At 70.6% G+C, this 57,671-nt stretch carries 47 protein-coding genes and 2 tRNA genes (1 of these 49 running past the window's edge); 14 read left to right on the top strand and 35 right to left on the bottom strand.

Features of this window, described 5'->3' with window-relative positions; translation table 11 throughout:
• Positions 1–1,235, bottom strand: the 5' portion of a protein-coding gene (gene hutU / locus KV100_RS15440; protein WP_220344005.1) for a urocanate hydratase. Its footprint begins 439 nt before the window's first position; only the first 1,235 of its 1,674 coding nucleotides appear in the window; the start codon lies at positions 1,233–1,235; the stop codon falls past the left edge of the window.
• Complete coding sequence (hutH, locus tag KV100_RS15435; protein ID WP_220344004.1) at positions 1,232–2,836, bottom strand: histidine ammonia-lyase; 1,605 nt, start codon at positions 2,834–2,836, stop codon at positions 1,232–1,234. Before hutH ends, hutU begins: the two co-directional genes overlap by 4 nt.
• An 80-nt stretch (positions 2,837–2,916) precedes the next feature.
• Between hutH and KV100_RS15430 the strand changes: the two genes are divergently transcribed.
• On the top strand, positions 2,917–3,666 hold the full coding sequence (locus KV100_RS15430) for an IclR family transcriptional regulator (RefSeq protein ID WP_220344003.1): 750 nt from the start codon (positions 2,917–2,919) through the stop codon (positions 3,664–3,666).
• An 8-nt stretch (positions 3,667–3,674) separates the two neighbouring features.
• Here the strand turns inward: KV100_RS15430 and KV100_RS15425 are convergent, their stop codons facing one another.
• From KV100_RS15425 to KV100_RS15400, 6 genes are all read right to left on the bottom strand, one after another.
• On the bottom strand, positions 3,675–4,229 hold the full coding sequence (locus KV100_RS15425) for a DinB family protein (RefSeq protein WP_308290323.1): 555 nt from the start codon (positions 4,227–4,229) through the stop codon (positions 3,675–3,677).
• A 25-nt stretch (positions 4,230–4,254) separates the two neighbouring features.
• Positions 4,255–6,273 carry a VWA domain-containing protein gene (locus tag KV100_RS15420; protein WP_220344002.1) on the bottom strand — a complete coding sequence of 673 codons (2,019 nt, stop codon included), beginning with the start codon at positions 6,271–6,273 and terminating at the stop codon, positions 4,255–4,257.
• On the bottom strand, positions 6,270–7,655 hold the full coding sequence (locus KV100_RS15415) for an AAA family ATPase (RefSeq protein WP_220344001.1): 1,386 nt from the start codon (positions 7,653–7,655) through the stop codon (positions 6,270–6,272). The genes KV100_RS15420 and KV100_RS15415 overlap by 4 nt, the downstream gene beginning before the upstream one ends.
• 75 nt (positions 7,656–7,730) lie before the next feature.
• Positions 7,731–9,176 (bottom strand): basic amino acid/polyamine antiporter, encoded by a 1,446-nt coding sequence (locus tag KV100_RS15410; RefSeq protein ID WP_220344000.1) that lies wholly within the window; start codon positions 9,174–9,176, stop codon positions 7,731–7,733.
• A gap of 13 nt (positions 9,177–9,189) precedes the next feature.
• Positions 9,190–12,555 (bottom strand): bifunctional lysylphosphatidylglycerol synthetase/lysine--tRNA ligase LysX, encoded by a 3,366-nt coding sequence (gene lysX / locus KV100_RS15405; protein WP_220343999.1) that lies wholly within the window; start codon positions 12,553–12,555, stop codon positions 9,190–9,192.
• The gene (locus KV100_RS15400) at positions 12,552–13,439 is read right to left on the bottom strand and encodes a hypothetical protein (protein WP_220343998.1); all 888 of its coding nucleotides are present in this window, start codon (positions 13,437–13,439) and stop codon (positions 12,552–12,554) included. The genes lysX and KV100_RS15400 overlap by 4 nt, the downstream gene beginning before the upstream one ends.
• A gap of 58 nt (positions 13,440–13,497) precedes the next feature.
• Between KV100_RS15400 and KV100_RS15395 the strand changes: the two genes are divergently transcribed.
• The 3 genes from KV100_RS15395 to KV100_RS15385 all read left to right on the top strand — a co-directional run bounded on the left by KV100_RS15395 (position 13,498) and on the right by KV100_RS15385 (position 16,527).
• Positions 13,498–14,805 (top strand): LssY C-terminal domain-containing protein, encoded by a 1,308-nt coding sequence (locus tag KV100_RS15395; RefSeq protein ID WP_220343997.1) that lies wholly within the window; start codon positions 13,498–13,500, stop codon positions 14,803–14,805.
• Positions 14,802–15,488, top strand: a complete 687-nt coding sequence (locus tag KV100_RS15390) for a DUF998 domain-containing protein (RefSeq protein ID WP_220343996.1) — start codon at positions 14,802–14,804, stop codon at positions 15,486–15,488. The genes KV100_RS15395 and KV100_RS15390 overlap by 4 nt, the downstream gene beginning before the upstream one ends.
• Before the next feature lie 106 nt (positions 15,489–15,594).
• The gene (locus KV100_RS15385) at positions 15,595–16,527 is read left to right on the top strand and encodes a DUF808 domain-containing protein (RefSeq protein WP_220343995.1); all 933 of its coding nucleotides are present in this window, start codon (positions 15,595–15,597) and stop codon (positions 16,525–16,527) included.
• Here KV100_RS15385 and KV100_RS15380 read toward each other — a convergent pair.
• Positions 16,436–17,914, bottom strand: a complete 1,479-nt coding sequence (locus KV100_RS15380) for a cytochrome P450 (protein WP_220343994.1) — start codon at positions 17,912–17,914, stop codon at positions 16,436–16,438. The genes KV100_RS15385 and KV100_RS15380 overlap by 92 nt on opposite strands.
• 74 nt (positions 17,915–17,988) lie before the next feature.
• On the opposite strand from KV100_RS15380, the gene KV100_RS15375 reads away from it, so the two are divergent.
• Positions 17,989–18,609, top strand: coding sequence for a TetR/AcrR family transcriptional regulator (locus tag KV100_RS15375; RefSeq protein ID WP_220343993.1), 621 nt, complete (start codon positions 17,989–17,991; stop codon positions 18,607–18,609).
• Between the two features lie 38 nt (positions 18,610–18,647).
• On the opposite strand, the gene KV100_RS15370 is transcribed toward KV100_RS15375, so the two are convergent.
• The 4 genes from KV100_RS15370 to KV100_RS15355 all read right to left on the bottom strand — a co-directional run bounded on the left by KV100_RS15370 (position 18,648) and on the right by KV100_RS15355 (position 22,547).
• Positions 18,648–19,187 carry a dihydrofolate reductase family protein gene (locus KV100_RS15370; RefSeq protein WP_220343992.1) on the bottom strand — a complete coding sequence of 180 codons (540 nt, stop codon included), beginning with the start codon at positions 19,185–19,187 and terminating at the stop codon, positions 18,648–18,650.
• A 109-nt stretch (positions 19,188–19,296) separates the two neighbouring features.
• Positions 19,297–19,893: a TIGR00730 family Rossman fold protein gene (locus tag KV100_RS15365; protein ID WP_220343991.1), complete on the bottom strand. Its 597-nt coding sequence runs from the start codon at positions 19,891–19,893 to the stop codon at positions 19,297–19,299.
• A gap of 14 nt (positions 19,894–19,907) precedes the next feature.
• Positions 19,908–21,581, bottom strand: a complete 1,674-nt coding sequence (locus KV100_RS15360) for an alpha-amylase family protein (protein ID WP_308291458.1) — start codon at positions 21,579–21,581, stop codon at positions 19,908–19,910.
• A gap of 3 nt (positions 21,582–21,584) precedes the next feature.
• A complete protein-coding gene (locus KV100_RS15355; protein ID WP_220343990.1) occupies positions 21,585–22,547 on the bottom strand; it encodes a TIGR03885 family FMN-dependent LLM class oxidoreductase in 963 nt (320 codons plus the stop codon).
• Positions 22,548–22,627: 80 nt separating this feature from the next.
• Here KV100_RS15355 and KV100_RS15350 point away from each other — a divergent pair, with 80 nt between their 5' ends.
• Positions 22,628–24,193, top strand: coding sequence for a DNA polymerase ligase N-terminal domain-containing protein (locus KV100_RS15350; protein WP_220343989.1), 1,566 nt, complete (start codon positions 22,628–22,630; stop codon positions 24,191–24,193).
• A 34-nt stretch (positions 24,194–24,227) separates the two neighbouring features.
• Here the strand turns inward: KV100_RS15350 and KV100_RS15345 are convergent, their stop codons facing one another.
• The 4 genes from KV100_RS15345 to KV100_RS15330 form a co-directional block, all read right to left on the bottom strand.
• Positions 24,228–25,322: a permease gene (locus KV100_RS15345; protein WP_220343988.1), complete on the bottom strand. Its 1,095-nt coding sequence runs from the start codon at positions 25,320–25,322 to the stop codon at positions 24,228–24,230.
• 184 nt (positions 25,323–25,506) lie between these two features.
• Positions 25,507–26,253 carry an alpha/beta fold hydrolase gene (locus KV100_RS15340; protein ID WP_220343987.1) on the bottom strand — a complete coding sequence of 249 codons (747 nt, stop codon included), beginning with the start codon at positions 26,251–26,253 and terminating at the stop codon, positions 25,507–25,509.
• A 130-nt stretch (positions 26,254–26,383) separates the two neighbouring features.
• The gene (locus tag KV100_RS15335) at positions 26,384–29,173 is read right to left on the bottom strand and encodes a LuxR family transcriptional regulator (protein ID WP_220343986.1); all 2,790 of its coding nucleotides are present in this window, start codon (positions 29,171–29,173) and stop codon (positions 26,384–26,386) included.
• Between the two features lie 67 nt (positions 29,174–29,240).
• Positions 29,241–29,915 carry a GntR family transcriptional regulator gene (locus KV100_RS15330; RefSeq protein ID WP_220343985.1) on the bottom strand — a complete coding sequence of 225 codons (675 nt, stop codon included), beginning with the start codon at positions 29,913–29,915 and terminating at the stop codon, positions 29,241–29,243.
• 67 nt (positions 29,916–29,982) lie between these two features.
• Between KV100_RS15330 and KV100_RS15325 the strand changes: the two genes are divergently transcribed.
• On the top strand, positions 29,983–30,993 hold the full coding sequence (locus KV100_RS15325) for a 1-aminocyclopropane-1-carboxylate deaminase (RefSeq protein ID WP_220343984.1): 1,011 nt from the start codon (positions 29,983–29,985) through the stop codon (positions 30,991–30,993).
• A 16-nt stretch (positions 30,994–31,009) separates the two neighbouring features.
• Here the strand turns inward: KV100_RS15325 and KV100_RS15320 are convergent, their stop codons facing one another.
• The gene (locus KV100_RS15320) at positions 31,010–32,503 is read right to left on the bottom strand and encodes an SDR family NAD(P)-dependent oxidoreductase (RefSeq protein ID WP_220343983.1); all 1,494 of its coding nucleotides are present in this window, start codon (positions 32,501–32,503) and stop codon (positions 31,010–31,012) included.
• Positions 32,504–32,572: 69 nt separating this feature from the next.
• On the opposite strand from KV100_RS15320, the gene KV100_RS15315 reads away from it, so the two are divergent.
• Complete coding sequence (locus KV100_RS15315) at positions 32,573–33,061, top strand: MarR family winged helix-turn-helix transcriptional regulator (protein WP_220343982.1); 489 nt, start codon at positions 32,573–32,575, stop codon at positions 33,059–33,061.
• Between the two features lie 41 nt (positions 33,062–33,102).
• On the opposite strand, the gene KV100_RS15310 is transcribed toward KV100_RS15315, so the two are convergent.
• Positions 33,103–33,789, bottom strand: a complete 687-nt coding sequence (locus KV100_RS15310; protein WP_220343981.1) for an FMN-dependent NADH-azoreductase — start codon at positions 33,787–33,789, stop codon at positions 33,103–33,105.
• A gap of 159 nt (positions 33,790–33,948) precedes the next feature.
• Between KV100_RS15310 and KV100_RS15305 the strand changes: the two genes are divergently transcribed.
• Together KV100_RS15305 and KV100_RS15300 are read left to right on the top strand one after the other, a co-directional pair.
• Positions 33,949–35,826, top strand: coding sequence for an FAD-binding protein (locus tag KV100_RS15305; protein ID WP_308291457.1), 1,878 nt, complete (start codon positions 33,949–33,951; stop codon positions 35,824–35,826).
• A 13-nt stretch (positions 35,827–35,839) separates the two neighbouring features.
• A complete protein-coding gene (locus KV100_RS15300) occupies positions 35,840–36,757 on the top strand; it encodes an LLM class flavin-dependent oxidoreductase (RefSeq protein WP_220343979.1) in 918 nt (305 codons plus the stop codon).
• On the opposite strand, the gene KV100_RS15295 is transcribed toward KV100_RS15300, so the two are convergent.
• The 4 genes from KV100_RS15295 to KV100_RS15280 all read right to left on the bottom strand — a co-directional run bounded on the left by KV100_RS15295 (position 36,744) and on the right by KV100_RS15280 (position 39,762).
• On the bottom strand, positions 36,744–38,108 hold the full coding sequence (locus KV100_RS15295) for an NAD(P)/FAD-dependent oxidoreductase (RefSeq protein ID WP_220343978.1): 1,365 nt from the start codon (positions 38,106–38,108) through the stop codon (positions 36,744–36,746). The genes KV100_RS15300 and KV100_RS15295 overlap by 14 nt on opposite strands.
• Entirely contained in the window at positions 38,105–38,272 is a 168-nt protein-coding gene (locus tag KV100_RS15290) for a hypothetical protein (RefSeq protein ID WP_220343977.1), read from the bottom strand. Before KV100_RS15290 ends, KV100_RS15295 begins: the two co-directional genes overlap by 4 nt.
• Before the next feature lie 13 nt (positions 38,273–38,285).
• The gene (locus KV100_RS15285) at positions 38,286–38,783 is read right to left on the bottom strand and encodes a VOC family protein (RefSeq protein ID WP_301022474.1); all 498 of its coding nucleotides are present in this window, start codon (positions 38,781–38,783) and stop codon (positions 38,286–38,288) included.
• 145 nt (positions 38,784–38,928) lie between these two features.
• The gene (locus KV100_RS15280) at positions 38,929–39,762 is read right to left on the bottom strand and encodes a nuclear transport factor 2 family protein (protein WP_220343976.1); all 834 of its coding nucleotides are present in this window, start codon (positions 39,760–39,762) and stop codon (positions 38,929–38,931) included.
• Positions 39,763–39,874: 112 nt separating this feature from the next.
• Between KV100_RS15280 and KV100_RS15275 the strand changes: the two genes are divergently transcribed.
• On the top strand, positions 39,875–40,648 hold the full coding sequence (locus tag KV100_RS15275; protein ID WP_220343975.1) for an SDR family oxidoreductase: 774 nt from the start codon (positions 39,875–39,877) through the stop codon (positions 40,646–40,648).
• Positions 40,649–40,652: 4 nt separating this feature from the next.
• On the opposite strand, the gene KV100_RS15270 is transcribed toward KV100_RS15275, so the two are convergent.
• The 4 genes from KV100_RS15270 to KV100_RS15255 all read right to left on the bottom strand — a co-directional run bounded on the left by KV100_RS15270 (position 40,653) and on the right by KV100_RS15255 (position 44,499).
• Positions 40,653–41,483, bottom strand: coding sequence for a DMT family transporter (locus KV100_RS15270; RefSeq protein ID WP_220343974.1), 831 nt, complete (start codon positions 41,481–41,483; stop codon positions 40,653–40,655).
• A gap of 65 nt (positions 41,484–41,548) precedes the next feature.
• On the bottom strand, positions 41,549–43,246 hold the full coding sequence (locus tag KV100_RS15265) for an NAD(P)/FAD-dependent oxidoreductase (protein WP_220343973.1): 1,698 nt from the start codon (positions 43,244–43,246) through the stop codon (positions 41,549–41,551).
• Between the two features lie 81 nt (positions 43,247–43,327).
• Positions 43,328–43,990, bottom strand: a complete 663-nt coding sequence (locus KV100_RS15260) for a TetR/AcrR family transcriptional regulator (RefSeq protein ID WP_220343972.1) — start codon at positions 43,988–43,990, stop codon at positions 43,328–43,330.
• Positions 43,991–44,025: 35 nt separating this feature from the next.
• A complete protein-coding gene (locus KV100_RS15255; RefSeq protein ID WP_220343971.1) occupies positions 44,026–44,499 on the bottom strand; it encodes a MarR family winged helix-turn-helix transcriptional regulator in 474 nt (157 codons plus the stop codon).
• 125 nt (positions 44,500–44,624) lie between these two features.
• Between KV100_RS15255 and KV100_RS15250 the strand changes: the two genes are divergently transcribed.
• The gene (locus KV100_RS15250) at positions 44,625–45,119 is read left to right on the top strand and encodes an SRPBCC family protein (protein WP_220343970.1); all 495 of its coding nucleotides are present in this window, start codon (positions 44,625–44,627) and stop codon (positions 45,117–45,119) included.
• On the opposite strand, the gene KV100_RS15245 is transcribed toward KV100_RS15250, so the two are convergent.
• From KV100_RS15245 to KV100_RS19740, 6 genes are all read right to left on the bottom strand, one after another.
• The gene (locus KV100_RS15245) at positions 45,069–45,839 is read right to left on the bottom strand and encodes a class I SAM-dependent methyltransferase (RefSeq protein ID WP_220343969.1); all 771 of its coding nucleotides are present in this window, start codon (positions 45,837–45,839) and stop codon (positions 45,069–45,071) included. The genes KV100_RS15250 and KV100_RS15245 overlap by 51 nt on opposite strands.
• Positions 45,840–46,165: 326 nt before the next feature.
• Positions 46,166–47,680: an alkaline phosphatase gene (locus tag KV100_RS15240; RefSeq protein WP_220343968.1), complete on the bottom strand. Its 1,515-nt coding sequence runs from the start codon at positions 47,678–47,680 to the stop codon at positions 46,166–46,168.
• A 355-nt stretch (positions 47,681–48,035) separates the two neighbouring features.
• A complete protein-coding gene (locus tag KV100_RS15235) occupies positions 48,036–50,558 on the bottom strand; it encodes a polynucleotide kinase-phosphatase (RefSeq protein WP_220343967.1) in 2,523 nt (840 codons plus the stop codon).
• On the bottom strand, positions 50,551–51,963 hold the full coding sequence (locus tag KV100_RS15230) for a 3' terminal RNA ribose 2'-O-methyltransferase Hen1 (RefSeq protein WP_220343966.1): 1,413 nt from the start codon (positions 51,961–51,963) through the stop codon (positions 50,551–50,553). Before KV100_RS15230 ends, KV100_RS15235 begins: the two co-directional genes overlap by 8 nt.
• Positions 51,964–52,076: 113 nt before the next feature.
• Positions 52,077–52,153, bottom strand: a tRNA-Met gene (locus KV100_RS15225).
• 51 nt (positions 52,154–52,204) lie between these two features.
• Positions 52,205–52,354 (bottom strand): hypothetical protein, encoded by a 150-nt coding sequence (locus KV100_RS19740; RefSeq protein WP_255560913.1) that lies wholly within the window; start codon positions 52,352–52,354, stop codon positions 52,205–52,207.
• Positions 52,355–52,385: 31 nt separating this feature from the next.
• Between KV100_RS19740 and KV100_RS15215 the strand changes: the two genes are divergently transcribed.
• Positions 52,386–53,042 carry a hypothetical protein gene (locus KV100_RS15215; RefSeq protein WP_255566294.1) on the top strand — a complete coding sequence of 219 codons (657 nt, stop codon included), beginning with the start codon at positions 52,386–52,388 and terminating at the stop codon, positions 53,040–53,042.
• A 121-nt stretch (positions 53,043–53,163) separates the two neighbouring features.
• Here the strand turns inward: KV100_RS15215 and KV100_RS15210 are convergent.
• Positions 53,164–53,237: transfer RNA gene (locus KV100_RS15210), tRNA-Met, on the bottom strand.
• A 15-nt stretch (positions 53,238–53,252) separates the two neighbouring features.
• The gene (locus tag KV100_RS15205) at positions 53,253–54,569 is read right to left on the bottom strand and encodes a chloride channel protein (protein ID WP_220343963.1); all 1,317 of its coding nucleotides are present in this window, start codon (positions 54,567–54,569) and stop codon (positions 53,253–53,255) included.
• A gap of 160 nt (positions 54,570–54,729) precedes the next feature.
• Between KV100_RS15205 and KV100_RS15200 the strand changes: the two genes are divergently transcribed.
• Positions 54,730–57,594 (top strand): FAD/NAD(P)-binding protein, encoded by a 2,865-nt coding sequence (locus KV100_RS15200; protein WP_220343962.1) that lies wholly within the window; start codon positions 54,730–54,732, stop codon positions 57,592–57,594.
• Positions 57,595–57,671: the final 77 nt, after the last annotated feature.

Raw genomic sequence — 57,671 nt, 5'->3', positions numbered from 1 at the left:
CAGCAGATCCTGGCCGGCAGCCCCTCGAAGTGCACCTTCTCCCCCGCCCGGGTGATCCAGCGGCGGAGGTGCTCGTCCTCAGGAAAGAGGTCGAGGACCGCGCGGTCGGTCGCGGCGATGTCGGCCGGGTCGCCGGACAGCGCGGCCCACCGGAACGGTCCCTTGCCCTCGCAGAACAACGGGCGGATGTAGGCAGGGACGAAGCCCGGGAAGGCGAACGCACGGTCGTACCCGCCGAGCCTCGCCTCCTCACGGATCGAGTTTCCGTAGTCGAAGACCTCGGCACCGGCGTCCATGAAGCCGACCATGGCCTCGACGTGGCGGGCCATCGATGCGCGGGCGCGGCAGGTGAACTCCTCGGGGTCGCGGTCTTCCAGCGTCCTCCAGTCGGCGACGGAGACCCCCTCGGGGAGATAGCTCAAGGGGTCGTGCGCACTGGTCTGGTCGGTGACCACGTCGATGGCGACACCGCGGGCGAGCAACTCGGGGAACACCGTGGCGGCGTTGCCGACCACCCCGACCGAGAGCGGGAGGCGGTCCTTCTTGGCGGCGAGGACGCGCTCGACCGCCTCGTCGAGGTCACGGGTGTGCTCGTCGAGGTAGCCGTGCTCGACCCGCCGCGCGAGCCGCGACTCGTCCACGTCGACCACGAGCGCCACGCCCTCGTTCATGGTGACCGCGAGGGGCTGGGCGCCTCCCATGCCGCCGCAACCCGCGGTCAGGGTCAGGGTCCCGGCGAGGCTGGGCTGATCGAGCCGGCCGGACGCGTGGAGCGTGCGCGCCACGGCGCCGAACGTCTCGTACGTGCCCTGGAGGATGCCCTGGGTCCCGATGTAGATCCACGAGCCCGCGGTCATCTGGCCGTACATCGTGAGCCCTTCGGCCTCGAGCCGCCGGAACTCCGGCCAGGTCGCCCAGTCACCGACGAGGTTGGAGTTGGCGATGAGGACGCGCGGTGCCCACGCGTGGGTACGGAACACGCCCACGGGCTTGCCGGACTGCACCAGCAGCGTCTCGTCGTCGGCGAGGGTGCGCAGGGCGTCCACGATCGCGTCGTACGCCGCCCAGCTCCGGGCGGCGCGTCCCGTACCGCCGTAGACGACGAGGTCCTCCGGGCGCTCGGCGACGTCGGGGTCGAGGTTGTTCATGAGCATCCGCAGCGGAGCCTCGGTCTGCCACGAGCGGGCGGTGAGGGTGGTCCCTCGGGCCGCCCGTACGGGTGGGTGCGTGCTCATCGTGGTGCCTCCTGTGTCGGTCCCGTCCCCGATGTGTGCACGTCATCAGGGTTTTCGGTACCGGATTCCGTGACCAGCTGCACAAATCGGGGACGGAGCGCGCCGCTGCGTACGAGGGCCACCGCCGCGTCGATCTCGGGGGCGAGGAAGCGGTCGGGACCGGGCCCGGGGACGTGCTCGCGCAGCAGCCCGACCGCGGCGCCGGTCGACGCGGCCGGGGCGAGCGGCGCGCGCAGGTCGAGGCCGCGTGCCGCCACCATGACCTCGATCGCGAGGACGCGCGTGAGGGCGTCCAGCGACCGGCGGAGCTTGCGCGCCGCCGACCACCCCAGCGAGACGTGGTCCTCCTGCATGGCGCTGGACGGGATCGAGTCGACGCTGGCCGGTACGGCGAGGCGCTTGAGCTCGGCGACCAGGGCGGCCTGCGTGTACTGCGCGATCATCGCCCCGGAGTCGACGCCGGGGTCGTCGGCGAGGAAGGGGGGCAGCCCGCGGCTGCGCGCCACGTCGAGGAACCGGTCCGTACGCCGCTCGCTGATGCCCGCGACGTCCGCGACCGCGATCGCCAGGAAGTCGAGGACGTAGGCGAGAGGCGCGCCGTGGAAGTTGCCGTGCGACGAGACCGTCCCGTCCGGCAGCACCGACGGGTTGTCGATCGCCGACGCGAGCTCGCGCTGCGCCACGCTCTCCGCGTGGTCGACGGTGTCACGAGCAGCGCCGTGGACCTGAGGGGTGCAGCGCAACGAGTACGCGTCCTGGACCACGCCGTCGCCGTGCCGGTGGCTCGCCACGATCTCCGAGCCGGCCAACAGCGCTCGGAGGTGCGCTGCCGACGTCGCCTGACCCGGATGCGGCCGCAGGGCCATCAGCTCCTTGGCGAAGACCCGGTCGGTCCCGAGCTGGCCCTCGACGCTCATCGCCGCAGCGAGGTCGGCGGTGTCGAGCAGCATCCGCAGGTCGTGCAGCGCAAGGACGAGCATGCCGAGCATCCCGTCGGTGCCGTTGATGAGGGCGAGGCCCTCCTTCTCGGCGAGGACGACCGGGGTGAGCCCGTGGTCGCGGAGCGCCTCGGCCGCAGGGCGTACGGCACCGTCGCCCGTGCTGCGGTCCACCACCTCGCCCTCTCCCGTGACGGCCAGCGCGCAGTGCGCGAGGGGCGCGAGGTCGCCCGAGCAGCCGAGGCTGCCGTACTCGCGGACGACCGGGGTCAGGTGGGCGTTCAGGAGTGCGGCGTACGCGTCCGCGGTCTCGAGCCGGACACCGGTCCGGCCGGTGGCCATGGTCGAGAGACGCAGGAGCATGAGCGCCCGGACGACCTCGTCCTCGACCCGCGGTCCTGTGCCGGCCGCGTGGGAGCGGATCAGGCTGCGCTGGAGCTGCGTACGCCGGTCGGCCGGGATGTGCCGCGTGGCGAGAGCGCCGAAGCCGGTCGAGACGCCGTAGACCGGCTCGTCGGACGCGGCGAGCGCCTCCACATGGGTACGGGCGGTCTTGATCGCCGTGCGGGCGTCCTCGGACAGCACCGCGCGGGCTCCCTCGCGGGCCACGGCGACGACCTCCCCGGGTGCGAGCGGCCCGGGACCGACGATGACGGTGCGCATGGGTCCATTGCACGGGGCGACGGCAGGCGGCCGCTACGGCGTCACGCACACCGACGTCTCGGATACGAGACACTGGCGAGGTGACTCGTCCGGTCCCGGCCGCCACCGCCACCCTGCGCGTGCTGCGCTTCCTGTCGGGCCAGCCCGTGCCCCTCCCTGCCAGCCGGATCGCCGCCGAGATCGGGCTCCCCCGTTCGTCGGCCTACCATCTGCTCGCCGCGATGGCGGAGGAGGACTTCGTCGTCCACTACCCCGACGACCGCACGTGGGGGCTCGGGATCGGCGCGTGGGAGGTCGGGCTCGCCTTCGCCCAGCAGGAGCCGCTCGCCCGCCTGGCCCGCGTCCCGCTGGCACGGCTGGTCGACGCGCTCGGCCAGTCGGCGCATCTCGCCGTGCTCCACGGGTCGGACGTCCTGTACGTCCTCGAGGAGCGCGCTCGGGGTCGGCCGTCGCTGGTGACCGACGTCGGCGTACGGCTGCCGGCGCACCTGACCGCGTCCGGACGGGCGATCCTCGCGACCCTGGCGCGCCCGCAGGTCCGTGCGCTCTATCCCGACGCGTCGGCGTTCGTCAGCCGTACCGACGTCGGCCCGCGCACGCCGACCCAGCTGCGCAACCTCCTCGGCACGACCCGCCGACGGGGCCACGCCACGGAGGACGGCGAGGTGACGCCAGGGTTTCGGTCCGTCGCCGTCGCGCTCACCGGCCCCTCCGTCCGTGCCGCGGTCGCCGTCACCTGGGAGTCGGCGGCGGAGGTGTCCGACGGCGCGGTCGTCACCGCCGTGCGCGCCACCGCCGACACCCTCGACCGCCGTCTCCACGCACGCTGAGCGACGTCCTACTGGCCCGTGCGGCCGTCGATGCACTCGCGGAGCAGATCGGCGTGGCCGATATGCCTGGCGTACTCCTCGATCATGTGCACCAGCACCTCCCGCAGCGCGATCTCGCCACGCTCGGTGTTGCGCGCGATCACACCGAGATCGTCGGCCGCCTCGACGAACGTCTCCGCGTAGTTGACCTCGTCCTCCCACCGCCGCCACGCGTCGGCCACGACCTCCTCGTCGGCGACCGCACCGTTGAAGTCCGCGTCGCGGTCCTCCGCCGTGCGGTAGTGACGCGGCACGTCCTCACCGGCGAGGACCTGCCGGAACCACGTCCGCTCCACGTCAGCCATGTGCCGGACCAGACCGAGCAGCGACATCGACGACGGGGGGACCGACCGGCGCGCCATCTGCTCGGCGTCGAGCCCCTCACACTTCATCGGCAGCGTCAGCCGGTAGACCCGGAGGTATTCGAGCAACGTCGCCCGCTCGCCGACGGGCAGGGAGTCGCTCTCGCGAGGGTCGTCCTGCCTGTCCATCCACATGTCCGGAGACTGTCGTTGGTTGCTCACCCCGACAGTCTCCACGGTCGACGGCCTACTCGTCGACCCAGTAGCCACGCCCCCCGAACCATCCTCCGTACGAGCCACCGTCGTACGACGAGCTGCCGCGCGATCCGAGATAGCTGTCCACGACCGCGACGCCGAGGTCGTCGAGCTCGGGCGCGACGACTCGCCCGTCGACGCGACGCGCCATCTGCTCGATGAACCTCGCGAGGCCGGGGTCGTCCCCGAGCCGGAAGAACGTCGTCTGGGCCCCGAAGCGGCCGACGTCGTCGAGCGCCTTGACGGTCACCGCCACCGTCCGTGTTGCCGGCGGGTACGAGAAGAAGACCTCGCCGTCCTGCTCCAGGTGCGACGTCGGCTCGCCGTCGGTCACGATCAGCAGCACGGGCTGGGCGTTGGGGTGCTTGCGGAAGTGGCGGCTCGCGAGCATCAGCGCGTGGTGCAGGTTGGTGCCCTTGTCCCACTTGGCGTCGAGCGCGGTGAGCTGGTCGATCTCCATCACCTCGGCGTACGGCCCGAAGCCGACCAGCTGCAGGTGGTCGCCGCGGAACCGGCTCTGGATCAACGTGTGGAGAGCGAGCGCCGTCCGCTTCATCGGCACCCAGCGGCCGTCCATCGCCATCGAGAAGGACGTGTCGACGAGCAGCGCCACCGCCGCCTGCGTCCGCGCCTCGGTCTCGCTGACCTCGACGTCACCGATGTCGAGGCGAACGCCGCCGCGTGGGTCGCGGCCCTCGGACGCCGTCCGGGCGACGGCGTTGGTCACAGTGCGCGTGACGTCCCACGGCTCGGTGTCGCCGAACGCCCACTCGCGCGTCGCCCCCGACATCTCGCCCGCGGCGCCGGCCCGGCGTACGTCGCGGGCACCCTGGCGACCCGACATCCGCTGGGAGACGTCGCGCAGGAGCGACTTCCCGAGCTGACGGATCGCCTTGGGCGACAGCCGCAGAGCGCCGTCGGTCCCCCGCTTGAGGGCGCCGCTGTCACGCAGCGCCCGCTCGAGGTCGGTGAGCGTGCGCGCGTCGACCGCCGCCTCCCCACCGAGGTGCCGCTCCAGCGCATCGAGGTCGATGTCACTCATCCGCGCCCCCGGGTAGGCCTGCGACAGCTGCTCGCCGAGCGCGTCCAGAGCGGCGATCTCCTGCAGGACGCCGGTGCCGTCCCCGAGCCCGAGGCCCTGGTCGCCGCCGAACTCCTCGGAGCCCGACCAGTCCTCGCCGGGCCGTAGCGCCTGGAGGTTGGCGTCGAGCTGCCCGAGCGCCTCCTGGAGGTCGGGGCTGCCGAAGGCGTTCGCTGACAGCGCCATCAGCTCCTCGCGCTGCTCCGCAGTCATCGAGCCGAGCATCCGCTGCGCGGCAGCCGCCCGCGCGGCCAGCGAGTCGATCAGCTCCTCGACCGTCTCCGGGTTCTCCGGGAAGAAGTCGCCGTGGCGCTCCATGAACTCGGCGAACTGGTCGTCGGTGTCCTCACCGCGACGGTGCGCCGCGAGGAGGTCGTTGAGATCGCCGATCATCTGCGCGACCCGGGCGCGGTCCTCGTCGGTCGCGCTCTCGAGCGCCTGCTTCATGCCGGCGAAGTGCTGATCGAGGAGCTCACGACCGAGCAGGTCCTTGATCCGCTCGTAGTCCTCGCGCGCCTGCGTGCTGCGCCACTGGTAGTCCGAGAGCTCCGAGACCGCCGCTGCGGTGGACGGCGGCAGGTCCTGGATCCGCATCTCCGCGAACCGGGCGTCGTCGTCCAGGTCGCGAGCGAGCTGCTTGCGCTCCTCGAGAACCGCACGGTCGAGGAGCTCACGCGCCTCACGCAGCGTGCCGTCGAGGTCGTGGCGGTCGAGGAGGTCACGTCGGCGCTGGGCGACACGTCGCGCCAGGTCGTCGAGCCCGGCCTGACCGTTCGTGCCGCGCCGCAACACCTCGCGCACCGCACGCTCCGGCGACGACCCCGCCATGACGTCCTCACCGATGGCGTCGAGCGCCTCCCCGAGGTCCACCGGGGGCGCCAGCGGGTCTCCGCCGGTGTAACGCCCGTACGAGCTGCCGCGCCTGGTCATCCGTACACCGTCTCGCCTCCGGCGGAGTCCTTCCCGATCCGGCGGGCGAGGAACAGCCCTTCGAGGGCCAGCTCCATCGCGCTCGCCCGCTCTCCGTCGTCGGCCGCCGCCCCCAGGCGATCCATCACCTCGTCGTACAGCTCCGACTCACCGAGGACCGGCAGGCCCGCCAAGACGTCCGAGGCCGCGACCTGCTCACCTGTCATCACGGTCGCACCGGCCGCGAACGCCTCGACCAGGAGGGCGAAGTCGATGCCGCGCAGGCGGTGCCGCACGGTCTCCGCCGTCGCCGTCCGGAGGACGTGGTCCAGGATCTCCCGCTCACGACCCTCCTCGCCGGTCTCGAACTCGATCTTGCCGCCGAGCACGTCGACGGCCGTCTCGAGGTCGACCACGCGGGCGACCGCGGTGGCCTCTCCCTGGATCGTCGCGCGGTGCAGCGCCGACGCCGCGACGGTCTCAGCGCCGGCGATCGAGAACCGGGCCGAGACCCCCGACCGCTGGTCGATGGCGTTCGACTCGCGCAACGACCGGGTGAAACGGGCCAGGATCTCCAGGAGGAAGTCGGGAACCGTCGCGACGAGATGCGCCTCCTGCTTGACGACGGCGATCTCGTCCTCGAGCTCGAGCGGGTAGTGGGTACGGATCTCCGCGCCGAAGCGATCCTTCAAGGGCGTGATGATGCGTCCGCGGTTGGTGTAGTCCTCAGGGTTGGCGGTGGCCAGCACGAGGACGTCGAGCGGCAGGCGCACCACATAGCCGCGGATCTGCACGTCGCGCTCCTCCATCACGTTGAGCATCGCGACCTGGATCCGCTCCGCCAGGTCGGGAAGCTCGTTGATCGCGACGACGCCGCGGTGCGAGCGCGGGACGAGGCCGAAGTGGATGGTCTCCGGGTCGCCGAGCGACCGGCCCTCGGCCACCTTCATGGGGTCGACGTCGCCGATCAGGTCGGCGACGCTCGTGTCGGGGGTCGCGAGCTTCTCGGCGTACCGCTCGTCGCGGTGCCGCCAGGCGACCGGCAGCGCGTCGCCCAGCTCGGCGGCCCGCCGGCGGGAGAGCGGGGTGATGGGGTCGTACGGATGCTCGCCGAGCTCTGACCCGTCGATGACCGGGGTCCACTCGTCGAGCAGGCCGACCAGCGTCCGCAGAAGGCGGGTCTTGCCCTGTCCACGCTCACCGAGCAGGACGACGTCGTGCCCGGCGATGAGCGCGCGCTCGAGCTGAGGGAGCACCGTGTCCTCGAGACCGTGCAGACCGGGCCACGGGTCGCGCCCCTCGCCGAGCGCGGCGAGGAGGTTGTCACGGACCTCCTCGCGGACGGACTTCTGGACGTGGCCGGCGGCGCGCAGCTCACCGACGGTGGAAGGAGAGGCGTTCACGTCTCCACGCTAGTCCGGGACCCCAGGATCCACCGACGACGTTTCGCTGAGCGCAGACGGACGAGGCCCAGCGCGTCAGAGCCGGAGCTCCCCCGTCGCAACCAGGACGACGCCTACCCCGGCCGCTGCGACGAGCACCGCGCAGCACAGGGCCTCGGCACGGGTGAACAGCCGCTGGTGCTGCTCTCGACGCGCCACCACGTAGAGGACCACTCCGGGCGCGTAGACGATGCACGCCATCAGGAGGTACTCGACGCCCGCCGCGTAGAGGAGGAACAGCGCATAGAGCACGGCGAGCACGGCGATCCGCTGCTGCCGTCGCCGGACGGGCTCGTCCTGCGCACCGTAGGTCTCGCGGGTCACCGTGAGCTTGAGCGCGTAGGCGGCCGCCAGGAGGTACGGGATGAGGACGAGCGCGGTGTCGAGCTTGAGCATGAAGCTCAGCGCGTTCTCGATCACCAACGACACGAGCAGCAGCGCCTGGACCGCCAGGTTGGTCACGAGCAGCGCGAGGATCGGCGTCGCGTGCTCGTTGGTGCGGGCGAGGAAGCGTGGCATCACCTGGTCACGGGCCGGCGTGTAGAGGATCTCGGCGCTGATCAGGGTCCAGGCCAGGAAGGCGCCCTGGACCGACACGACGACACCGACGCTGACGAATGTCGCCCCCCAGCCGCCCACGACCGACTCCAGCACGGCGCCCATCGAGGGTTGGCGCGCGTCGGCGAGCTCGCCGCGGGGAAGCACCCCGTACGAGACCATGGTGACGGCCACGAAGATCCCCAGGACGGAGAGAAGACCCGTCACGGTCGCCCGCCCGACATCGCCCCGGCGGCGTGCCAGCCGCGAGTAGACGCTCGCCCCCTCGACCCCGAGGAAGACGAACGTCGTCACCAGCATCGTGCTCTTGACCTGCTCGAAGACCGCACCGGCGGTGTGCGTCCTACCGCCCCAGAGGTTGTCGGCGAAGACCGTGGGATCGAAGGCGAGCGCGACAACCACGACGAAGGTCAGGATGGGCACGAGCTTGGCCGCCGTGACCACCCGGTTGATCACGGCCGCCTGCCGCACGCCTTGCGCGATCAAGGCGTGGAAGACCCACACGACCACCGACGCCACGGCGACGGCCAGCACGGTGGTGCCGTCCCCGAGCGACGGGAAGAACTCTCCGAGGGTCGCCATGGTCAGCACCATGAAGAAGACGTTCCCGGCGACGTTGCTCGCCCAGTAGCCGAACGCGGCATTGAACCCGAGGTAGGAGCCGAACCCGGCCTCGGCATAGCTGTACATGCCGGTGTCGAGGTCGGGCCGCCGGACCGCGAGCGACTGGAACACGAAGGCGAGCATCATCATCCCCGTGCCCGCGATGGTCCACGCGATCACCGCGGCGATCACCCCCGCGGCCGTCCCGAACTCCTGCGGCAGGGTGAAGACCCCGCCCCCCACCATCGAGCCGACGACCAGCCCGGTCAGGGTGAGGACCGAGACCTTCTGCAGCCCGGGAGCGGCCTCGCGCGTCACCATCCCCGCCACCCCGTCAGGCGTCTGGACGGACGAGGGGGAACAGGATCGTGTCTCGGATCGACAGGCCGGTCAGATTCATGACCAGGCGGTCGATCCCCAGGCCCATGCCGCCGGTGGGAGGCATCCCGTACTCGAGGGCTCGCAGGAAGTCCTCGTCGACCTGCATCGCCTCCGGGTCACCGGCGGCCGCGCGCAACGACTGGGCGACGAGCCTCTTCCGCTGGTCGACGGGATCGATGAGCTCCGAGTACGCCGTCCCCTGCTCGGCGGCGAACATCACCAGGTCCCACTTCTCCGCCAGGCGCGGATCGACCCGGTGCTCCCGGGTCAGTGGCGCGTTCTCCTTCGGGAAGTCGGTGTAGAACACCGGCGTGGTCGTCCTGCTCTCGCAGAGCTCCTCGTAGATGTCCTCCAGCACCGGGCCCCAGTGCGCCTCCGGGTCGACGTCGAGCCCGAGCGCCTCGGCGTGGCGCAGCAGTGCTGAGACCGGCGTGTCGGGCGTGATCTCTTCACCGAGCTTCTCCGACACCGCCTCGCAGACCGACTTCGCCGGCCAGTCGCCCGAGAGGTCGATCTCGACCCGCTTCCCGTCCTTGCCCGTGCGCCGTGCCAGCGGCGACCCGTAGACCGCCGTGGCAGCCTCCTGGATCAGCTCCTGGGTCAGGACGCGCATCGTGGTGTAGTCGCCGTAGGTCTCGTAGACCTCGAGCGAGGTGAACTCCGGGTTGTGCTTGAAGTCGACGCCCTCGTTGCGGAACTGCCGTCCGACCTCGAAGACCTTCTCCATGCCGCCGACCAGGAGCCGCTTGAGATGGAGCTCGGTCGCGATCCGGAGATAGAGGTCGAGGTCGTAGGCGTTCAGGTGCGTCTCGAACGGTCGCGCGTTGGCCCCACCGTGCACCAGCTCCAGGACCGGCGTCTCGACCTCGACGAAACCACGAGCCTGCAACGAGTCACGGACGCTGCGCACGATCGTCGACCGGGTGTAGGCGAGGTCTCGTGCCGCCGGCCGCACGATCAGGTCGACGTAGCGGTTCCGTACCCGGGCCTCGGGGTCGGTGAGGCCCTTGTACTTGTCCGGGAGCGGACGCAGCGCCTTGCTCGTGATGAGAAGGTCCTCCGCCCGCACCGACAGCTCCCCACGCCGCGTGGTGACGACCCTGCCGGTGACGCTGACCTGGTCGCCGAGGTCGATCTCATGACGCCAGAGGTCGTACGTCGGCGCCGGGACCTCCGAGGCGTCGACCATCACCTGCAGGTCGCCGCTCCCGTCGCGCAGCGTCGCGAACCCCAGCCCGCCGAGCTTGCGCTTGAGGAGCACCCGGCCGGTGACGGAGACGTGGAGACCCGTCTCCGTGTCGGGCGGCAGGGTCCCGGCCTCCTCCACGACCTGCGCCAGCGTGTGCGTGCGGGGAGCGACCACGGGATAGGGGTCGATCCCCTTCGCGCGCAGACGGTCGAGCTTCGCTCGCCGTACGCGCATCTGCTCGGGGAGGCGCTCGGTCGACAAGGCCTCGGCGACCGGGTCGGGCTCCGGCGGCATCAGCGCGAGGACGGCGGCCGCGTGGGACTCGCCGGCGGTGTCGAACGCGTCGTCATCGTCGCTGCGGCGGAGCAACCGCGACAGCGACGGGCGGATGAGGAACCCCTCTGCGCTCCCCGCCGCGGTCCCGACGCGCGGCAGGTCCGAGGCGTACTCGAAGCACATGTAGCGCGGCTGCCAGGACGGTTGGTACTTGGCGTTCGACCGGTAGAGCGACTCGAGCTGCCACCGGTGGCTGGCGATCAGCAGCGCCTGTCGCCAGAGCCGGGCGACCGGCCCCGCTCCGATCTGGGCTCCGCGCTCGAAGGCCTCACGGAACATCGCGAAGTTCAGTGAGACCCGGCCCGCGCTGAACTCGACGGCGTGCTCGGCGAGCGAGGTCACCATGAGCTCGACCAGCCCGTTCTCGGCCGACGGGTCGCGGCGCATCAGGTCGAGCGACAGCCCGCCACGCCCCCAGGGCACGAAGCTGAGGAAGCCGCGCAGCGCTCCGTCGGCGTCCTCCGCCCGGACCAGGAGGCAGTGGCCGTCCAGCGGGTCCCCGAGGCGCCCGAGCGCCATCGAGAAGCCTCGCTCGTCACCGCCGTCGCCACGCCAGTCGGCAGCGACCCGCTCGAGCGCGGCGAAGTCGTCGGGCGTCAGGCTGGAGTGCCGGACGATCGTCGCGGTGTAGCCGTGCCGCTGGATCCGGCCCACCGACTGGCGTACGTCCTTCATCCCCGGACCGTTGAGCGAGAACGACTGCAGGTCGACCACCGCCTCGTCGCCGATGTCGAGCGCGATGAGACCGGCCTTCGCGTACGCCGCGGCGCCCTTCTCCCCCGCGCCCATGACGGCGAGCGAGAGTCCGCTCGCACGCGCCGCGTCGCGCCACCGGGCGATGGCGGCGTCCCACCGAGCAGGGTCCCCGACGGGATTGCCGCTCGCCAGGCTGACCGAGCCGACTCCCCGGTACGACACGCCGGCACTGGCGTCGGCGGCCTTCTCGGTGTCCCAGACGACTGCCTTGTCGCGTCGGGTGGCGAAGTAGCCCAGCGAGTCCTCGTCGCCGTAGTCGCGCAGCAACGTCCGCACCCGGGCCTCGTCGGCGACGTCGAGCACACGGCTGGACCGAGGCGGCCGGAACAGCAGCTGGACGGAGAGCAGCACCACCGCGGCACCGGTGAGGCCGACGAGGGCGCGGAGCCAGAGCGGCGCAGACACCGTCGACTCGCCTGCGACCCGGCCGACGTCAGCCAGCATGCCGTTCCAGACGTACTGGACGGCATCCTCGAAGGTCGGCGCCTCGCCGACTCGGAAGACGAGGGCCGCTCCACCGAGGACGACCACCGCACCCCCGACGAGGAGGCATCCGGCGGCGAGACTCACGCTGCCGGGCACCCGGCGCGCGGTGAACTGCGGCCGGGCCACCCACGCGACCACGATGGCGGCGGCGGTGATGGCGATGCCTCCGACCACGGGGACGCTCGGACCGTCGTCGACGAGCGTCACGACGCGGCCGATCTCGGGCACCAGGAGCCACCACACGACCACGAACCACCAGGCTGCGCGCAGCCGACGGCGGAGGGCCACCGCCGTCACGACGAGCAGCGCGGCATAGACGATGCTCGGCACGATCGGGATCGTCAGCAGCGACACGGGGTCGTTGTCCTCCGAGAAGTAGCGTCGCCACGAAGGGACGACCGAGGCGATCAGCACGACCGTCGCGAACCCGAACATCACCGCGGCGAAGACGTCGGGCCACCGGTCGTCGCGCGGGCGGTGGAGGACGGCGATCGAGCGCCTCTCCCGTTCGTCGGCGGCGGCCGTGCCGCGACGTTGTCCGACGCGGCTCATGCGGACGCTCCTTCCTTCGGGTGCACGCCACGGTCGTCCGCCGAGACGTCACCGTGGCGAGCAAGACCGACGGCACCGGCGACGGCGAGCGTGAACCCGACGACGGCGGCCCACTCCCACCCCGGACGTGTCTGGTCGCCGAGCAGCACGACGCCGACCACGGCAGGCGCGACGGTCTCACCGACGACCAGCGGGCCGGTGGCCTGGGTGACGGTGCCGCGCTGGAGTGCGGTCGAGTAGGTCAGCATGGCGATCGCGCCGGCGACCACCAGCGCGTACGCAGCGGGCTCGAGCAGGAGGAGCCGCAGGTCCCCCGGCAGATCCTCGAGCGTCACGGTCTCGGGCAGCATGCGTGCGGCCACCGAGGTCGCGCCGTACTCCAGACCGGCGACCGCGCCGAGCCCCACCGCCCCCGCGGGTCCGGCGAGACGTGCGAGCGGCACCGCGACGACCCCGAGCGCGACCGCCGCGACGAGCACACCCCACCGCTCGACGTCGCTCACGTCGACGCTGCGGTCTTCGGTCGCCGAGAGCCCGACCAGGACGAGCCCTCCGAGGACGACGACGAGCGCCACCTTGTCGGTGCGGTTCAGCGGCATGTGCAGCACGATCGCGCCCAGGACAGCGGTGACCGCGAGGAAGCTGGCGACGATCGACTGGACCACGAAGAGCGGGAGCGACAGGACGGCGACCAGCGAGAGCAGCCACCCGAGCCCGTCGAGCCCGACGCCGAGGAGATAGCGCCAGGACCTGGCGAGGCGTAGGAGGAGCCGAGGGTCGAGCCCTGCAGCGGCCTCCGTACGGCGCGCCGCGAGCGCCTGCAGCACCGAGGCAACGCCGTAGCAGGCCGACGCACCGAATGCCCCCAGAAGGCCCCATATCACCCCGTGAAGGTAGCGGACTTCACGGGCGGCGGCACGGTTCCTGGACGACACTGGCCCCATGGGGAGGACGCCTCGACTATTCCGCCGTACCTCCGTCATGGATGCGTTGGACGGGATGTTCCTCGCCTTCTCGGCGGTTGCCGCCGGGTGGTTCGCGTACCTGCTGCTCGTGGACGGTGTACGGCCGGGGCAGACTCTGCTGCTGGTCGTGTTCTGGGTGTTCGTCGCCTATCTCCTGCTTCCGCGACTGCACCGGATCTTCACGCACATCTATCTGCCGGACTACTTCATCGGGCAGGCCCGCACCAGTGACGGCCGGATCGGAGACCCGGTCAACCTCGCCTGGCGCGGGCGCGAGGCACAGCTGCACAAGGTGATGTCGACCGCCGAGTGGGTCCGCGCCGACGATCTCGACTTCCGCGCGGGCCGCCGTATCGTCACCTCGACCCTGAGTCGACGCAGCTATCCCGAGGCTCCGGTGAGCCCGTTGGTCCTCTTCGACCGCCAGCAGGACTTCGCCTACGAGAGGGAGGTCGCGGGAAGCCCGTCGCGACGGCACCACGTGAGGTTCTGGCGGTGCCCGGAGGGATGGATGCTTCCCGGCGGGTTCGCGGTGGACTGGCTGGCCGCCGCGACGTACGACCGGAGGGTGGGGTTGTCGACGTTCACGCTCCAGGTGACGCACAAGATCGACGCCCACGTCGACGTCGAGCGCGACTTCGTCGTCTCGAGTGTGACGCGCGCCGTCCCCGCGGTCGACGTCTCGGTCATCGACCACTTCTCCAGCGGCTACCACTCCCGCAACGGAGGCGGTGACGTGGTCGAGACCGACGGCGACCTGCCGGTGGTCGACGTCAGTCGCGTGGAGGTCGTCGACCAGGATCTGCCGACCCACACCGACAGCCGCCGCCGCCTCCCAGCTCCGACCGTGTTCGGCGCCGGTGTGGCCGCAGCACGCTCGATCAGCTACGTCGTGCTGTTCGTGCTGCTGCTGGTCTCTCCCGCGTCGGTGTCGGCCGGTCTCGATCTGCTCGGCACCGACATCGCGACGCGCGACGTGCGTGGAGTCGTGCTGCCTGTCAGCACAGTCCTCGCGGTCTCGGGCCTCGTCGACCTCGCCCTCGCCGTCGGCGTGCTGCGTGGCAGCAACACGGCCCGTCTCCTCCTGATGTCGATCTGCGTCGTGGTGACGATCGTGACGTCCCTGGGGTCCGACGGCCGCCCCGACCAGTTCGCCCTCACACATCTGCCCACCGTCGGCGTCAACATCCTGGTGATCCTCGCCCTGTCCAGCCACCGCGCCCGCGACTACGCGACGCACGCCCGGCAGCCCACCGTGACGACGAGGACGAGGCTCCCGGCGTGAGGGGCGAGCGCATCCTGCTGGTCGGGATCGGCGTCGTCGCGGGTTTCCTCTACTCGAACTTTCTGTTCGACGCGATCTTCTCCCAGAACCACGACTGGTTCACGGTCGTGAGCGACCTCGCCGCCTCCGGAACGCCGATGGCCGACCTCATCCGGATCACCGACGTGATCTGCGGCGTGCTCGTCCTTGTCCTGCTCCCCGGTATCCGCGCGGCCCTGCCGCCAGGACGCTGGCGTCGGGCCGCCCTGTGGCTCACCGCGGTCTTCGCGGTCGGGAGCATCGTCGCGGCCGTCGTCCCTCTGCCGTGCGACACGGACGCCGTCTGTAAGAGCACCGTCGACGAGCTCCAGCGCCTCGTCCACGACGGAGCCAGCGTGGTCTCCGCCGCCGCCTTGTTCCTCGGCGCCGTCGCGGTGGCCCTTGCGGTTGCAGACCGTCGCCACTGGGTTCGCCGCGCCGCCTGGCTCACGTTCTGGATCGGCGGCATCGTAGGAATCCTGCTCTTCGGAGGATTCGCCCTGCTGGACCCCTCCTCGTGGGAGTCAGGGGTCGCCCAGCGGTTCCAGATCGTGGCCATGAGCGTCTGGATCGTCTGCCTCGCCGTCCTCGCCGCGACCGACGGACTCGCAAACCGGCGCGCTGTCGCACGACGTGAGGGCGCACGCGGCGGCGAGCCGGACTGACGCCGAACGAGCCAGGCGGCAGCGACCTGCCCGTCATCCACCCTCGACGGACGGGGCCGTACGCTGTGCCGGTGACCATGCACCGTCCACCGACAGGGCCCCGCGCGTGAGCGCCGGCCTCGCGGCTCTCCTCGACGACATCGCCGCGCTCGCCCGACTGGCAGCCGCCTCCGTCGACGACGTCGGAGCCGCAGCGGCGCGTGCGAGCACCAAGGCCGCCGGGGTCGTCGTCGACGACGCCGCCGTCACGCCGAGGTACGTCCACGGACTGCGCCCCGAGCGCGAGCTGGCGATCATCAAGAAGATCGCGATCGGCTCGCTGCGCAACAAGTTCGTCTTCATCCTTCCTCTCGCGCTGCTGCTGAGCCAGTTCGCGCCGTGGCTGCTCACACCGATCCTCATGCTCGGCGGCACCTATCTGTGCTATGAGGGTGCGGAGAAGCTCTGGGAGAAGGTCTCGGGGCACCACCCCCCGGAGGCTCCCGCGTCGTCGCAGGGCGCCGAGGCGGAGGGTCGTGTCGTGAGCGGTGCCGTCCGGACCGACCTGATCCTCTCCGCGGAGATCATGGTGATCGCTCTCAACGAGGTCGCCGACGAGCCTCTCCTGTCGCGGGCGGTCATCCTGGCCGTCGTCGCGCTCGGCATCACCGCGCTCGTCTACGGAGTCGTCGCCGTCATCGTGAAGATGGACGACATCGGCCTCTCCCTCGCCGCGCGCAGCTCCGCGGCTGCCCGTGCTGTCGGTCGGTTCCTCGTCAAGGCGATGCCCGTCGTCCTCGCGACGCTCTCCGTCGTCGGTGTGGTCGCGATGCTCTGGGTCGGTGGCCACATCCTCCTCGTCGGGATCGACGAGCTCGGGTGGCACGCGCCGTACGACCTGGTCCACCACCTGGAGGAGATCGTGCACGACGCCGTGCCGAGCCTGGGCGGCGCGCTTCCGTGGATCGTCAATACGACGGCTTCGGCACTGCTGGGTGTCCTGGTGGGCGCGATCGTGGTCGCGGCATCCCACCTGGTGCCGCGCCGCCGGGCGCGCTGAGACCGGGCGTACGCCGCGACAGCGTCAGCTCCATCCCCTGCGGCATGAGGGTGAGGCGCTCGTCGATGCGCAGCTCGTACGCCGGGTCGCCCGTGACGTCGTAGCGGTGCAGGATGCGCGCCAGCGCCATCGTCGCCTCGTGCACCGCGAACTGGCGCCCGATGCACGCCCGCTCCCCCGTCCCGAAGGGCTTGGCCGTGCTCGCGAGCCGCGGCGGCCTCGGGCGGTCGGGGTCGAAGGCGTCCGCCGTCTCCCCCCATACGGCCGGGTCGCGCTGGACGAGGGGCAGGAACACGAGGGCCCAGTCGCCGGGGGTCATCGTCCAGCGACCGCCCAGCGTCGTCGTCTCGCGAGGGGTGCGCGCATAGCCGGGGGCGGTCGGCCACAGCCGCAACGCCTCGTCGAGCACCTTGCGGATGTAGCGGAAGCGCGCAACCTGCTCGTACGAGGGGGTGGCGTCGGGGTCGGGGCCGAGGATCGCATCGGTCTCCGCCTGCACCTTCGCGAGCGCCTCGGGATGGCGCACCAGGTAGTACAGCGCGAACGACAGCGCCCCGGACGTCGTCTCGTGGCCGGCGACGAGGAACGTGAGGATCTGGTAGCGGATGTTCTCGTCGCTGAGCCGCGCCCCGGTCTCGGGATGAGCCTGATCGAGCATGATGCCGAGCAGGTCGTCGCCGCCGCTGGTCGGCGCCCGGCGGCGGGCGACGACGATGTCGTCGAGGAACCGGTTGACGTAGTCGAGCTGCTCGGCGTGCTGGCGGTCCAGGCGTCGTTCCAGCAGCTTCGCTGCCGGCAGCGCGCCGATGACTCCCTTGCGGCGCCCGATGGTCAGCGCGGTCACCATCCCCTCGACGAACGGGTGGAGCTCGGTCGTGGTGAACGACCCGAAGGCCTGGCTGAACCCCGTGCGTCCGATCGTCTCCAGCGTCAGTCGAGTCATGTCCGCGGAGGCGTCGACGCGCCCCGTCCCCGCGTCCCACACGGTGAAGAGCTCGTCGAGCGTCTCGGCCATCACCGGGTGGTAGCGCTGCATGGCCTGCTTGGTGAACGCGGGGACGAGGAGGTCGTGGGCGAGCTGCCAGTTGGGCTCCTCGTTGTAGGCGGTGAAGAGGCCGTCACCGGCGATCCCGCGCAGGCCGTCGAGCGCCGGAGAGTTCGCCTTGGCGAAGCGCGACTCGTCGTTGAGCTCGGCCGCCAGCTCCGCGTCGGTCACGAAGACGAACTTCTGTCCGAAGACAACGATCTCGAAGATCGGTCCGAGGTGGCGGTGGTGCTCGAGGATGTACTGGACCGGGCGGTCGGGATCCATGCTGCTGGCGTCCTTCATCCAGCGTCGCCGTCCGGCAGGGTGCGGGAACGTGTGGCCGGACCAGGCATTGCGCATCGAGACTCCTTGTTGCACGTCGGTTCAGCAAGACTGGGCCTCTTGTTGAACCCGTGTCAAGTAGTGTTCGCAGCATGGCGGTCCGTACGAGGCTCACCCCCGAGCAGCGACGCGCGCAGCTCCTCGAGCTGGGCGCCCAGCTGTTCGCCACCGCGCCGTACGAGGACGTTCACATCGAGCGCGTGGCCGAGATGGCGTCGGTGTCACGCGGCCTGCTCTACCACTACTTCCCGACCAAGCGAGCGTTCTTCGCCGCGTTGCTCTCGGAGGCGGCCGACCACCTCGCGGAGGCGACGACACCCGACCCGGACGTCGACCCGCGCCGCCAGCTGGTCGACGGCATCGAGAGCTATCTGCGGCACTGTGCCGCGAACCGGCTCGGCGTCAGCACCATCCACCGCGGGGCCGCCAGCGGCGACCCCGAGATCGAGGCCATCCTCGAACGCTCGACCCGTCTGCACGAGGAGCGCATCCTGACGGTGCTCGTCCCTGGGCACGAGCCAGACCCGCTGCTCACGCTCGCCGTACGGGGGTGGCTGCTGCATCTGCGCACGGTCGGACACGAGTGGGCGACCACGGCTCCCGACGTGCCGCTCGGCGAGGTCCGCGACATGTGCGCGGGTGCGCTCGTCGGTGCGCTCAGCGCCCTGCCTCCCGATGCCCGCCCGGCCACGCTTGCGGCGCTGACCGTCTGACGGCTCGCAGCGCGCGTCAGCGCCACGAGGAGGTGACGCTAGCGCCGGGCCCGGTAGTCCGCGAGCATGCTGCCGGACGGCGTCCCCACGACGCGCTCGAGCTCCCACCGCTGGGGGTCGCGGGCACCGTCCCACAGACGACGCCCCTCACCGACCGCGACCGGCGCGACCACCAGGCGGAGCCGGTCCACGAGGTCGGCGGCGAGCAGTGAGGAGGTGAGCGTGAGGCTCCCGTGCACGCCGATGTCACCGCCAGGCCGGCCCTTGAGCTCCCGTACGACGTCCTCGAACGAGCCGTCGACGACCGTGGTGGCGTTCCACCCCGGCTCAAAAGGGCGGGCGGTGGCGACGTACTTCGGCACGGCGTTGATGAAGCCGGCGAACGGCTCGTGGTCGCTGTCCGGCCAGTACGTCGACCACTCCTCGTACATGGCGCGACCCAAGAGGACGGCGTCCTGCGACGCGATCACGGCGCGCAGGTTGTCGTACATGACCTCGTCGAAGTCGAGGACGAACTGGTCGGGCGTCTCGGCGACACCGTCCAGGGACAGCAGCATGTAGGCGACGACGTCGCGCATGGTTCCTCCGTACGGTCGTGGCAGGTACGACAGGGTGACCGTCAACGGCGCGCGGAGTCATCGGTCCGCGCCGAGGGCGTCGGCGAGATCCCGCGCAAACTCGCCTGAGCTAGCGCCGAGCGGCCACGACCTGCGCGGCGAGACCGTCGAGAACCCTCGGGAGGTCGGTGTCGACGACGAGCGCGTCGACCAGACCGCGACTCATGAAGCCGTGCTCGGCGATCCGGTCGAGCATCATGACGAGCGGGTCCCAGAACCCCGCCGGGTTGAGCAGTCCGAGCGGCTTGGCGTGCAGGCCGAGCGTCTGCCACGTCCACACCTCGAACATCTCCTCCAGCGTCCCCAGCCCACCCGGGAGGACGAGAAAGGCGTCGGCACGCTCGGCCATCGTCGCCTTGCGCTGATGCATCGTCCCCACGACCTCCAGCTGCAGCCCGGGCTCGTCCGAGCGTGCCCACTCGCGCTCCACCATGAAGCCGGGGATCACGCCGTACACCCGACCGCGGTGGTCCAGCGCGCCACGCGAGAGTGCGCCCATGAGACCGCTCCCGCCACCTCCGTAGACGAGCTCGATACCACGTTCGGCGATCTGCGCGCCGACCTCGTACGCCATCTCCCGCAGGCTCGCGTCCTCCCCGTCACGCGAGGCGAGGAAGACGGCGATGCTGCGCAGGTCGCGAGGCCTACGAGTCGAGGAGCGCTGCATCCACCGGATGCTACCTAGGCCTCACCCCGGCGTACCCGGAACCAGTGGTGGCCGTACCCCTCCAGCGGCAGCTTGGCCTCGCCGCCCTCCAGCTCCACGCTCCGGTGGTCGAACAGGTCCTCGAGCCACACCGGCTCCTCACCCTCCAGGTCGTCGGGGTGCAACGAGATCAGTGTCGTCACCGGCTCCGCGGAGAGGTTGTGCACCGCGATCACCGACGACCCCTCCCAGTGGCAGCGGTGAGCCATCACCTCGTGGTGAGACTGCTGAAGGACCGCAAAGTCCCCCCACCCGAGCTCGGGGCACTCGCGATAGGTCTGGATCAACGAGCGCATGAAGTTCCACAGTGAGTCCGGGTCGCGCTTCTGGTCCGCCACGTTGACGTGCTCGGGTCCGTAGCCGTCGGGCACCATGCGCTGGACCAGTCGACTCGTCGGCGCGGTGGAGAACCCGCCGTTCCGTGTCGGCTCCCACTGCATCGGTGTCCGCACCGCCATCCGGCCCTCGGCCTCGGGGTCCTCTCCCATCCCGATCTCCTCGCCGTAGTAGAGCGTCGGCGTGCCGGGGAGGCTGAAGAGCAGGCTGTAGGCCATCCGGATGCGGCGTGGGTCGCCGTCCATCATCGGGGGGAGTCGACGTTTGAGACCGCGCCCGAAGATCTGCATCGACGGGTCCGGCCCGAACGCGGCGAACACCTCCTGGCGCTCCTCCTCCGACAGCTTGTCGAGGGTCAGCTCGTCGTGGTTGCGCACGAACGTCGCCCACTGGCAGTCGGGGTGGATCGACGGTCGCGCCTTGAGCGCCTTGGCCAGCGGACGGGCGTCCTCCCGCGCGAACGAGAGGTAGAGCGCCTGCATGCTGATGAAGTCGAACATCATGGTGAGCTCGTCGCCGTCGGAGCCGCCGAAGTAGGCGCGCTGCTCCTTGTGGGGCAGGTTGACCTCGCCCAGCAGGATCGCGTCCCCGCGTCGCCGGCCGAGGAACGACCGCAACGCCTTGAGGTAGGCGTGGGGATCGCCCGGTACGTCGTCGCCGGCGGTGTCGACGTCGGCGATCAGGAACGGAACGGCATCGACCCGGAATCCGGCGAGCCCGAGCTGGAGCCAGAAGCCGAGGGACTTCGCGATGTGGTCACGGACGATGGGGTTGGCGAAGTTCAGGTCGGGCTGGTGGGAGTAGAAGTGGTGGAGGTACCACTCGCCCGTGCGCTCGTCCAGCGTCCAGATGCCGTCCTCCTTGTCGGGGAAGACGACGGAGTCGGACGTGTCGGGAGGCGGGTCGGAGCGCCAGACGTAGTAGTCGCGGTACGGGTTGTCCTTGCTGCGACGTGCCTCCTTGAACCACGGGTGCTCCGCCGAGGTGTGGTTGACGACGAGGTCCGCGATCACCCGGATGCCACGGTCGTCGGCAGCACGGAGGAGCTCCACGAGGTCGCCGTGGGTGCCGAGCCTGCTGTCGACGCCGAAGAGGTCGGTCACGTCGTAGCCGTCGTCACGGTCCGGTGTCGGGTAGAAGGGCATCAGCCACAGGCACGTCACCCCCAGCTCGGCGAGGTAGTCGATCCGCTGGGTCAGTCCGACGAGGTCTCCGACGCCGTCCCCGTCGGAGTCGGAGTACGTCTCGACGTCCGCGCAGTAGATGACGGCGTTCTTCCACCAGAGGTCTCCGGTGCTCACACTTCGTGCCACGACTCAGCCTTCCTTGAGCTGGGGGATCACGTGCTCACCGAACGCGTCGAGGAAGCGCTCCTGCGACTGTCCGACGTGATGGAGATAGATCTCGTCGAAACCGAGCGAGGCATACTCGGCGAGGCGCTCGCAGTGGCGGCCGAGATCGGACGAGATGTCGACCACCGTGCGCACCTTCTCCACGGTGACGTCCTCGGAGACGGCGTCGAACGCCTCGGGCGTCTCCAGGTCCCACGGGATCGGCTCGCTGAAGACGTTGCTGCGCCACTGCTCGTGGGCGATCTGCTCCGCCTCCTGCTCGGTCGGCGCCCACGCCAGGTGCACCTGCAGGGCGAGCGGCCCGGCGCCTCCGCCCTCCCGGTAGGCGTCCACGCGCTTGCGCAGGTCCTCGAGCGGCTGGTTGACCGTCACCATCCCCTCGCTCCAGGCGGCGACACGAGACGCGCTCGCGAGCGAGACGGCCGGGCCGACGAGACGCGGCCGTGGGTCGGGGACGTCCCAGAGGCGGGCCCGGTCGACCGTGACCAGACCGTCGTGGCTGACCTCCTCACCCTCGAGCAGCCGGCGGATGACGTCCACGCACTCCTCCAGCCGCCGCGTCCGTACCTCCTTGGCCGGCCACCGGTCGCCGGTGATGTGCTCGTTGCCGGCCTCGCCGCTGCCGAGGGCGACCCAGAAGCGGCCGGGGAACATCGTGCCGAGGGTGCCGATGGCCTGGGCGATCACTGCGGGGTGGTAGCGCTGCCCGGGCGCGCTGACCGCACCGAAGGTGAGGTCGGTGGTGGCGAGCGCAGCACCGAGCCACGACCAGGCGAACGCCGAGTGTCCCTGCCGCCGGCTCCAGGGCGAGAAGTGGTCGGAGCACATCGCCATCTCGAACCCCGCCCGCTCAGCGTGCTGGACGTCGGCAAGCAGCTGCCGCGGGGAGATCTGCTCGTGACTGGCATGGAACCCATAGCGCGTCATGGGCCCCAGACAACCGGATCACGCTGCGGCGCGCAGACTGCCAGAGGCATGCAAGCGGCTCCTCCGGGCACGGAGCAGGCATGAGTGATCCCCTCGAGGTCTACCGCCGCAAGCGCGACTTCACTCGTACGCCGGAACCTGCCGGTGGTGAGACGCCGGACGCGGGTGTCGCGAGGTTCGTCGTGCAGCGCCACCGCGCGAGCCGCTTGCACTACGACCTTCGGTTCGAGGTCGACGGGGTCCTCGTGAGCTGGGCCGTGCCCAAGGGGCCCACGCTCGACCCGTCGGCGCGGCGGCTCGCGATGCACGTGGAGGACCACCCGATCGAGTACCTGCTCTTCGAGGGAGTCATCCCGTCCGGCGAGTACGGCGGCGGGGACGTCATCGTGTGGGACACCGGCACCTGGGAGCCGGTCAAGACCGACGACCCGCGTGCCGCCGTCAAGGCCGGTGAGCTGCACGCCGAGGTCCACGGCGAGAAGCTGCGTGGACGGCTCGTGCTCGTGCGCCGCGAGAGCGACGACGGGTCCGACGCCTGGATGCTCCTGCACAAGCACGACCCGCACGCCGTGGACGGCTGGGACGCGGAGGACCATCCCCGTTCCGTGCTGAGCGGACGCACCAACGACGAGGTTGCGGCCGACCCCCACCGGCTGTGGCGCTCCGAGGCGCCGGCCGCCGAGGCCAGCGTCTCTCTCCTCCCCGACCCGCTGCCCGACGAGGCGATCGACGCGCTGAGAGGGCTGGGCAAGCAGGGGACCTGGGAGGTCTTCGGGCGATCGCTGAAGGTGACCAACCTCGACAAGGTCCTGTTCCCCGGTGACCCGCCGGTGACCAAGCGCGAGCTGCTCGCCTACGCCGCCCGCGTCGCACCGGTCGCGGTCCCCTACCTCGAAGGACGGGCGCTCAACCTCCACCGATATCCGGACGGTGCCGACTCGAAGGGTTTCTGGCACAAGCAGCGCCCGGCCCACGCCCCGGACTGGCTCGGCGAGTGGGACAACCCCGAGGCCGACGACGGCGAGACCACCACCTACGTCGTGGCCGACGAACCCGCCGCACTCGTGTGGGCGGCGAACTTCGGGGCGCTCGAGTGGCACCCGTGGACCTCACGCATCGAGGCACCGCGCGAGCCGACGTACGCGCTGATCGACCTCGACCCCGGCGAGCGTACGACCTGGGACGACCTGCTCGTCCTCGCCCGTCTGCACCGTACGGCGCTGGACCACCTCGGGGTGACCGCGCGGCCCAAGGTGACCGGCCGCCGTGGCATCCAGATCTGGATCCCGGTCGTCCCCGGCTACAGCTTCGACGACACCCGTGTGTGGGTCGAGAAGCTGTCGAAGACCATCGGGCAGGTCGTCCCCGAGCTGGTCAGCTGGAAGTGGGAGGTGAAGGAGCGCAAAGGGCTCGCCCGGCTCGACTACACGCAGAACGCGATCAACAAGACGCTGGTGGGGCCGTACTCGCCGCGTCCGGCACCAGGTGCCCCTGTGTCGGTCCCCCTCACCTGGGACGAGCTCGACGATCCCGACCTCCGTCCTGACCGCTGGACGGTCCGCTCCGTGCTCGACCGCCTGGAGACGAAGGGCGATCCGTTCCGCGTGCTCCTCGGGGCGGCGCAGGAGCTCCCGGAGATCTCCTGATCACCGTCCCCGATCTGCGCGAAGCCTCAGAGCGTCAGGACAGGACCGCGAGCATGCCGCCCGCGGCGAGACTGCCCACCACGACGACGCCTGCGGTCAGTCCCGTCGCCCGCCACCCGAACGACCGCCCGACCATGAGCATCGAGGGCAGCGAGAGAGCCGGCAGAGCGATCAGCAGGACTCCGCCGACGCCGGCGGTCGCCCCCGCGGCGGTCACCGCCGCGATGACCGGAATCTCTCCGCCGGTCGGCACCACCAACGCGGTCGCGACGACCGCGACCAGGAGCACCGCGACCACGCCGAGCTGCTGAGTGATCCCGTCGAAGTTCGACAGCGGTCCGCTGACCATCCCGACCGCGAACACGGCGACGACGTACTCGGGGACGAGCACGACGGTGAAGCGGGTGAGCGAGCGCAGGTAGCGGCCGGGCATCTCACGCAGCGAGCCGGCGTCGTCGTCCGGGGCAGCGTCGACGTCGGCGACCGCCGCCGCGACCTGCCGCCGCTCGAGGAACCGCGACACCGCAACCCCGGCCCCGACCACGACCACGACACCGACGAGGAGCCGCACCACGGCGTACTGCCAGGGGAGGACAAGCAGGAGGAAGACGAGGACCGCGGGGTTGAGGACCGGGTTGCCGACCCAGTAGGCGATGCAGCCCGCCACCGGCGTCCCACGCTGTCGAAGGCTTCTGGCCACCGGCGCGCTGCAGCACGTGCACATCATGCTGGGCATCGACACGATGCCACCGACCAGAGACTGGCTGACGGCCGTACGGCGTCCGAGCGCCGCCAGCAGCCACCTGCGGGGAATGAGGGCGTCCACGGCGGCCGCGACCAGCACCGCCACCACGAGCGCCCGCCAGACTGCCGTGAAGTAGGCGACGGTGAAGTCCCAGCCGGCCGCCCACGGGGAGGACGCGGTGGTCGCGGTGTCGAAGATCGCCGCTCCGTCCCATGCTCCCGTGTCGGACAGCGAGGTCGTCTTGTCGAGGTAGGGCAGCCACTTCGCCCACGACAGCCCGACCACCAGCAGGGCGACCAGCAGGGCAGCACCGACGAGGCCGACCACGAGCCGCCGCCGCAGGTCGTCGGTCTCCGCTCGCGACAGCGAGTTCTCGGCGCTCATGAGCCCGGAGTGCCCGGCCGTGGCCGGGCGAAACACAGCAGTCGATGGATCGTCTGAGTCACGCCATGCCCCTCGCTGTCGTCCGGTGTTCTGCCGACCGTACGACCGCGCTCCCCCTTCCGCCACGTGGAGCAGCACTCAGGCCCGAGAGCGCACGATCTCGGGCCCGGGTGTCGCGAACGGCTCAGAGGTCGGTGACACCTCGCGCCGCTGCGTCGATCAGGTCCGCGACCGCCTTCGGCTGAGAGACCGTCACGGCGTGGGAGGCGTCGATCTCGACCGTGTGCGACTGCGCACGCTCGGCCATGAAGCGCTGGGACTCCGCAGGGATGGCTAGGTCCTGGTTGGCGACCATCGTCCAGGACGGGATGCTGCGCCAGGCAGCCCTCGTGGCCGTGTCCGTGAGGGCACTGCCCGCGATCGGGCGTTGCGTGACGGCCATCACCCGCGCGATGTCGGGCGCCACGTCGGCGGCGAACACCTCGTTGAACCGGTCCTGCTGGATGTAGACGTCAGAGCCGGTGTCGCCGTCTGCCGTCGGGAAGGGCACCGGCTCGGCGGCCGACCCGAGCTCGGCACCGGGGAACTTGGTCGTGAGGTCGTCGGCGCTCTCACCGACCTCGAGGGTGAAGCTGGCGAGGTAGACGAGCGCGGCGACCACCGAGGACCCCTCCGCGGCCTCGCTCATCACTACCCCGCCGTACGAGTGCCCGGCCAGGACCACGGGCCCGTCCCGGGTGTCGAGGAAGCTGCGGAGGTACTCGGCGTCGGAGCTGAGCCCTCGGAGCGGGTTGGCGATCGCGACGACGTGGTAGCCCCGTCGCTGAAGCTCGGGCACGACGCCGTTCCAGCTGGAGGAGTCGGCGAAGGCACCGTGGACGAGCACGATGGTTGGGCGTGGTGTGGACGGGGACGACGATGCAGCGGTCATGACGAGCTCCTTCTCGAAGGCCTGTCGGCCGTGGGTGGACCTCGAGCCTGACGCGACATTCACCTCGTTCGCCCCCGTGTGATCCCCGGTCTGGCCCCCGGGGTGCCTGACACGGGTCCCCGGCGTCACCTCATGCCGTCAGCGCGTCCCGCCGTGGGCGCGACGTCTGGGCGGCCCCGATGACGTCGCGCAGCTGACGGCGCGAGGAGATGCCGAGCTTGCCGAAGACCTTCCCCATGTGCCACTCCACCGTGCGAGGGCTGAGGAAGAGCTCGGTGCCGATGTCGGGGTTGGTCAGTCCCTCCGCAGCGAGACGGGCGACGTGCATCTCCTGCGGGGTGAGCTCGTCCCGTGTGCCGTGGGCACGCTTGCGCACCGTCTCACCAGTGGCGGCCAGCTCTCGGCGTGCGCGTTCGGCGAAGGCGGCCAGTCCCAGGGCGACCAGCATCTGGTGAGCGGTCCGCAGCTGCTCGCGCGCCTCGACACGCCGGCCGGCCCGCCGCAACCACTCGCCGTACAGCAGGTGCGCCCTGGCGAGCTCGGGAGGAACGGCCGTGCGCCCGAGCCTGTCGATCGACTCGCGATAGAGACTGTCCGCGCGGTCACCGTCGTGCAGCTGCGCCTCGCAGCGCGCGGCCACCCCGAGCGCCCAGTCGCTCCCGCTGGCCCGCGCGAGCGGTGCCAGCTGCGCGAACGCGTCCGCCGCCGTGGTCGGTTCGCCGGCCCGTGAAGCGGCCTCGACCAGCTCGACGAGTGCCCAGGTCGCGACCGCCATCCAGTCGGGCCGGTCGACGGCCTCACGAGCGGCAACCAATGCCTCCCGGTAGCGGCCGAGTCCGTTGTAGAGGAGCGCTTGCGCCCACTGCACGACCCAGGTCCCGAGACCGTCGTCGCGCGCGACAGCCTCTTCGCGCACCGCAGCGAGGAGCGGCTCGGCCTCTGCCTGGTCGCCGCGGAAGGCGGCGAGCCCGATGGCTCCGTACGGCGTCAGCGCCGTACCCGCCGCGGCGTCAACGGCGTGGATCTCCTCGAGCAGCGTCCTTGCGGCCCCCAGGTCACCCCCGAAGAGGGTGACGTAGACGCGGGTGTTCAGGGCGACCGTGAGGGCATCGCCGGCTCCTGCTTCGCGGGCCCGCCTCACGTCCCGACCGGTCAACCTGTCCCACGCGTGCTCGTCCCACAAGCCGGCAGCCACCAGCTCGACCAGCCAGGAGAACCGTGCGCCCTCCCCGGGAGACAGCTCGTCGGTGTCGAACGCCTCGACCGCACGCCTGAGCAGCGGAACGGCCTCGGCGTATCCATCGGCGTACAGCACGGCCATCGCCTGGACCGCCAGGTCACCCGGCCTGCGATCGACCGGGACGCGCGCGTCACGCACGGCGTCGGCCACGGCTCGCACGCCGATGCCGGCGGTTGACCGGGCCGAGAACAACGCAGCGGTGAGCGCGTCCGCATAGCTGTCGAACGCCAGCTGTGGATCGAAAGCCTCGAGCCGCCGAGCGGCGGAGAGCAGCGGCGGGAGCACATCCGCACCGCGGCAGGATGCACTCTCGATCCGCGCACGCAGCTGGTCGAGCCGGGCCCGATGAAGATCGCCCAGCACCTCACCCTCCGCCACGCCGCACAGCTCCCGCGCCGCGTCCACGGCGCCGGCGTTCAGCAGGGCGTCGATCGCAGCGATCTGCCGGTCGACACGCGGCCGTACGTCGGGCGTCAGCGTGGCTGCCTGCTGCAGGAAGGCCGCAGCCGCGGCCGGGCCGCCCTGCGCTGCCGCGCGCCCGACGGAGCGCTCGAGGTCGCGGGCCACGCGCTCGTCCGGGCGCGCGACGGCGTGGGCGAGGTGCCACGCGCGCCGGTCAGGGTCCTGCACGGGGTCGGTGGCGTCCGCGAGCGCCTGGTGGACCACCCGACGGTCGGCGGCAGCGGCGGCTCCGTAGACCACCGACCGCGCCGTCGGATGCCTGAACCGGACCGTCTCCTGGATCTCGAGCAGCCCGACGGCTTGTGCTGGGGCGACGGCCTCGCTGCCGAGCCCGAGATTCTCGGCGGCGCGCCACAGCAGAGCCGCGTCTCCGGTCGGCTCCGCAGCGGCGGCGAGCAGCAGCAGACGCGACGGCTCGTCCAGCCCTTCGAGCCCGCGCGCGAGCGTTGCTTCGGGGCAACCGTCGGTCACCGCTGTCACGCTCGCCTGCGGACCGAACGCCAGCTCGGTGGTCGAGAACCGCCGCGTCACGTCCCACAGCGCGGCGGGGATGCCGTGGGTCTCGGCGACGAGGCGGTTGCGCACCCGCCGGTCGAGCGGTGCGGCGATCGTCGACCGCAGAAGAGCCTCGGCATCGACCGTGGCCAGTGGAGGGACCGTCAGTCGAGGCAACCTCCCCCAACGCCGATCGTCATCTGCGGCCCTCGTCGCCACCACGAGGACGACCGCGTCCGACTCAAGCCGCCGAGCCACGAACGCCAGGGTCTGCGCCGAGGCATCGTCCAACCAGTGGGCGTCGTCGACTACGCAGACGAGCGGTCGGTCCCGTGAAGCCTCTGACAGCAACGACAAGGTCGCCAGGCCGACGAGAAATCCGTCCGCCGACGACCCCGTGCGAAGTCCGAGGGCGACGCCGAGAGCATCGGCCTGCGGCGCCGGCAACCTGCCGACGAGGTCGAGCAGCGGGCTGCACAGCTGGTGCAACCCGGCGAACGCCAGGTCGGCCTCGGACTCCGCCCCGCTGACCCGGACCACCCGGCCGTTCCTGGCAGCGTGGGCGAGGTGAGCGAGCAGTGCAGACTTCCCGACACCCTGCTCACCGTCGACGACCAGCACCCCGCTCCGGCCCGCCTCGGCGGCCCGCACCAGCTCGTCGAGCCTCTGTCGCTCGCTGCGACGCCCGTACAGCGTCGGTGGCGCACCCTCCCGTTGCATCATCCCGGCCCCCTCCGGTCGGCCACAACTGTCCAGCCGGACCGTCCGCCGAGAGACGACGTGGCTGGGGTCATTCCTTGTCCGCCGCGACCTCCACCTCGAGCTCCGCGGACAGGCTGGCGAACGTGCTGTACTCGATGGCGCCGGCCCCGTCGCCGTCGCCCGCCTCGCACCGGTCGATGAGACGCTCGTGACGCGCGATCGACTCGCGTGCGGCCGACGACGAGAACCGAACCCTCTCGGCCCGCCGCAGGACGGGGACGTACTGGTCGAGCACCGAGGTCAATGCTCGGTTGGCGGCGAGTCTGACCGGAACGCTGTGGAGCTCCCCGTCGGCCTGGAGGGCGGCCACCACGTCACCCGCCGCGATCGCCTCGGCGAAGCGGTGGTTGGCGTCGCGCATCTCGTCGATGTCGAACGGAGTGAACCGGTCGATCGCCTCCCTGACCGCCGCCGCGTGCATTGCCGCCACGACGACCCGAGCGTCGTGGACGTCCTGGACCTGGAGTGAGCTCACGGTGGTCGACCGACCGGGCCGCGCGACCACCAGACCCGCGTCGGCCAGGCGCAGCAGCGCCTCACGCACCGGCGTACGGCTCACGCCGAGGCGAGCGGCCAGCTCGCTGTCGCGCAGCTGCTCTCCGGGCGCCAGAGCGCCGTCCACGATCCCGTCGCGCAGGCGTCGGTAGACGTCGTCGCGCAGCAGGCTCCGGTCGATGGTGACCGAGTTGTCCGGGAGCGGCATGCGATATATTACACATCGCGCATCGCGTGTACGGCAAGGCGATTGTCCGCTGACCCGAGGAGAAACCATGTCGCTGCGGGACTTCCGCCGCTATCCGTTGCTCTTCGGCCCGAGCCCGATCCATCCCTTGGACCGGCTCACCGGGCACCTCGGCGGCGCCCGCATCTGGGCCAAGCGCGAGGACTGCAACTCCGGCCTGGCGTACGGCGGCAACAAGACCCGCAAGCTCGAGTACCTCGTGCCCGACATCCTCGAGCAGGGAGCGGACACCCTCGTCTCCATCGGCGGCTACCAGTCCAACCACACGCGCCAGGTCGCGGCCCTCGCCGCCCGGCTCGGCCTGAAGGCCGTCCTCGTCCAGGAGCGCTGGGTCGACTGGCCCGATCCGCTCAACGACCGGGTCGGCAACATCATGCTGTCGCGCATCATGGGCGCCGAGGTGCGCCTCGACCCGTCCGGCTTCGGCATCGGAGTCAAGGGCAGCTGGGAGCAGGCGCTCGAGGACGTCCGCGCGCGCGGCGGCACGCCCTACGGCATCCCGGCGGGCGCGTCGGACCACCGGCTCGGCGGTCTCGGCTTCGCGAACTGGGCGTTCGAGGTCCAGCAGCAGGAGCGCGAGCTCGGCGTCTTCTTCGACACGGTCGTCGTCTGCGCGGTGACCGGGTCCACCCAGGCCGGCATGATCGCCGGATTCGCGCTGCAGGACCGACCGCGGCGCGTGATCGGCATCGACGCCTCCGCCGAGGTCGACGCGACTCGCGCCCAGGTCGCTCGCATCGCGCGGGGCACCGCAGAGCTGATCGGCCTCGGGCGCGAGCTCACCGACGACGAGATCACCGTGCTCGAGGGGTGGGCGGGCGACCGCTACGGCATCCCCGTGCACTCCACGCTCGATGCCATCGGGCTGTCCGGCCGCCTGGAGGGGATGATCATCGACCCCGTCTACGAGGGGAAGTCGATGGCGGGTCTCGTCGACCTGGTGACGAGCGGCGAGATTCCGCGCGGATCGAACGTCCTCTACGCCCACCTGGGCGGTCAGCCGGCGCTCAACGCCTACAGCGCTCTCTTCACCGCCTGAGCGACTGACGAGACGGTCACCAGGGCGACGGCTCGTAGTCCTTCACGAAGCAGCCGTAGAGGTCTTCCCCACGCTCGCCGCGCACGACCGGGTCGTAGACCCGGGCCGCACCGTCGACCAGGTCGAGGGGCGCGTGCCACCCCTCCGCAGCGATCCGGAGCTTCTCCTGGTGAGGACGCTCGTCGGTGATCCAGCCGGTGTCGACGGCGGTCATCAGGATCTTGTCGGCCTCGAACATCTCACCCGCACTGGTACGGGTCATCATGTTGAGCGCCGCCTTGGCCATGTTGGTGTGGGGGTGGCCAGGGCCCTTGTAGCGACGGGAGAACTGCCCCTCCATCGCCGAGACGTTGACGACGTACGCCCGTCGGGCGCCCGCCTGGACCGCCGCGCGCATCGCCGGACGGAGCCGGGAGACCAGCAGGAACGGTGCGATCGAGTTGCAGAGCTGGACCTCCAGCAGCTCCAGCGGGTCGACCTGGTCGACGACCTGGGTCCAGGAGTTGGTCGTCTGCAGGTCGGGGAGCAGCCCGCCGGCGTCCACGGCGGTCCCGTCGAGGTGCGCAGCCAGGGACGCCGAACCGGCCGAGAGCGCCAGCGCGGTGATCGAGGCCGCCGTGTGCGCGGCCTCGGCGACCTCGAGCGACTCCCCCTCGTGATGGGCCACGGCCGCGGTGGACAGCGCTCCGGCGATCGCAGCGGGGTGGGCCTCGGAGACGCCGTCGAAGGAGACCATCTCGGGCAGCGCGGTGTGATCCGGAAGGGGTGCACCCTCCATCTCGACCAGACGCGAGTACGCACCCGGCGTCCGCCGCACCGTCTGGCAGGCGTTGTTGATCAGGATGTCCAGCGGTCCCGCCGCGGCGACGTCGTCGGCCAGGCTGATCACCTGGGCGGGGTCGCGCAGGTCGATACCGACGACCTTGAGACGGTGCAGCCACTCGGGCGAGTCCTCCATCGCGGCGAAACGGCGCACCGCGTCCTTGGGGAACCGGGTGGTGATGGTGGTGTGCGCTCCGTCGCGAAGCAGGCGCAGCGCGATGTACATGCCGATCTTCGCGCGGCCGCCGGTGAGCAGGGCGCGCTTGCCGGTGAGGTCGGTCCGCTGGTCACGCTTGGCGTGCGACATCGCGGCGCACCGAGGGCAGAGCCAGTGGTAGAACGCGTCGACGAGAGTGAAGTCCTCTTTGCAGATGTAGCAGCCGCGCGCGGTGATCAGCTCGCCGGCGAAAGCACCCGGCGCGTGCGAGACCAGCGGGATACCGGCGGTCTCGTCGTCGATCCTCATCGGGGAGCCGGTGGCCGTCTTCTCGATGATCTCCTGGTCGTGTCGCTGCCGCTCCTGGCGGATCTCGTCGCGACGAGCCTTCTTGATCAGCTTGTACATGAACGACGCCTCGCGCTTGACCGTCCGGATGTCGGGGTGGTCGGGGTGGAGGTCGGGGAGCTGTCGGAGGACCTTGAGGGTGGTCGCGAGGTCGTCGGGGTCGATGCGGGGCTGATCGTGCACCCGGGGATCCTACGTCACCGCCCCTGGCGGTCATCGAGGTCGATCCCCGCGGCGTCGTACGATGAGGAGGTGAGTGAGACCCACGCGGGTGCGAGCGAGCCGGGCACCGAGAACGACATCGGCTGGGCCCTGGGCGTGCTTCTTCGCACCTACCGGGACGCCGTCGCGCCGGCGCTGGGCAGCTTCCCCCACGGGCCTCGCGGCTACCAGACCATGCTCGAGGTGCTCGAGGGCGACAAGCCCAGCCAGCTGGCCCTGGCCAACCATCTCGGCATCGACCGCACGGTGATGACCTACCTGATCGACGACCTCGTCGAGGCGGGTCTGGTGGAGCGGCGACCCAACCCCAACGACCGTCGCCAGCGCCAGATCGTGGCGACCGATCGCGGGCGCCGGGCCGTCGAAGACCTCTACCGCGAGGTCTCGGGGGCGGAGCGCCAGCTGCTCAGCGCCCTCGACGACGACGAACGCGCGAGCTTTCGCCGGCTCCTCTGCAAGGCGGCGTCGACGACGGGCGACCCGGACTTCGATCCCTGTCTCGAGGCGGCCGAGGCGTAGCCCGGCGCTCCATCGCGGCGGGACGCCCGTCGTCGTGGCGTCTACGACGCCAGCGAGCCCTGGCCGTACGGTTCGCTGCTGCCGCGCAGGTGGAGGGTCACCGAACGCGCCCCTCGGCGCGCCGCCTCGTGCGACTCGGCCAGCTGGTGCTGCGCCAACTCTCGGAGCTCTGCCATGGCCGGCGTGACCTCCGCCAGCGTGAGCTCGGTCTCGATCACGTCGAGATCCAGCCCCCACAGGTCTTCGAGCATCCGCCGCATCCAGCCGGTCGCGTGGTCCCAACCGGCGCGGGGCGTGCCGGGACCGTAGCCGCCGCCACGCGCGGTCACGAGGAAGGCAGGCCGTTGCTCGAGGGTGCCTGCGCCCGGGGCGAACCTCGGGTCGGTCGACACCAGGTCGAACCACGTCTTGAAGTGCTGGGACACGCCGAAGTTGTACATGGGGACGGCGAAGATGAGCACGTCCGCCGCCACGAGCTCGTCCGCCAGCTCAGCGGCGACGGCGAGCGCCTCGCTCTGCGCCGTTGTCCGCTCGTCCTCGACCGTCCCACCGGCATAGGCGGCGGCCCCCCAGTGTGACGCGTCGATGGGCGCGGTCCCGATGTCGCGGCGTACGACCTCGACCGCAGGGATCTCCTCGACGACGGCGGCCTGCAAAGTGTCGGCGACCGCCCGGGTCACCGACCCCTCGATCCGAATACTTGAATCAAGCCTGAACAGCGTGCCCATGGGCGAGCCCCTCTCGAATTCGTCTGCTTTCTAGATCATCGTGACACAGGATGATCTAGAGTCAAGACGGGATAGGCGAGCGAAGGGAACATGACACGCAGCGATGGTGTTGTCATCGTCTGCGACAGAGATGGTCTACGACAGAGACGAGTGAGGGACGTGCAGCTAGGCATTCTGCTCGACACGGAGTGGGCGAGCAGCGCCCCCGAGTCGGCGACAGCGCTCGCTCAGCGAGCGGAGGCAGGTCGGCTCGATCTGGTCGTCGTCGGTCCGGGCGACACCGAGGGCACCCATGACAGCCGGGCGGACACTGCTCTCGACTCCTGGACGACCGCCGTGTGGGTCGCGGCTCACACCGCTCACATCGCCATCGGCGTCTCTGGGGACGGGGCGACACCCGACCTCTCGGACCACGTCGCGCGCGCGGCGCCCTACCCCGAGGTCGTCGCGAAGGCTCGACAGACCCTCGAGTCCCTGGCAGGCGTACGCCTCGTCGCCGAGGCCGGCTGGGTCACCGCCCCGGCAGGGGCCGGGCCTGCGGAGCTCCTCGCGCTGGCCGACCACGACCTGCCCGTCGTGGTCCCAGTCCGCACCGCGCACGACGTCGAGCGGCTCATCCCCTTTGCGGCGAGCCACGGCGGCAACCCGTCCGGGCGATCCGTGGCGGCACGGTCCAGGCGGCGTCCGGGGATCGACTACGACGGGCTGCCCGAATCGCTGCGTCGGACGGCGATCGAACCGGGTGACGACAATTTCTCCGCCGTCCGCTCCACCTACCTGCGGTCGGGAGCGCCCGGTCTCGTGCTCCGGCCGCAGACGCCCGACGAGGTCGCCGATGCGGTCGTCTTCGCGCACCGGCACCGCCACCTGCCGCTGGGCGTACGCAGCGGAGGGCACGGCATCAGTGGCCGCTCGACCAACGACGGCGGACTGGTGATCGACGTCGGTGCACTGGACGGCATCGAGGTCGTAGACCCCCGCCGTCGGCGAGTGCGCGTCGGCCCGGGCGCCACCTGGAAGGAGGTCGCCGCAGCTTTGAACTCCCATGGTTGGGCGCTGGGCTCGGGTGACTATGGAGGCGTCGGCGTCGGCGGACTCGCCACCGCGGGTGGCATCGGCCTGTTGTCGCGCCGCCACGGTCTGACCATCGACCACCTCCGCTCGGCCGATCTCGTGCTTGCCGACGGAGGTCAGCTGCGCGTCTCCGACCAGGAGCACCCCGACCTCTTCTGGGCGGTGCGAGGCGCAGGCGCCAACGTCGGTATCGCCACGTCGTTCGAGTTCGAGGTCGACGAGGTCGACGACGTGGGGTGGGCCAAGCTCGTGCTGGTCACCGACGACATCGAGCAGGCGCTCCTGACGTACGGCCGGCTCGCTTCGTCGGCTCCCCGCGACACCACGGTGTTCCTTGTCACCGGACGCCCGCGCGACGGGAAGTCGGTCGTCCAGCTGTACGCGTTGGTCGACTTCGGAGACGCCGACGTGATCGTCGAGCGCCTGACACCGTTCGTGGCTCTCGGAGACCTGGTCCGGCAGGAGGTCGTCCTGACCCGGTACGCCGGCGTCATGGCGGAGGCGGGCGACGTCGGACCCGAAGGCCATCAGGGATACGGCGAGCCCGTCTCGAGGTCCGCGCTCCTGCCCGAGCTGACACCCGCCTTCGCCCACGACGCTGCGCGGCTGCTTCACAGCGGCACCGTCGCGTACTTCCAGCTGCGCGCGATGGGGGGCGCCATCGCCGACGTGCCACCGGACCGCACAGCCTTCGCCCATCGTCGCTCGGCGTTCCAGGTGACGGCGATGGGTCGCGGCCACGGCGCTCTGGACCCTGCCTTCGATGCGTTGGCCGCGCACTTCGACGGCCTGTATCTCAGCTTCGACACCGACCTGCGACCCGAGCGTCTCGACGATGCGTTCCCACCGCCCACCCTCGCCCGGCTCCGCAGGACCAAGGCTCTCTACGACCCCGAGAATCTCTTCCGGGACAACTTCAACATCGCCCCCACCGTCGACGTGACGGTGTCACGCGCGGGCTGACGAAAGGACCACCATGACCGACTACGGACACGAGCTTCTGTTCGGCACCTTCGTCACGCCGCGCTCGCGGGACCCGCAGCGCGTGCTCGAGCTGGCAGTCACCGCCGACCGCGTCGGCCTCGACCTGGTGACCTTCCAGGACCACCCGTACCAGCCTGCACTGCTCGACACCTGGACGCTCCTGGCGTACGCCGCCGCCCGGACCGAGCACGTCCACCTCAGCGGCAACGTCCTCAACCTGCCGCTCCGACCTCCCGCCGTGCTCGCCCGGGCTGCCGCCTCGCTCGATATCCTCAGCGGCGGACGCTTCGAGCTCGGTCTCGGTGCGGGCGCGTTCTGGGAGGGCGTCGCTGCCATGGGCGGGCGCCGGCTCACCGCAGGCCAGGGGGTCGAGGCTCTCCGCGAGGGGATCGAGATCATTCGCGAGATCTGGGACGCCGGGCAGCCGGGGGGCGTGCGCGTGGACGGCGACTACTACCGGAGCGTCGGCGCCAAGCGAGGGCCCCAGCCAGCCCACGACATCGGGATCTGGCTCGGCGCCTACAAGCCGAAGATGCTCGCGCTGACCGGCGCGGTGGCCGACGGCTGGCTGCCGACGATCGAGTATCTCGAGGACGGCACCGCGTCGCTTCCGGCGCTCAACGCCCGGATCGACGATGCTGCTGTCGCCGCCGGACGGTCACCGAGCGACGTGAGGCGGCTCCTCAACATCATGAACGTCGGTTTCGACTCCACGGCCGGAGGCATCCTCGGCGGCCCGCCCGCACGCTGGATCGACAACCTCGTCGACCTCGCCCTGACCCACGGGATCACGGCCGTCCTGATCGGCGGGGACGACGTGGCGACGACCGAGCGCTTCGCCGCCGAGGTTGCGCCGGCCGTGCGCGAGACGGTTGCGAGCGAGCGCGCTCGTCGGCTCAGCCACCCTTAGGGGCCCCGTCGCGTTCACGCGACCGAGCGGCGATCTCGGCCCGCAGGCTCTTCAGCGCCGGGACGTAGATCTCGGAGAAGGTCGGGAACGGTTGGATCGTGTCGGTGAGCACGTCGAGCGGGATGCGTGCTCGGATCGCGAGGGTCGCCTGCTGCAACCACTCCCCGGCGTCGGGCCCGAGGGCGTAGGCACCGGTGAGCCGCTCACCGTCACTGAGGAGGGTGAGGAATCCGTCGCTCTCGGCGTACGCGCGCGTGTACGTCGCGGTCTTGGCGACGTCGGCGAGCATGACCGTGCTGCTGAACGCGGCCTCGTCGGCGCCGACCGCGGCGGCCTGCGGGTCGGTGTAGACCACGCGCGGGACGGCGTCATAGCTGGCTTCACGCGACTCGCCCAGGATGTTGGCCGCGACGACCTCGCCCTGGTACTTGCCGACGTGCGTCAGCGGCCAGAGCCCGGTGACGTCACCGATCGCCCACAGGCCGTCGGTCACGCGCAGCCGCCCGTCGACGGGAACCCCGTGGGCGTCGGCCTCCACCCCGACGGTCTCGAGCCCGATCCCGGACAGGCGCGGACGGCGACCGGTCGCGACGAGCAACCGGTCGCCTCGGACCTCACGGCCGTCGTCGAGGCCGAGGACGTAGTCCTCGCCCTCCAGACGCGCGCTCGAGGCCTTCGCCGACAGCACGAGCTCGATGCCCTCGCGACCCAGAGTCCGACCGAGGGCTTCCCCGAGCGGCGCCGCCTCCCGGGCCAGGAGGTGCGGTCCCGTGTCGACGATGACGGCTTCGCCGCCGAGTCGACGTACGACCTGGGCCATCTCGACCCCCACCGGGCCTCCGCCGAGGATCAGGAGACGACGGGGAACAGCCTTCATCGAGGTGGCCTCGCGGCTGGTCCACACACCGTCGAGCTCGCGCAGACCCGGCACGGGCGGGACGAACGGTTCGGCGCCGTTGGCGAGGACGACGTGGTCCGCGGTGTGGCGGACGCCGTTGACCTCGACGGCACCGGGGCCGGCGAGACGTCCGCTGCCCCGGATCAGGGTGATCGAGCTGTCGGCGAGCCAGCGCTCCTGGCCGGCGTCGGAGTAGTCCGACACCATGAAGTCGCGCCAGGCGAGCGCGGCTTCGACGTCCACCTCCGCCGTCGCGGCCGCGTCACGGGCCCCCTGGACCGCCTCCCCCGGGCGCAGCAACGTCTTCGAGGGGATGCAGGCCCAGTAGGAGCACTCGCCGCCGACCAGCTCGCGCTCGACCACCGCGACCCGCAGGCCTCCTTCGGCGAGTGCACCTGCGCAGTGTTCCCCCGGCGAGCCGCCGCCGAGCACGATGACGTCGAAGTCGCTCACGTCGGCAGCTCCTCGCCCGCAGCCTCGCTGACCATGTACAGCGCGTACCAGGCGGGCCAGTCGGCGTCTTCCTCACCGGTCCGCGCCTCGTGCTCGCCGTGGGCGGCGGCGGCGCGGCGTAGGGCGTCGGCCAGCTCGTCGGCCGAGGAGTAGATCGTCGCCATGTCGGGTGTCCTCTCAGCGTCCGGGAAGCCGGGTCTTGATCTCCTGCACGATCCAGCCGTTGCCGTCGGGGTCGGCGAAGGAGAGGAACGACCCGTAGTCGGCGTGCCCGTCCGCCGGGCCAGCGACGCGACCGTCCGTCCCGGCGTGGTGAAAGATCCCGGTCGTGTCGTGGAACACCTCGCTCACGTCGGCGCCGCCCTCTTTCAGCGTCGCGCGTGCGTCGTCGATGTCGTAGACCGCCAGCTGGAGGCCCTCGGCGGATCCGGGAGCCGCCCCGCTCACACCCTCACCGAAGATGATCGAGCACCCCGACCCCGGAGGTGTCAGCTGCACGACGCGATATCCGTCCTCGACCGCGAGATCGGCGTCCAGTCGCCAGCCCAGCCCTTCGTAGAACTGCTTCGCTCGGTCGACGTCCCCGACGGGGATCACGACGACCTCCAGCCTCATCTCCCCCGGTTGGACCGGCGGGCTCCCAGCAGTGGTCCCGGATGACTCGACAGTGCTCACAGCGGCCTCCTCGGCACAGGCTCGAACGTCATGACGGTGGAACTCGATGAGTGGCTCGAAGACCTTCCCGAGGTGGCCCCTCCCGTATCGTTCTACGCCACGTCCGATATGTCCATGCTGTGGTACAAAACCCGTTCGGACGGTCTCACGAGGGGCGGCCGGCGGCGGGGCGCTCGATGTCGTCGTAGCAGCGCACGGCGGCGATCCGGCCATCGTCGGCACGCTCGAAGACGGCGAGGCCGGCCTGGGGCGGCCACTCTCCGCGAGTGCTCACGTCGTTGTACTCCACCACGCACCGCACGCCGTCATCGGTGGCGTGACAGCACTCGAGCGCCACGCCGTCGCCCGTACCGAGCAGGCGGGAGTAGAACGAGCGCAGCCCGTCCTCGCCGCGATGGACGTCCGGCTCTCCGACCGCCTCACGGAGGTATCCATCCTCGGCGAACGTCGCCACGACCTCGTCCACGTCTCCGGCTTCCAGCCCGGCGAGGTACCGGCCGACGACACCGTCCGGAGGGACGGCGCCGGGTCCGAGAAGGGGTGCTCTCCGGTGGCGACGCCCGTCGACGACGACCTGGCTGCAGTACGTGCGCAGGTCGAGCGAGTACCGATCGGTCGCCTCGGCGACGACGGCGACCGGCCACGCGACCGCCGTTCCGGAGATCTCCAGACGGGCGAGGAGCTCCACGGCGGCGCACGACCCGTCGGCAGTCGACGACACGGTCTCGATGCGTGCATGACGAGCCCGCAACCACTCCTGGTTCGTGGCGACGAACCGGCGGAGCTCGCGGTGGCCAGTCACCTCTCCAGCACGCGGGTCGTGGACGACGATGCGCCCCGGCCAGGCGGCTTCGAGAGCATGCGGGGAGCCGTCGGACAACGCGGAGAGATAGCGCGTCACCGGGTCCTCAGGCTCGTACGGGAGCGACTGGCGCCGCGCGAGCTCGGCAGCGCTGACGAAGTCCGGGAACCACGGCATGCCCACACCTTCCTCCAACGACGTAGCAAGGGAAACCCGTACGACCCTCTTGCCGCTGCATCGATTCGGGAGGACCGTGTGATCAAGAACGGCGAGCCAAGGAGTCGACCCCATGACGGCCCACACCGAGGACCCGCCGCCCCGCCGCGAGAGGCTGCTGGATCAGACCGTCGTCGTGATCGGCGGGAGCGCAGGCATCGGCCTCGAGACCGCGCGAGAAGCACGGATCGAGGGAGCCGATGTCCTCCTGGTCGGCCGTGACGCCGACCGACTGGCGGCGGCGGCGGAGGAGGTCGGTGCCCGGCGGACAGCCGCCTTCGACGCCCACGACCTCGATGCCGTACGCGGGTTCTTCGCCGACCTCGAGCAGCCGGTCGACCACGTCATGGTCACGGCCGGGAACCCGTACTACGCCTCCCTGTGGGACACCGACTTCGGCGAGGCGGGACGGGCGCTGCAGGACCACCCGCTGCTCATGGCCGGCATCGCGCGGTACGGCGCACCCAGGGTCCGCCCCGGTGGCACGCTCCTCTTCATGGGCGGGACCGGAGGCCGTCATCCCAGCATCGGGATCGGCGTGACGTCCGCGATGACCGCAGCCCTCCCCGCGCTCGCCGCCAGCCTCGCCGTCGAGGTGGCACCCGTACGCGTGAACCTCATCGCCGCCGGCTTCGTGAACACGCCACTGTCGGCACGGCTCCTCGGGGACGGACTCGAGGAGAGGCTCGACGAGCTGCGGCGGACGGTGCCGACCGGGAGAGTCGTCGAGCCGGAGGACGTCGCCGCCCTGGCCGTCCACATCATGACCAACCCGGCGCTCACCGGAGCGACGTTCGACATCGACGGAGGCCAGCAGCTCGTCGCCGCGCCACCGTCACAGCCGTAGGAGATCAGACGATCAGGACGACGCCGGCGACCACCACGGCGGAGGCCACGACGCGCTGCCGGCCCATCGGCTCGTGCAGCAGCGCGGCGCCGATCACGGCACCGAAGACGATGCTGGTCTCCCGCAGCGCCGCGACCGTGCCGAGATCTGCCTGGGTCTGTGCCCAGAGCACCAAACCGTAGCCAACCGTGGCGATCAGTCCCCCGCCCAGTCCCCGGATCCAGATCGTCCGGTCGAACGACAGCACGCGCCGCCCTCGGACAGTCGCTGCCACGACCAGGAATCCGAGCCCCATGATCAGCTGCAACCAGAACACGTAGCCCAGGACCGCGTCGGCCCTCCTCACCCCGAGGCCGTCGACGACCGTGTAGCTGGTGATGGCCACCCCGGTGGCAACGGCGGAGGCCACCGCCGGCCAGGCGGGCGCCGGACGACGCGAACGTGTGAACACCAGGGCGAGCAGCCCCGCGCAGACCAGCAGGATGCCGAGGAGCTGACCACGACCGGGCACCTCGTGGAGGAAGAGGAGTCCGAAGACGGTGACCAGGAGCGGACTGGTGCCCCGAGCCAACGGATAGACCTGGTTGAAGTCACCGACGCGATAGCTCCAGGTCATCAGCAGCATGTAGACCACGTGCAGCACGCCCGAGATCGCCAGGTACGGATACGAGCTCGGGTCCGGGGAGGGCACGACGGCGACGCCCACCGCCCCGAGGACGACCGAGACGGTGGACATCGCCGCGAAGCCCGCGACGCGATCGGACGTCGACTTCGCCAGGGCGCTCCAGGTCGCGTGCAGGAGGGCTGCCACCAGGACCACGATCACGACGCTCACGCACGTCAGACGACACCATCAGCCGCGATGTGACAAGGGCCGGAGTTGTCGACGTCCTCGGCGACTCAGGCGGTGGCGCGAGGACGGCGGCGCACCGGCCGCCGAATCACCGAGCCGGGCTTCGACGCGAGGAGCGGGTCGAAGTCGTCGGTGATCTCCGTCAGGCGGGTCTCATCCACGAAGACGGCGCCGTCGTTGACCTCCTGGACGAGGTCGCGGCCCAGCACGGCGCCGGCCGTACCCATCCCGCCGTAGATCGTGGCGTTGATGCCGAACATGTGCTCCGTGCTCCCGCCCGCGAGGAACAGGCCCGGGATGTGGGTGGTGACCCGCGGACGGAACGGGCCGAGGTTCTTGAGCAACGGCGCGATGCCGTAGCAGGAGCCGCCGGTCGTGAGGGTGAAGCGCTCTTGGGTGATGGGGGTGGACGCCTCACAGAAGACCATCCGCTCCCGGATGTCGGGGATCATGAGCTCGGCGGTGTCGAGCACGCGCTGCGTGAGCTCCTCCTTGAGCTGGAGGTAGCGCTCGTCACGGCCGTAGCTGCCACCGTCCGCCGGGCCCGTCTCGACGTTCCAGAACCCGTAGTCCTTCGGCGCCCAGCTCACGAGCTCGAGCGTCGAGTAGCCGGGAGGCGCCGAGTGGGTCCCCGCCGGGTCCTTGGCCGTCGGGCAGCTGATCCCCACCGGCATCTGCTCGGGGCAGCGACCCGCGGCGACCTCGCGGTAGTAGCCGTCGACGTCGTTGTTCGGCCACACCCAGGCGAGCGGCGGGGTGTCCCGCTCGCGCAGGTCGACGTCGAGAGCGACGTACACCGCGAACATCGGCAGCGTCATCTCCAGGCCGTCCAGCCTGCGCCGCAGCCTACGGGTCAGGTGCTGGTCGCCGACCAGCTCAGACCACGTCTTCTTGAAGTCGGCGGCCGAGACGACGACCTCGGCGCGGATCTCCTCGCCACCCTGGAGGCGTACGCCGACGGCCCGGCCGTCCTCGATCACGATCTGCTCGACCCTGGCCTTGGTCCGGACCCGCCCTCCGTACGACTGCACGACGTCGGTGAGGTGGGCGCCGATCACCTGACCGCCGCCGCGCGGGTAGTACGCACCGGCCTGGAGGTAGTGGTGCAGGAAGCCTGCGTGCATGGCGGTGGGCGTCCGGTGCGGGGGCCACGTGTAGTCGCCGTTCTCGGCGAGGATGACCGCCTGGGCGTCGGCGCTGAGGCCGCACGCCGCCATCAGCGTCGTGATGGGCCGTACGCCCCAGCGCAGCAGCGCCCACGGGCGCCGGCGCGGTCGCTCGCCGGCCGCGATCGTCCGCATCACCCGCACGCACCGGCGCAGGCCGGCCTCCTCGTCGGGGAACGCCGCGATCAGGCGCTCGAGGTAGGTGTCCCAGCCGGTCGGTGTCTGGAACGTCGTGCCGGGGATCATGATCTGGCAGTGCCCCTCGGGCCGCTGACGCAGCCACTTGATGCGCTCGGTCAGCGCGAGTCCTGAGAGCGCCGTCTGCATCCGACCGCCAGGGCCGCACTCGCCGACGTAATGGGTGCCGACGTCGAACTCGAACTTGTTGCCGGCGCGGCGGAAGACCTGGGTGCTGCCGCCGACCACCTGGTTGGCCTCCAGCACGAGCACCCTCTTGCCATTGGCCGCGAGGTACGCCGCGCAGGTCAGTCCCCCGGGTCCGGCGCCTACCACCACCGCGTCCCAGGTCTCAGGGCCGGTCTCGGGTGTGGATGTCGGAGGCGGCGCGGTCTGCGTCATGAGAGGATCACTTTCGGACGAGTTAACTAGAGTGGGACTCTAGTTAACTCGCTCTCGGGGATCGGCGCCAGGCCGGCGAGCTCAATCGCCGGGAGACCCGTGCGTGAGGCCGTCGAGGAGTGCGGCTCCTGCCTCGATCGCCGCCTGCTCGATGCGCTCCGGCGGCAGCGTCAACGCGTCGCGTCGCAGAGCCAGCGCAGCGACGCCGTTCCAGGCACCGAAGAGCACGTACGACATGAGCTCGGGGTCGACCGGACGGATCGCGCCGGTCTCCACGGCATCACGGATGCTCCCCTCGAACTCCTGCCGAAGCTCACTAAAGCGCGAGACGACCTCGTTCTCGACCGGCGTGCGCGGACCGCGTTCACCGGTGACGGTCAGGTACCTCAGCAGGGCGGGATGGTCGAGGAGGAGCCTCAGGTACGCGATGCCGACGCCCGCGAAGCGTTCGAGCGGAGGCGCCTGCGCCGCGTACGCCGAGCGGAGGGCGTCCGTGGCCACCGCCAGCACCCGCTCGGCCACGGCCGCCAGCAAGCCGTCCTTCGTGCCGACGTGGACGTACACCGACGCGGGCGAGATGCCCGCCTGCGCGGCGACATCCTCGATCCTGATCTCCTCCGGAGCGCGCTGCGACATGAGCAGCTCGGCCGCGTCGAGGAGCAGGGCGCGCGTGCGCTCCCGACGGCGCGATCCCCGCGCGGCGGCGTCGGTGACCACGGGAGCGGGCTTCTGGTCGTCGGGCACGCACACACACTAGTTCTCGGACGCTGACGCACCGTTCACTCGGCACGAGCCCCGAACCGCCGCCTGAACGCGCGACCGGTGTTGCTGTCGGCGAGGAACGCGACAATCCCTCTGACGAGCGCACGCTGCAGGTCGTCACCGAGCACTTCTCGAAGCCGGCGATCGATCTCCGCCTCGATGTCACCGATGAGCGGCCGGAGCTTCCGGCCCTCGGCGGTGAGCTGGAGGAGCACGTAGCGCCGATCCATCGGGTTCTCGATGCGGTCGACGAGACCTCTCTTTACCAACGTGTCCACCAGTCGGCTCGGGCTTCCGGTCTCGCACACGAGGAGATCGCCCAACCCCTTCAACGTCGTCGGCCCGTGTGAGCCGAGGACGAGGATGATCTCGGCTTGCGATGGCGTGACGTCGTGCGGAGCCAGCGCTGCCGCCAGCTGGCGGTTGCCCTCCCGCTGGGCGGCGAGCAGTGCGTAGCGCAACTCCTCGGTCGTGGAGGCGGGCGAAGCCATAGGGTCAGCGTCTCCTTCGGTCACGGCGCGCCGGGGGCCGGGCACCGCATCAACGTAGCCCGCTGACATTATATGACATGTCATGTAATGTCGTGCCTCCCACCCGCCGAAGCCGACGGACGACCATGACGCAGTACACCGCCACCCGCGTTCTCCGGGCCACCCAGAAGACCGTTCTCGAGATTTTGCTCGACATCGGCCAGCTGCCCGACTGGAATCCCGCTGTCCACTCCATCGTCACCGACGACCAGATCGCGGCGCTCGGCAAGCGATACCCAGCGGCCACCCGGCTCCCCGGCCGCGCCTTCGTGACCTACACCCACATCCAGGCAGACGAGATCGTCTGGCGCCTCGAGGCGCCAGGCGCCGTGGAAGAGGGACGCTGGCGGATCACCGACCTCGGGCGCACCAGCGAAGTGACCCACACGATGGTCCATACCGGCCCCGTGTTCATGCTTCTGCGTCACACCATGCGAGCGGTCCCCGACCTGAGGCTCGACCGCCTCCGGCTCCGAGCCGAGGGAGGTCACGCGTCGGCTCTTCATGCGACGCCAGCCTCGGGAATCGTTCTAGGCGGCCGCGTGGCTCCCGCGAGCCCGGGCGATGATGTGGAGCTGTGACGCGAGGCGACGGTACGGATCACGACGCCCCGCCTCCTCCTCGGCCTTGAGACACGCCGCCAAGGTGCGGTCGTCCGGACGGGTGTCAGGGTCGACGCCGTCCGTGAACACGCGGACCCCGTACCAGGCCTCGACCTCGCACCCGACGCCTCGGCACCAGGCCAGCGCCTCTTCGAGGCGGTGGGCGGCCGCTCGCACACCGAGCTCGTTGGTGTAGGTGTCGGCGCCGAAGGCTCGCAGGGCCGCCTCCCAGTCGCCGCGGACAGCGGGTCTGTAGGCGAGTGCCTCACCGTTGCGCACGGTGAAGGAGACCACTCCCCCAGGAGCGACGCGCTGGGCGAGCTGTCGAACCGCCCTCTCCGGGTCGGGAAGGTACATCAGCAACCCGTGCGCACAGACCAGGTCGAAGGTGCGCCCAGGGAGCAGATCGTCGAGGTCGTCGATGGTGCCGCGGAGCATCGAGACGTCGACCGCTCGGACCTCGGCAGCGTGTTCCGCCAGGGCAAGCAGGTCGACAGACGGGTCGACACCGGTGACCTCCAGTCCGCGAGCGGCGAGCTCGATGGCCTGGGTGCCCTGGCCACACCCGACGTCGAGGACTGTCTCGACGCCTTCGAGATGCTCGTGGATCTGGGTCCGCACGAGGCTCTGACGGACGACGTTGCGGAGACTGCCCAGCCGCGACGCCCAGGTTGTCTCGACGTCAGCGAAACCGCTCATCGGCCGAGTCTCTCAGCTGGTTCGTGCCGCGGGGAAGGATCCTCGGGCCGCCGCGAGGCCCCCGCCCTGGCCCGCGCGAGCGATGACGTCGAGCTGCGACGCGAGGCGACGATAAGGATCTCGACACCCAGCCTCGTCCTCGAGCCTGAGGCAGACCTCGAGAGTGGCGTCGTCCGGCCGGACGCCGGTCGGCGGGGTCGGTGCAGACGCGGACCCCGTACCGTCCACGACCGAGGAGTTCGTCCGAGGGATCGATGAAGTCCTGGCTCAACAGCAGGATGCGGGTGCGTCCGGGGAAACCGGACGCACCCGCCTGCTCACTGAGATCAGCGCTTGACCCTCGCAGTCGTGGTCTTGATGCTCGTCCCACCCGGACCCCGCGCGACAACGACGACCTTCACCGTGCCGGAGATCCTTTTACTGACCGTCAGCCGTACGGTCCGTCCGGTGCGGTTGAGGGTCTTGGACGTCAACGTCTTGCCGCTCTTGGTCAGCGACACCCTGACGGACGTCGCCCCCGCCACGTTCGTCGAGACGCGCAGTCCCGACGACCGCAGCCTCTTGGCCGTGATCGACCTGTCTGACACCAGCGCGACGACCGGCTTGCTCGGCTTCGCCGGAGTCGTGGGCAGCGTGCTCGGCCTGCGACCTAGGAGCGTCTTGAACAGGTCCGTCTGATCAATGGTGCCGGTGACGTTGGCCGCTTGGGGGCCCGAGGCCGCGACGCGGATCTGGCTTCCGGTGTGGTTGGAGCCTGATGCTGCCGTGGAGTAGGCGACCGTCATCGGATCACCGTCGGCGGTCTGTAGCGTCGCGGTCTGGCGCCCGCCGTTGCCGTCGCCGACGATCTGCGTGGAGTGCGCGTGGTCACCCGTCACGACGATGAGCGTGTCGGGATTCTCCTTCTGGAAGTCCAGAGCCACCTTGACTGCCTTGTCGAGCTCGACGAGGTCACCGATCGCGCCGCAGATGTCCGAGGCGTGCTCCTGCTTGTCGACCATCGCGCTCTCGGCCTGCAGGAAGAAGCCCTTCTCGTTGTCCAGCAGCTCGATCGCCTTGGCCGTCATCGTGGACAGGTCGGGCTGGTTGCCACGATCAGCGTTCGTGCACTTCTGACCAGCGCCGCCGGTGCCGGGCGGAGCGGCGGCCACGAGCGGGTTGTACATCGGCGTCATGTTCCCAGCGGAGAACAGCCCGAGCACGGGTCCGCCGTCGAGGGACGTGATGGCGTCGAGACCAGCCTTGTCGTCGACGGCACGGTAGCCCTTGGCGGCCGTCGCGTAGTCGAGGACGGTGCCACCTGCTGGGAGGGTCTGCCCGAAACGGTTCTTGCCGCCACCCAGCAGGACGTCCACCTTGTTGTCGACGAGCTGCTCGGCGATGGACCCCTTGCCACCGGCAGACTTGAGCGCCGACTGACAGTTCGCCATGTCTGCCGGACCCTGGCACGCACGCGCGTTGATGTGTGAGGCCGCTGCCGCCGGTGTCGCGTCGGTCAGCTCAGCGGTGCTGACGTTGCCGGTGAGCTTGCCCTGCTTCTTGTAGATCTCGAGGACGGTCTCGTAGTCCTTGCCCGCGATGTTCGCAGCGGTGCTGGGGCCCTGCGACAGCCGTCCATCGACCGTCTTCGTGCCGGTCGACCAGCCGCTCGCCGTCGGAGCCGAGTCCGACACATACGCGATCGGGTAGTCCGGTCCCTCGCCAACCTTGAGGCCGTGAGTCGTCATAGCACCGGTGAACGGCAGGTCATCGAGCGCGAAGCGTCCGTCCGCGCCCAGCTGGTAGTTGCGCGCAGCCGTGATCATGGAGTCATCGGTGCCGTCACCAATCAGGAGGATCACGTTACGAGGCTTCGCGGGATTGATAGCGGCGGCCAGACCGGCCGAACGGTCATCAGTGAAGCCGGGCGACACGGCGTACACCGAGCCGCCAACAGCGAGTCCAGCAAGGGCCAACACGCCTGCGGCGACCAGCCCTCTACGTCTACGTCTACGAGACATGAGTCCGTCCTTGTCGTTGGTTGCTTGCTGTGAATCTGGCGCAGGCAACCAGCGCGGAGGACAACACCAAGGAGCCGGCCGGTGAACACAGGCTGGCGGATGTGCGAGTCAACCCGACCCCTCAAGCGCTCGTGCCGCGCCGCTGTGGGTTGGTCGCTCTCCGTCGCCTGGCTCCCCCGAAGCCAGTTGAGAACGCTCACAGCCGAGGGTCGACAGGCTCCGACTCGAGCGCGAGGACGGCGAAGACCGACTGGTGCACCCTCCAGAGCGGCTCGTGATCGACGAACGCGGTGAGCGCCTCGAGGCCGAGCCCGTGCTCGCGCTGGGCGAGCTGGCGCTTCTTGCCGAGGTGGCGCTCGCGGAGCACGTCGAGCGAGTCGGTGTAGTCAGGCCCGTAGATGATCCGGAGGTACTCGCGGCCGCGCACCTTGACGCCCGGCTGGATTCGGCCGGTGGTCAGGTGTGCGGGCTTGACAACCATGCCCTCTCCGCCGGCACCCGTCAGTTCCAGCCACCAGTCGATGGCCGCCTCCCGCTCGTCGGCCGAGGCGAGGTCGACGAATCGGTGGCGCGTGGGCGTGATCAGATCGCCTTCGAGCTTCGCAAGCTGTGCGAGGTGCCACTCGTGGGACTCGGTCAGCGCGAGCGCCCGGCCCTCCGCGGCGAGGATCTGGAACGGCGCGAGCGTGACACCGTCCAGCCCCTGGGTCGGGTGGACGTACGCGGCGTACGCGTCTCGGAATGCCTCGGCGTTGTCACGGCGACGGTCGACCTTCTCGACGAGGTCGACGACATCGAGTCCACGAGCAGCGGCCTGTTCGAGCACCGCCCGCGCCTCAGGAAGCACGCGGCGCGCAGCCGCGGCGACCGAGGCGTACTGGACCTTGATCAGATCCATGGCCTTGGCCGACCAGGGCAAGAGCTCGCAGTCAAGAGCGAGCCAGTCGGTGTCGAGGGACTCGAAAAGCGGTGCTGCGCAGTCGCGAAGGTGATCGACGAGCTCACTGGTGTCGGCGAAGAACGGGCGTCCAGTCCGGGTGTAGATCACGCCGGTGGAGCCATCACCCACGCCGAACCGCCGTTCTGCCGCGTCGGTGTCCTTGGCAATGACCGCGATGGCGCGCGAACCCATGTGCTTCTCCTCGCACACCACCCGGGTGACGCCCCAGCCGGCGTACTCGTCGAAGGCCTGCGCCGGGTGCTCCAGGTAGCCGCCGAGCTTCGACGTGGCCACCGGCGACATGGTGGGAGGCAGGTAGATCAGCCACCGCGGGTCGACGGCGAAGCGGCTCATGACCTCGAGCGCTGCGGCGGCGTTCTCTTCGGGGATCTTCACCTTGCCGGCGTGGGTGGTCTGCAGCCACCGGGGGCCGGCGACGTCATCGACCTTCAGCACTGACTGCTCGCGGTCGCCCACGGGCGGGAGAAGGGGGCGCACAGGTTCGTACCACTCCTTCTCGGCGGGCACCGAGACGATCTGTCGCTCCGGGTAGCGCAGCGCCGTGAGCTCGCCGCCGAAGACGACCCCGGTGTCGAGGCAGATGGTGTTGTTGACCCACTCGGCCTTCGGGACCGGGGTGTGGCCGTAGACGACCATCGCCTGGCCGCGGTACTCCTGGGCCCAGGGATAGCGGACCGGGAGTCCGTACTCGTCGGTCTCGCCGGTGGTGTCGCCGTACAGGGCGAACGCACGGACGCGGCGAGACGAGCGACCGTGGTAGGCCTCCTTGAGCCCGGCGTGTGCGACGACCAGCCTGCCGTCGTCGAGGACGTAGTGGCTGATGAGTCCGTCCATGAAGTCCAGCGCCTGCTTGCGGAAGTCCTCTGGCTCGCTCTCGAGCTGGGCGAGCGACTCCGCGAGGCCGTGGGAGACAGTGACCTTGGATCCTCGCAGGGCGCGGACGAGCTTGGCCTCGTGGTTGCCCGACACGCAGAGCGCGGTGCCGGCGGCGACCATGCCCATGACGAGCCTCAGGACGCCGGGGGTGTCCGGACCCCGGTCGACGAGGTCACCGACGAAGAGCGCTTGACGACCCTCGGGGTGGGTCGCGCTGACGGCCGTGCCGTCGTCGTACGTCAGGGTCCAGCCGAGCTCCGTGAGCAGCGTGTGAAGCTCCGAGGCGCAGCCGTGGACGTCACCGATGATGTCGAACGGTCCGTGGATCTCCGTGCGGTCGTTCCACGGTCGCTCGCGCACGATCTCGGCACCCTCGACCTCGTCGATGCCGCGCAGGACGTGGACGCGACGGAACCCTTCCTTGGTGAGTCGCCGGAACGACCGTGTGAGGTCGCGGTGCTGACGCGAGACGACGTGGTCGCCGAAGACACGGTCGGGCCGCTCCTTGTTGCGCTCGATCGCCACAGACTTTGGGACGTCGATGACGATGACATCGACCAAGACGTCGTGGCTCTTGGCCAGCGTGACCAGCGCGGCGCGCGCAGACGGTTGGACGTTGGTGGCGTCCACGACGGTGAGCAGGCCTCGGCGCAGGCGGGCGCCCACGATGTAGTGGAGGACGTCGAAGGCGTCCGGGGTGGCCGACTGGTCGTTCTCGTCGTCGGCGACCAGGCCGCGGCAGAAGTCGCTGGAGATGACCTCGGTCGACCTGAAGTGCCTGCGGGCGAACGTGGACTTGCCGCTGCCGGAGACACCGACCAGGACGACCAGTCCCATGGCGGGAACGGTGATCTGCTGCGTGCCGGCTCCTGCGTCAGTCATTGGCCCCCTCCTTGGTGGTGAAGACGGCCATCTGGGTGGGTGCGCCGACGACGTCGTCGAGATCGCCGATGCCGCGACGCTCGACGGCATAGCCGTACGTCGCGGCGACGCGGTCGGACCACTCGGCGAACTGGTCCCGGGTCCACTCGAAGCGGTGGTCCGGATGCCGCATGCCGACGAGGCCTTCGTAGCGCATGTTGTACTCGGCGTTGGGAGTCGTCACGATGACGGCGCCGGGCTTGGCAGTCCCGAACACGACACGCTCCAGGGCTCCCAGCCGTGGCGGGTCGATGTGTTCGATGACCTCCATGAGCACGGCGGCGTCGTATCCGGAGTAGCGCTCGTCCTCATACGTCAGCGCTCCCTGGAACAGCTGGACGCGCTCGGCCTGTCGCTCATTCATCCGGTCGACGTGGAGACGGCGGGCGGCGTGCTGAAGTGAACGGGTGGACACGTCGGAGCCGGCGATGCGCGTGAAGGACGGCGTCGTGACCAGGCGATCGAGGAGCTGGCCCGCACCGCAGCCCAGGTCGATCACAGACCGCGCGCGCAGCTCGAGAAGGAGCTGCTGCACGGTCTCGTGGCGCTGGGTGTTGAGCGGGACGCGTCTTTCGGCAGGCTGGAGCACGTCCTCGTCCTCGGCCGGCGCGATGGCGCCCTCCACCTCGTCACCGAGCTCTGCCAGCCGCGCGAGGGCGACGCGGGTCAGGGCGCCTTGACGGCCGAGATATCGGCGGGTGATCAGGTCGGCCTCGGGGTGGGTGGCGAGCCACCCCTCACCCGAACGCATCAGCTTGTCGATCTCGTCAGGTCCCTGCCAGTAGTGCTTGGACTCGTCGAGCACGGGGAGCAGCACGTAGAGCTGGTTGAGCGCGTCGGCGAGCCGGACGACGCCGGCGATTCGAAGACGGACGTAGCGGGAGTCGCCCCACTCGGGGAACGCCTCGTCGAGCGGGATCGGCTCGGCCTCGACCGTCCAGCCCAGCGGTCCGAACAGCCGGTGGGCGACCTCCGCTCCACCCCGGCACGGCAGCACCGGGACGGCGATCTCGAGCGGTATCGCCGAGTCGGCAAGGTCCTGCCGGGAGCGGCAACGCCCGCTGCGGGCGGTGCTGAACACGTCGGCCATCGCCACGCCCAGAAGCGACGACGCTGCGTACGAGCGGTCGTTGACGTACTGAGCCAGGCTGAAGTCGGGGGTGTTCTTGCCGCGGGAGCGGGCCAGCCGGACCGGATCGACGTCGAGCATCAGCGCGGCCGTGCAGCGCTCGTCGGTGGACTCGGGGTAGAAGACCGTCACGGTGCCGAAAGACTGCGAGAACGACTGCACACGGTCGGGATGCTTGTGGAGCAGGTAGCCGAGGTCGGTCGCAGGCTGATGGGTGGTCGTGACGGTCAGAAGCACCCGGCAAGTCTGGCGTAGCGGTCCACCACGGTCCGACGAACGGACGGATTCGAAGGCAGCCGCTCGCAGAATGCATTCAGGCCCGGGATTCGCACTGAATCCCGGGCCTGATCTGGTAGCGGGGACAGGATTTGAACCTGTGACCTCTGGGTTATGAGCCCAGCGAGCTACCGAGCTGCTCCACCCCGCGTCGGTGACACGAGCCTATCGGACACCCCACCCGACCTCGCATCCGCCCCCGTCAGTCAGGTGCTGCGACTGCTTTGAGCCGGGCGACGTGAGCGCGCTGAAGCTCGGTGGTCTCAGTGAGGAAGCGGGTCACCACGGCAAGTTCGTCGCTCGTGAACCGGCGCCGGAGCAGCTCGTCGCCCTCGCGGACCAAGGGCTCCATGAGCTCACGACAGCGCGCCAATCCTCCCGGCGTGATCGAGATGACGCTTCTCCTGCGGTCGGTGGGATCGGCGGACCTGTTCAGGAACCCGCGTTGGTCGAGGCGATCAAGCATGGGTCCCGAAGCGATCGCTTCCGAACGGTCCGTCTCGAGGGCCACCCTGCGACAGGTGCTCTTCAGCGGCATCGATGCGGTGGAGTTCGGCAAAGTGTTCACGCACTACGAGTCACGCTCCGACGGGACAGTGACGGCCTTCTTCCGCGACGGAACCTCGGCAATGGCCGACCTGTTGGTGGGCGCCGACGGCACCCGCTCGGCCGTGCGGGCGCAGTTCCTGCCTGAAGCAACGATCCGCGACACCGGCATCACCGCGATCGCGACCAAGACTCCGTTGACCGACGAGACCCGAGCACTGCTCCCCCCAGAGGTCGCGAAGGGCCTCTCTCTCATCTTCGCAAACACGGGGATGCTCGGGATCCTGCACGTGATGGAATTTCCCTGGGACGCCGACGGCAACCCCAAGGACGCCAGGTTCGCCGACGTGATCAGGGCGTGGCCGGATCTCGCGTTCGACAACACCCGCGACTACATCAACCTGGCGATCTGGAGCCCACATGAGCACTTCCGGCAGACACGGCTGACCTTCGTGGCGGCGAGCTCATCACGATCGCTCTCGATTCGACGGTGACCTGGGACGAGAGCTAGAGCCGAGCCGCGAGGAGCGCTTCACATCCACCACGCCCGTGTGGCATACATCAGAGGCGGTCCCAGATCTGTCTGGAACCGCCTCTGACCTGCTCAATCTCTTGTAGCGGGGGCAGGATTTGAACCTGCGACCTCTGGGTTATGAGCCCAGCGAGCTACCGAGCTGCTCCACCCCGCGTCGGCACACAGAACATTACCGGACCTCTCCCCCAGACCCAAACCCAGGCTGCCTCGCGGCTGCGTGCCGGGATGCCCGGGCCTGCACCATCGCGGCGAGCACGCCGGAGCCCGTGACCGCGATGTACGAGGTGAGCACCGCGACCGCGACCGGCACCGTCTGCAGCGCTCCCAGGTCCATCATGAGCGCCGCCAGTAGCACCAGAGTGAACGGCGCGGCGACGATGGCACCGGGCAGCGCGGCGAAGACGCAGCTGAACGCGAGGGCGAGCGGGACGTCCGGCACGATCAGGTGGATCGCGTACCCGTACGTCCCTCCGAGGAACAGCATCGGGAAGAACGGGCCCCCGATGAATCCCGTCTCCATACAGACGGAGAAGGCCACCATCTTGGCCAGCACGATGACGAGGAGGAAGCCGGCTCCGAGCGCCGACCCGGACTCGGCCACCGTCTGGAGCTGGTGGCTCCCGGTGAACAGCGTCAGCGGAAGCGCGACGGCGATGAGGCCGAACGCCAGCCCGCCCGCCACCGGGCGCAGGACGGTCTTCCCTTCCAGACGGGCGGCCAGCCGACGGACGATCCCTGTGAGGACCGCCAGCACCAGGGCGCCGAGCGCAGCGGCCAGGCCGAGACCCACGGCCGCCAGGAGGTGCCAGTCCTTGTAGGCGTAGGACGGGACGTCGTAGAGGCCGAGGAACGTCGTCCCCGCGATCGGGTAGAACACCGCGAAGCACACCGTCGCCGACGCCAGCGACCCGAACACAGCATGGGTGAAGCGGCGACGGTGCGGCTTGGCGAGCTCCAGGACGAGCAGCGTCGCCACCATCGGCACCGCGAGCAGCCCGCCGTACGCGGCCGAGATGCCGGTGAGCGTCGTCGCCTTCTGCATGTCCTCGTCGGTACGCCGTCGGCCGACCCAGGTGCCCAGTCCTCCGCCCATCGACCCGAGCGCCGCCTCCGGGCCCAGGCTCGCACCGCCGACGAGGGACACCGACGACACGGCGACCGTCCCGAGAACGCCGGCAGGCTCGACGTGCTCCTTCTCCAGCTCGTCGGTCAGACCGGGCTGGTGTTCGGGCATCCGCAGGACGTGACGGAGCAGACCGACGACGAGACCGGTCCCGACGGTGACCGCGATCCACCACCAGTGACCACCCCACCAGCCCTGCGACGTCGGATCGCCCCAGAAGTCTCCAGTCTCGACCACGAAGAGGAAGGCGAGGCCGGCGAAGGCCATCACCACTCCGAACACGACCGCGTCCCGGATCAGCACCCAGAACTCCCGCGACCGCGCGAGCGGGGCGAGGTGCAGCTCACCGCTCGTGTCGGCCATCGCCCCGCCTCTCGTGCGTCGGCCGCAACGTATCGCCCGAAGGAGCGAGCGGCGACCGGAATGCGGCGACGGCGACCGGCACCAGCGGGTGGCGCACCGTCGAATCCAACTTGGTCACTACACTTACCCGAGTCAGCGCCGCACTCGACGAGGAGACACCGTGACGACCGCGCCCCGCACCCGCCCGACCGTCGCGATCATCGGTGCCGGTGCCGCCGGCACGCTCGTCGCGCTGCACCTCGTCCGTACAGCGGGACGCCGCTCGACCGGCGTGGACGTGATCCTCCTCGACCCCGCCGACCGGTGGGGTCGAGGCCCTTCCTTCGGCACGCTCGACGACCAGCACCTCCTCAACGTCCCCGCCGCCGGCATGAGCGCGCTCCCCGAGGACCCCGCGCACTTCGTCGCGTGGCGCACCCACGAGGACCCCGAGAACGGCAGCGACCCGGCGACCTTCGCACGCCGTCGCGAATACGCCCGCTATCTCGACGAGACCTTGACGGAGACCCTTCAAGGCCCGCCCGGGGAGTTCGCCGCGGTGCGGCACGTCCGCTCGCGCGCCGTCGGCCTGCGCCGTACCGGGTCCGGGGTCGTCGTCGCCACGAGCGACGGCCGAGACGTGGCTGCGGACGCCGCCGTGGTGGCGACGGGACTCCCCGCCGCTGGGCACGCGTGGGCGCCGGAGGCCCTGCGCGGCTCGGCCTTCTTCGTCCCCGACCCGTGGGCCCCCGGCGCGCTCGACCCCGTACGCCGCGACCGCTCGGGTCCCGGCGACGTCCTGCTGGTCGGGACCGGACTCACGATGGTCGACGTGACCCTGTCCCTCACCGACGCGAGCAACCGGCCGGACCGTGTCGTGCGCGCGATCTCACGCAACGCCCGCCTTCCTCGTGCGCACGTCACCGGGCTCAAGCTCGCCGCGATCCCCGACGTCTCCGACTGGGGCAGCTCCCTCGCCGAGATCCGCGAGCACGTCGTCCAGCACCTTCAGGCGGTCGAGCGCGACGGAGGCGACTGGCGCCCCGGCGTCGACGGGCTCCGGTTCCGGATCTCCACGCTCTGGGGACGGCTGAACGACGAGGACCGCGCCGAGTTCCTGGCCTCGGACGCCGGTGCCTGGAATGTCCTGCGCCACCGGATGCCGCCCTCGAGTGCCACGCTCGTGGAGGGCATGCGCGAGGCGGGCCGCCTCGTTCTGTCACCCGGGTCGGTCGTGGACGCCGAGCCGCTCCCACGCGGCGGTCTGCGCGTGACGGTCGCGGATCGCTCCAGCGACGAGCGCGACGCCGTGGAGACGACGCACGACGTCGGCTGGGTCGTGAACTGTACGGGCCCGCAGGGCGACGTCCGGCTGCTCGGCGACCCCTTCCTCGACGACCTCCTCCGCCCTCGAGGTGGCGCATCGAGCGCGGTCGTGTCGACCGCGGGCATGGGATTCCGCACCGACGGGGGCCGCTTGATCGACTCCGAGGGTCGTGCCGACGCACCGGTGTGGACCCTCGGCGCACTGCGGCGGGGCGAGCTCTGGGAGTCGACGGCTGTGCCTGAGATCCGGAGCCAGGCCCTCGCCGTCGCCACCGGCGTCCTCGACGCGATCGCCCCGCTCCCCCGACGTCTTGCCGACGGTCGTGTCGTGAGCGGCCATCACCCCGCCGCTCGCCCGCGCGACCCGCTCGGACTGCCGATCTCGACGACGGCCGAGGCCGCGACGGCGTACAACGCGGGCCTCGAGCGCCTCATGCGCCTTCAGGACGACGCGGACGCCCCGCTCCGCGAAGCGGTCGCGCTCGACCCCGGCTTCGCGCTGGGGCACGCGACCCTTGCCATGCTGGGCCATGAGGCGGGAGCCGACGCGGACGTGCAGGCGTCGCTGGACGCAGCGCGCGAGGCCGTGCGCCAGCGGGGCGACGAGCGCGAGCGCAGCCTCGTCGACGTCGTGGGACAGCGGGTCAAGGACGTCCGCAACAAGGGCGCACGGGCGCTGATGAACCACATCGCGGCGCACCCGCGAGACATCCTCGCCGTCTCCGCCGCGGTGCCGACGATCGCGTTCTCCGGCGTCACCGACGTGCAGCAGGAAGCGTGGGACCTGGTCGAGGGACTGGCCCCTGCCTACGGCGACCACTGGTGGTACATCTCGTTGCTCGCCTTCACCCGTCAGGACCAGAGCCGGTTCGAGGAGGCAGGGCTGCTGGCCGAGAGCGCGCTCTCGTGCGAGCCTTCCTCGGGCCACGCCGTGCACGCCCAGACCCACGTCATGTACGAGACCGGGCAGCACGAGGCCGGTCGGGTCTGGCTCGACCACTGGGTCAACGAGAGCGGTCGGTCCGCCAGCCACCGTGCGCACTTCTCCTGGCACGCGGCCCTGCACGAGCTCGCGATCGGCGACACCGAGGCCGTACGCCGCCGCTACTACTCGCAGCTCGCTCCACCGACCGTCACCGGAGTTCGTGCTCTCGTGGACTCCGCCTCACTCCTGTGGCGCTGGCAGCTGACCACGTCCGGCTGGGACGCTGCGGTCGCCCACGGCGTCCCGGGGGCAACGGGGACTGCCTTCGTCGGCGAGACCGCTCCGCCGCCGGTCGCGCCGGTGATCGACGCCGCCGGGTCGGTGCTGGTCGACGCTCCGGAAACACCGTTCGTGGCCCTCCACTCCGCCATCGCGCTCGCCACCTCCGGTGACACCGCCCGGCTCGCGGCGCTCGCCCGGCACTGCCGCGGCTCGCGCGACGTGACCATCAGGACCGTCGTGGCGACGGTGTGCGACGCGCTCCTCCGCGCGGGCGAGGAGCGCTGGGACGATGCCGTGACACTGCTGGAGGACACGCTGCCGGTGCTCGCGCAGGTCGGCGGATCGGCGGCGCAGCGCGAGGTCGTCGAGGAGACGCTGCTGTTCTGCCTCGTCAACGCGGGTCATGCCGAGCGAGCGGGTGCCGTGCTCGACGCCCGGCTCGACCGCCGCGAGTCCCCTCTCGACGCCCGGCGTCGCGGCTCGCTGGTCCTCCGCACGACCGTCGCCGGCTGACACGTAGAAGCGGGGGGGGGGCCCCCCCCGCGGGGGGGGGGCCGGGGGCGCGGGGGGGTGCAGCGGGGGGCGGGGGA

This window comes from Mumia sp. zg.B21, assembly GCF_019550855.1.
Classification (GTDB): Bacteria; Actinomycetota; Actinomycetes; order Propionibacteriales; family Nocardioidaceae; genus Mumia.
Note: the sequence above shows the minus strand (reverse complement) of the source record. Positions and strands in the feature narration are given on the sequence as shown.

Bases quoted from the DNA above. Each gene is read 5' to 3' on its own strand.
- KV100_RS15335 (WP_220343986.1), bottom strand. From the start codon at position 29,173: ATGATGCAACGGGAGGGTGCGCCACCGACGCTGTACGGGCGTCGCAGC.
- KV100_RS15280 (WP_220343976.1), bottom strand. From the start codon at position 39,762: ATGCCGTGGTTCCCGGACTTCGTCAGCGCTGCCGAGCTCGCGCGGCGC.
- KV100_RS15420 (WP_220344002.1), bottom strand. From the start codon at position 6,273: ATGACCAGGCGCGGCAGCTCGTACGGGCGTTACACCGGCGGAGACCCG.
- KV100_RS15375 (WP_220343993.1), top strand. From the start codon at position 17,989: ATGGCGGTCCGTACGAGGCTCACCCCCGAGCAGCGACGCGCGCAGCTC.
- KV100_RS15250 (WP_220343970.1), top strand. From the start codon at position 44,625: ATGACGCAGTACACCGCCACCCGCGTTCTCCGGGCCACCCAGAAGACC.
- KV100_RS15265 (WP_220343973.1), bottom strand. From the start codon at position 43,246: ATGACGCAGACCGCGCCGCCTCCGACATCCACACCCGAGACCGGCCCT.
- KV100_RS15255 (WP_220343971.1), bottom strand. From the start codon at position 44,499: ATGGCTTCGCCCGCCTCCACGACCGAGGAGTTGCGCTACGCACTGCTC.
- KV100_RS15350 (WP_220343989.1), top strand. From the start codon at position 22,628: ATGAGTGATCCCCTCGAGGTCTACCGCCGCAAGCGCGACTTCACTCGT.
- KV100_RS15245 (WP_220343969.1), bottom strand. From the start codon at position 45,839: ATGAGCGGTTTCGCTGACGTCGAGACAACCTGGGCGTCGCGGCTGGGC.
- KV100_RS15355 (WP_220343990.1), bottom strand. From the start codon at position 22,547: ATGACGCGCTATGGGTTCCATGCCAGTCACGAGCAGATCTCCCCGCGG.
- hutH (WP_220344004.1), bottom strand. From the start codon at position 2,836: ATGCGCACCGTCATCGTCGGTCCCGGGCCGCTCGCACCCGGGGAGGTC.
- KV100_RS15345 (WP_220343988.1), bottom strand. From the start codon at position 25,322: ATGAGCGCCGAGAACTCGCTGTCGCGAGCGGAGACCGACGACCTGCGG.
- KV100_RS15205 (WP_220343963.1), bottom strand. From the start codon at position 54,569: ATGGCCGACACGAGCGGTGAGCTGCACCTCGCCCCGCTCGCGCGGTCG.
- KV100_RS15395 (WP_220343997.1), top strand. From the start codon at position 13,498: ATGGGGAGGACGCCTCGACTATTCCGCCGTACCTCCGTCATGGATGCG.
- KV100_RS15365 (WP_220343991.1), bottom strand. From the start codon at position 19,893: ATGCAGCGCTCCTCGACTCGTAGGCCTCGCGACCTGCGCAGCATCGCC.
- KV100_RS15410 (WP_220344000.1), bottom strand. From the start codon at position 9,176: ATGGTGACGCGCGAGGCCGCTCCCGGGCTGCAGAAGGTCTCGGTCCTC.
- KV100_RS15290 (WP_220343977.1), bottom strand. From the start codon at position 38,272: ATGGCGACGATCTACTCCTCGGCCGACGAGCTGGCCGACGCCCTACGC.
- KV100_RS15370 (WP_220343992.1), bottom strand. From the start codon at position 19,187: ATGCGCGACGTCGTCGCCTACATGCTGCTGTCCCTGGACGGTGTCGCC.
- KV100_RS15325 (WP_220343984.1), top strand. From the start codon at position 29,983: ATGTCGCTGCGGGACTTCCGCCGCTATCCGTTGCTCTTCGGCCCGAGC.
- KV100_RS15235 (WP_220343967.1), bottom strand. From the start codon at position 50,558: ATGACTGACGCAGGAGCCGGCACGCAGCAGATCACCGTTCCCGCCATG.
- KV100_RS15330 (WP_220343985.1), bottom strand. From the start codon at position 29,915: ATGCCGCTCCCGGACAACTCGGTCACCATCGACCGGAGCCTGCTGCGC.
- KV100_RS15340 (WP_220343987.1), bottom strand. From the start codon at position 26,253: ATGACCGCTGCATCGTCGTCCCCGTCCACACCACGCCCAACCATCGTG.
- lysX (WP_220343999.1), bottom strand. From the start codon at position 12,555: ATGAGCCGCGTCGGACAACGTCGCGGCACGGCCGCCGCCGACGAACGG.
- KV100_RS15300 (WP_220343979.1), top strand. From the start codon at position 35,840: ATGACCGACTACGGACACGAGCTTCTGTTCGGCACCTTCGTCACGCCG.
- KV100_RS19740 (WP_255560913.1), bottom strand. From the start codon at position 52,354: ATGGAGCCCTTGGTCCGCGAGGGCGACGAGCTGCTCCGGCGCCGGTTC.
- KV100_RS15275 (WP_220343975.1), top strand. From the start codon at position 39,875: ATGACGGCCCACACCGAGGACCCGCCGCCCCGCCGCGAGAGGCTGCTG.
- KV100_RS15310 (WP_220343981.1), bottom strand. From the start codon at position 33,789: ATGGGCACGCTGTTCAGGCTTGATTCAAGTATTCGGATCGAGGGGTCG.
- KV100_RS15380 (WP_220343994.1), bottom strand. From the start codon at position 17,914: ATGCGCAATGCCTGGTCCGGCCACACGTTCCCGCACCCTGCCGGACGG.